Source organism: Flavobacterium sp. 102 (assembly GCF_003634615.1).
Lineage (GTDB): Bacteria > Bacteroidota > Bacteroidia > Flavobacteriales > Flavobacteriaceae > Flavobacterium.
This window is the reverse complement of sequence record NZ_RBKX01000001.1, coordinates 403,701-461,371: the sequence shown is the minus strand read 5'-3', so window position 1 is coordinate 461,371 and position 57,671 is coordinate 403,701. Positions and strand designations below refer to the sequence as shown.

General features: G+C 37.1%; 44 protein-coding genes and 1 tRNA gene (2 of these 45 cut by a window edge). 35 read left to right on the top strand and 10 right to left on the bottom strand.

Annotated features, from left to right (window positions below):
• From C8C84_RS02065 to polA, 5 genes are all read right to left on the bottom strand, one after another.
• Positions 1-345 carry the start of a B12-binding domain-containing radical SAM protein gene (locus tag C8C84_RS02065; protein ID WP_121311947.1) on the bottom strand. It extends 1,026 nt beyond the left edge of the window, so 345 of the gene's 1,371 nt are visible here — the first part of the coding sequence; it begins with the start codon at positions 343-345; its stop codon lies beyond the left edge, outside the window.
• Positions 342-1,109: a class I SAM-dependent methyltransferase gene (locus C8C84_RS02060; protein WP_121311946.1), complete on the bottom strand. Its 768-nt coding sequence runs from the start codon at positions 1,107-1,109 to the stop codon at positions 342-344. The genes C8C84_RS02065 and C8C84_RS02060 overlap by 4 nt, the downstream gene beginning before the upstream one ends.
• Positions 1,099-2,562 (bottom strand): radical SAM protein, encoded by a 1,464-nt coding sequence (locus C8C84_RS02055; protein ID WP_121311945.1) that lies wholly within the window; start codon positions 2,560-2,562, stop codon positions 1,099-1,101. Before C8C84_RS02055 ends, C8C84_RS02060 begins: the two co-directional genes overlap by 11 nt.
• Positions 2,555-3,457, bottom strand: coding sequence for a nucleotidyltransferase domain-containing protein (locus C8C84_RS02050; protein WP_121311944.1), 903 nt, complete (start codon positions 3,455-3,457; stop codon positions 2,555-2,557). The genes C8C84_RS02055 and C8C84_RS02050 overlap by 8 nt, the downstream gene beginning before the upstream one ends.
• 93 nt (positions 3,458-3,550) lie before the next feature.
• Positions 3,551-6,415: a DNA polymerase I gene (gene polA, locus C8C84_RS02045; RefSeq protein WP_121311943.1), complete on the bottom strand. Its 2,865-nt coding sequence runs from the start codon at positions 6,413-6,415 to the stop codon at positions 3,551-3,553.
• 81 nt (positions 6,416-6,496) lie between these two features.
• Here polA and C8C84_RS02040 point away from each other — a divergent pair, with 81 nt between their 5' ends.
• Positions 6,497-7,783, top strand: a complete 1,287-nt coding sequence (locus tag C8C84_RS02040) for a metallophosphoesterase (RefSeq protein ID WP_370453637.1) — start codon at positions 6,497-6,499, stop codon at positions 7,781-7,783.
• A gap of 75 nt (positions 7,784-7,858) precedes the next feature.
• The gene (locus C8C84_RS02035) at positions 7,859-8,155 is read left to right on the top strand and encodes a co-chaperone YbbN (protein ID WP_121311942.1); all 297 of its coding nucleotides are present in this window, start codon (positions 7,859-7,861) and stop codon (positions 8,153-8,155) included.
• 50 nt (positions 8,156-8,205) lie between these two features.
• On the opposite strand, the gene C8C84_RS02030 is transcribed toward C8C84_RS02035, so the two are convergent.
• Positions 8,206-8,847, bottom strand: a complete 642-nt coding sequence (locus C8C84_RS02030) for a polysaccharide deacetylase family protein (RefSeq protein ID WP_121311941.1) — start codon at positions 8,845-8,847, stop codon at positions 8,206-8,208.
• A 70-nt stretch (positions 8,848-8,917) separates the two neighbouring features.
• Positions 8,918-12,196: a DUF2723 domain-containing protein gene (locus tag C8C84_RS02025; RefSeq protein WP_121311940.1), complete on the bottom strand. Its 3,279-nt coding sequence runs from the start codon at positions 12,194-12,196 to the stop codon at positions 8,918-8,920.
• Positions 12,197-12,466: 270 nt separating this feature from the next.
• Between C8C84_RS02025 and C8C84_RS02020 the strand changes: the two genes are divergently transcribed.
• Positions 12,467-12,537, top strand: a tRNA-Gln gene (locus C8C84_RS02020).
• A gap of 54 nt (positions 12,538-12,591) precedes the next feature.
• Here C8C84_RS02020 and C8C84_RS02015 read toward each other — a convergent pair.
• The gene (locus C8C84_RS02015) at positions 12,592-13,416 is read right to left on the bottom strand and encodes a universal stress protein (RefSeq protein WP_121311939.1); all 825 of its coding nucleotides are present in this window, start codon (positions 13,414-13,416) and stop codon (positions 12,592-12,594) included.
• Between the two features lie 169 nt (positions 13,417-13,585).
• Here C8C84_RS02015 and rimP point away from each other — a divergent pair, with 169 nt between their 5' ends.
• From rimP to C8C84_RS01995, 4 genes are all read left to right on the top strand, one after another.
• Positions 13,586-14,053, top strand: a complete 468-nt coding sequence (rimP, locus tag C8C84_RS02010) for a ribosome assembly cofactor RimP (protein WP_121314939.1) — start codon at positions 13,586-13,588, stop codon at positions 14,051-14,053.
• Positions 14,054-14,061: 8 nt separating this feature from the next.
• Complete coding sequence (gene nusA, locus C8C84_RS02005; protein ID WP_121311938.1) at positions 14,062-15,303, top strand: transcription termination factor NusA; 1,242 nt, start codon at positions 14,062-14,064, stop codon at positions 15,301-15,303.
• 37 nt (positions 15,304-15,340) lie between these two features.
• The gene (infB, locus tag C8C84_RS02000; protein ID WP_121311937.1) at positions 15,341-18,139 is read left to right on the top strand and encodes a translation initiation factor IF-2; all 2,799 of its coding nucleotides are present in this window, start codon (positions 15,341-15,343) and stop codon (positions 18,137-18,139) included.
• Between the two features lie 62 nt (positions 18,140-18,201).
• On the top strand, positions 18,202-19,341 hold the full coding sequence (locus tag C8C84_RS01995) for a hypothetical protein (protein ID WP_121311936.1): 1,140 nt from the start codon (positions 18,202-18,204) through the stop codon (positions 19,339-19,341).
• A 29-nt stretch (positions 19,342-19,370) separates the two neighbouring features.
• On the opposite strand, the gene C8C84_RS01990 is transcribed toward C8C84_RS01995, so the two are convergent.
• Positions 19,371-19,760, bottom strand: a complete 390-nt coding sequence (locus C8C84_RS01990; RefSeq protein ID WP_121311935.1) for an SPOR domain-containing protein — start codon at positions 19,758-19,760, stop codon at positions 19,371-19,373.
• Between the two features lie 219 nt (positions 19,761-19,979).
• On the opposite strand from C8C84_RS01990, the gene C8C84_RS01985 reads away from it, so the two are divergent.
• From C8C84_RS01985 to C8C84_RS01865, 25 genes are all read left to right on the top strand, one after another.
• Positions 19,980-21,314 (top strand): c-type cytochrome, encoded by a 1,335-nt coding sequence (locus C8C84_RS01985; protein ID WP_121311934.1) that lies wholly within the window; start codon positions 19,980-19,982, stop codon positions 21,312-21,314.
• A gap of 99 nt (positions 21,315-21,413) precedes the next feature.
• Positions 21,414-24,476: a TAT-variant-translocated molybdopterin oxidoreductase gene (locus C8C84_RS01980; RefSeq protein ID WP_121311933.1), complete on the top strand. Its 3,063-nt coding sequence runs from the start codon at positions 21,414-21,416 to the stop codon at positions 24,474-24,476.
• A gap of 39 nt (positions 24,477-24,515) precedes the next feature.
• Entirely contained in the window at positions 24,516-25,925 is a 1,410-nt protein-coding gene (gene nrfD, locus C8C84_RS01975; RefSeq protein ID WP_121311932.1) for an NrfD/PsrC family molybdoenzyme membrane anchor subunit, read from the top strand.
• An 8-nt stretch (positions 25,926-25,933) separates the two neighbouring features.
• Positions 25,934-26,461: a DUF3341 domain-containing protein gene (locus C8C84_RS01970; RefSeq protein WP_121311931.1), complete on the top strand. Its 528-nt coding sequence runs from the start codon at positions 25,934-25,936 to the stop codon at positions 26,459-26,461.
• A gap of 8 nt (positions 26,462-26,469) precedes the next feature.
• A complete protein-coding gene (locus tag C8C84_RS01965) occupies positions 26,470-27,033 on the top strand; it encodes a cytochrome c (protein WP_121311930.1) in 564 nt (187 codons plus the stop codon).
• A 27-nt stretch (positions 27,034-27,060) separates the two neighbouring features.
• On the top strand, positions 27,061-28,545 hold the full coding sequence (locus C8C84_RS01960) for a quinol:cytochrome C oxidoreductase (protein ID WP_121311929.1): 1,485 nt from the start codon (positions 27,061-27,063) through the stop codon (positions 28,543-28,545).
• Between the two features lie 19 nt (positions 28,546-28,564).
• Positions 28,565-29,752: a cytochrome c oxidase subunit II gene (locus C8C84_RS01955; protein ID WP_121311928.1), complete on the top strand. Its 1,188-nt coding sequence runs from the start codon at positions 28,565-28,567 to the stop codon at positions 29,750-29,752.
• Between the two features lie 22 nt (positions 29,753-29,774).
• A complete protein-coding gene (locus tag C8C84_RS01950) occupies positions 29,775-31,574 on the top strand; it encodes a cbb3-type cytochrome c oxidase subunit I (protein WP_121311927.1) in 1,800 nt (599 codons plus the stop codon).
• Positions 31,575-31,655: 81 nt separating this feature from the next.
• Entirely contained in the window at positions 31,656-32,678 is a 1,023-nt protein-coding gene (ruvB, locus tag C8C84_RS01945; RefSeq protein ID WP_121311926.1) for a Holliday junction branch migration DNA helicase RuvB, read from the top strand.
• Positions 32,675-33,598, top strand: a complete 924-nt coding sequence (queG, locus tag C8C84_RS01940; RefSeq protein ID WP_121311925.1) for a tRNA epoxyqueuosine(34) reductase QueG — start codon at positions 32,675-32,677, stop codon at positions 33,596-33,598. The genes ruvB and queG overlap by 4 nt, the downstream gene beginning before the upstream one ends.
• Positions 33,599-33,679: 81 nt before the next feature.
• On the top strand, positions 33,680-35,971 hold the full coding sequence (locus C8C84_RS01935; protein WP_121311924.1) for an NADP-dependent malic enzyme: 2,292 nt from the start codon (positions 33,680-33,682) through the stop codon (positions 35,969-35,971).
• Positions 35,972-36,053: 82 nt separating this feature from the next.
• Positions 36,054-36,635 (top strand): Holliday junction branch migration protein RuvA, encoded by a 582-nt coding sequence (ruvA, locus tag C8C84_RS01930; protein ID WP_121311923.1) that lies wholly within the window; start codon positions 36,054-36,056, stop codon positions 36,633-36,635.
• A gap of 39 nt (positions 36,636-36,674) precedes the next feature.
• On the top strand, positions 36,675-43,925 hold the full coding sequence (gene sprA / locus C8C84_RS01925; protein WP_121311922.1) for a cell surface protein SprA: 7,251 nt from the start codon (positions 36,675-36,677) through the stop codon (positions 43,923-43,925).
• An 81-nt stretch (positions 43,926-44,006) separates the two neighbouring features.
• Positions 44,007-44,387, top strand: coding sequence for a glycine cleavage system protein GcvH (gcvH, locus tag C8C84_RS01920; RefSeq protein WP_121311921.1), 381 nt, complete (start codon positions 44,007-44,009; stop codon positions 44,385-44,387).
• Between the two features lie 73 nt (positions 44,388-44,460).
• Positions 44,461-44,751, top strand: coding sequence for a VanZ family protein (locus C8C84_RS01915; RefSeq protein ID WP_158592542.1), 291 nt, complete (start codon positions 44,461-44,463; stop codon positions 44,749-44,751).
• A gap of 175 nt (positions 44,752-44,926) precedes the next feature.
• Entirely contained in the window at positions 44,927-45,670 is a 744-nt protein-coding gene (deoC, locus tag C8C84_RS01910; protein ID WP_121311919.1) for a deoxyribose-phosphate aldolase, read from the top strand.
• A gap of 17 nt (positions 45,671-45,687) precedes the next feature.
• The gene (locus tag C8C84_RS01905; protein ID WP_121311918.1) at positions 45,688-47,802 is read left to right on the top strand and encodes a gliding motility protein RemB; all 2,115 of its coding nucleotides are present in this window, start codon (positions 45,688-45,690) and stop codon (positions 47,800-47,802) included.
• 231 nt (positions 47,803-48,033) lie between these two features.
• A complete protein-coding gene (gene cyoE / locus C8C84_RS01900) occupies positions 48,034-48,936 on the top strand; it encodes a heme o synthase (RefSeq protein ID WP_199717086.1) in 903 nt (300 codons plus the stop codon).
• 2 nt (positions 48,937-48,938) lie between these two features.
• Entirely contained in the window at positions 48,939-49,529 is a 591-nt protein-coding gene (locus C8C84_RS01895; protein ID WP_121311916.1) for a cytochrome c oxidase subunit 3, read from the top strand.
• Between the two features lie 44 nt (positions 49,530-49,573).
• On the top strand, positions 49,574-50,602 hold the full coding sequence (locus tag C8C84_RS01890) for a cytochrome c oxidase subunit 3 (RefSeq protein ID WP_121311915.1): 1,029 nt from the start codon (positions 49,574-49,576) through the stop codon (positions 50,600-50,602).
• Between the two features lie 21 nt (positions 50,603-50,623).
• Positions 50,624-50,980, top strand: a complete 357-nt coding sequence (locus C8C84_RS01885) for a cytochrome C oxidase subunit IV family protein (protein WP_121311914.1) — start codon at positions 50,624-50,626, stop codon at positions 50,978-50,980.
• Positions 50,981-51,057: 77 nt separating this feature from the next.
• Positions 51,058-51,714, top strand: a complete 657-nt coding sequence (locus C8C84_RS01880) for a hypothetical protein (RefSeq protein ID WP_121311913.1) — start codon at positions 51,058-51,060, stop codon at positions 51,712-51,714.
• A gap of 10 nt (positions 51,715-51,724) precedes the next feature.
• Entirely contained in the window at positions 51,725-52,408 is a 684-nt protein-coding gene (locus C8C84_RS01875; RefSeq protein WP_121311912.1) for an SCO family protein, read from the top strand.
• A complete protein-coding gene (locus tag C8C84_RS01870) occupies positions 52,401-52,994 on the top strand; it encodes a DUF420 domain-containing protein (RefSeq protein ID WP_121311911.1) in 594 nt (197 codons plus the stop codon). Before C8C84_RS01875 ends, C8C84_RS01870 begins: the two co-directional genes overlap by 8 nt.
• Complete coding sequence (locus C8C84_RS01865; RefSeq protein ID WP_121311910.1) at positions 52,984-53,241, top strand: hypothetical protein; 258 nt, start codon at positions 52,984-52,986, stop codon at positions 53,239-53,241. The genes C8C84_RS01870 and C8C84_RS01865 overlap by 11 nt, the downstream gene beginning before the upstream one ends.
• A 58-nt stretch (positions 53,242-53,299) precedes the next feature.
• Here C8C84_RS01865 and C8C84_RS01860 read toward each other — a convergent pair whose 3' ends face one another.
• Positions 53,300-54,691 carry a DUF4403 family protein gene (locus tag C8C84_RS01860; protein ID WP_121311909.1) on the bottom strand — a complete coding sequence of 464 codons (1,392 nt, stop codon included), beginning with the start codon at positions 54,689-54,691 and terminating at the stop codon, positions 53,300-53,302.
• Positions 54,692-54,853: 162 nt separating this feature from the next.
• Here C8C84_RS01860 and C8C84_RS01855 point away from each other — a divergent pair, with 162 nt between their 5' ends.
• The 3 genes in view from C8C84_RS01855 to tsaB are tightly spaced (at most 3 nt apart) and all read left to right on the top strand, a layout consistent with a single transcriptional unit that may run on beyond the window.
• Positions 54,854-56,230, top strand: coding sequence for a TolC family protein (locus C8C84_RS01855; RefSeq protein WP_121311908.1), 1,377 nt, complete (start codon positions 54,854-54,856; stop codon positions 56,228-56,230).
• A 3-nt stretch (positions 56,231-56,233) separates the two neighbouring features.
• A complete protein-coding gene (locus C8C84_RS01850; RefSeq protein WP_121311907.1) occupies positions 56,234-57,532 on the top strand; it encodes an efflux RND transporter periplasmic adaptor subunit in 1,299 nt (432 codons plus the stop codon).
• A gap of 3 nt (positions 57,533-57,535) precedes the next feature.
• A protein-coding gene (gene tsaB, locus C8C84_RS01845; protein WP_121311906.1) for a tRNA (adenosine(37)-N6)-threonylcarbamoyltransferase complex dimerization subunit type 1 TsaB crosses the window boundary here: on the top strand, positions 57,536-57,671 show its 5' portion. 530 nt of this gene lie beyond the right edge of the window; 136 of the gene's 666 nt are visible here — the first part of the coding sequence; the start codon lies at positions 57,536-57,538; the stop codon falls past the right edge of the window.

The following is a 57,671-nucleotide window of genomic DNA, read 5'->3' as shown; positions in this document are numbered from 1 at the left end:
TCCGGCTTTGAGATAATTTTCGACATTATAAGTCACATCCGGACCGCCTAGGGCAATTTTCGGAAAATTAAACACTACAGTTTTAAGGATTTTAATCAATTTAATGACTTCAATTTTGGTCATCAAATTGGTGTAAATGCAAATGATTTTGGGTTGTTTTTCTAAAATAAAATCGAGTTGTGTTGATTGCGAAGCAAAGGTTGTGTCGAAAACATCATTGTCAATATTTTTGCTTTTCAAATAAGCAGAAACATAAAGTAACCCTAATGGCGGATAGGGCTTCATGATCTTTTGTTCCTTAGGATCATCCGATAAATAATACGCATGGGTGAATAAAATACTCATCGTTTTTGCAAAATTATAAGGTAATGATCGGCGTATTTTGAAAGCGAGGAAGCATTTTTAATGCCTTGTTCCAATCGGTTTAAAAATCTAAGTATTCCTTTTTTGTTTTTAAAAAATCCATCCAAATATGACGGCGGAACAAAAAAACCTATCGGCTTTACTGTAACAGTTTCAAAATTAGCGTTGGCTAAATTTACAATATCTTTTGGGTTGTAGTAATAAGTCGTTACATTTTCTCCATCAACCTGAGCAATCACGCCTTCTCTTTTTCGTCGGAAAATGTTTTTGAATTGGGCTTTAGCCAAAAAATAAAAGCGTTCCCAAAGCGTATTCTTCGGCATAATCACCAAGGCTAATTGGCCTTTTTCCGAAAGTATCAAATTGATATTAGCAAAGAAATGTGTTAGTTCCGATTTCGATAAACAATTCAAACCGCCAAAATTGGAAAAGAGCAAATCAAATTTTTCGTTTTCAAAAGTGGAAGCAATTGAATTGATATCAGCAGTTTTAAAGTTGAGGTTTGCTTTTCCTTTCGCCACTTCAATCATTTTTGGGGAAATATCAGTCGCAGTTATATTGAAATTTTGTTTGGCGAACCAAATCGCATCTTCGCCGGTGCCACAATTGATTTCGAGTATGTTTTTAACGGAAGTTAGGTGTTTGGAAAGTTCGGTGTAAACTAAATCGCGCTGCATTTTCCCAATTTCGGTATTGGTAAAAGTATCGTCATAATTTGCTGCGGCTTTGTCAAAACTAGCTTCCATTTTGTTGTAGTTTTTTTAGCGAAAGCGTATCAAGGAAAGCGCTCGGAATGTAATAACCCAATTTGGCAATCGATTTTACATTTGCAACTGTAAGTGAAGAAGGTTTAATAAACGCTTGTTTCAAATTATAAAAACCTTGTTGTTTTCTGAATTCTTTATGAACAAATCGTTGCAGTTTTCTATAGTAATTGGATTTATAAGTGCCGTGAAATAGCATCTCAAAATCGTCCGAATCCGTCCAATTGGATTTGAGTTTTAAATCGTCCTTGACTTTGTCATAAAACTTCGTTCCGGGCAAAGGATAAGAAACGGAAATCCCAATGTTATCCGGCATCAGTTCTTTGACCATTGCGATGGTTTTTTGAATGTCTTCCTGATTTTCGGTTAGATAACCAAACTGCAGAAAAAAAGCCACACGTATTTTTTTGTCTTTTAATAGTTTTGTTGCTTCGTAAATTTGTTCTACCGTCGTGCCTTTATCCATCGCATCGAGAATTTTTTGCGAAGCACTTTCGGCACCAACCCAAACTTCTTCCAAACCGGATTCAGCCAAGCAATCAATCGTGTCTTCTTTTAGTAATAAATCAACGCGACTTTGGATATAATAGCTGATTTTTAAGCTTTGTTCTTTTAATTTGGTGTTGAATTCCTGAACCCAATTCGGCTTCAACCCAAAAATATCATCACACATCCAAAAACGAGTGACGCCAAAATTTGCCTTTAAAAACTGAATTTCGGTAACAATATATTCAGGAGAATGCGCATTGTAGCGATTGCCGTAAATCGGTTTCGCACACCAATTGCATTTGTACGGACAACCGCGAGTCGTGGCAACGTTCAAAGTAAATGGTTGACCGCTTTGTTTCCAAATGGCCTTGTAACTTTCGATATCGACTAAATCCCAAGCTGGTAAAGGCAATTCGTCTAAATTTTGAAGCACTTCGCGTTTAGGACTGACTTTAACTTGTCCATTTTTCTTAAAAACTATGCCTTTAATGTCATCCATTACAGTTTCATTTTCCAAAGCTTTAATCAGCTCTAAAAGCGACATTTCACCTTCGCCTTGCAAAATATAATCGGCACCCATTTTAAGGTAATCCGAATAATGGTCAGTGGAATCGGAACTGCAAACGATAATCGTACAATTGTGAGTTTTTCCCAAACGAATCATCTCAAAACAAGCATCTCGCATGTTGGTCAAACACATTTTGGTCAAGTAATTGAAACCATCATCATAAATCACCAAATAATTGGGTTTTGATGATTTTAAAATGGGTTCGATAGTATTTGGACTGTCTAATAAATTGGTGTCAAAAAGCGAAACTTCAAAACCATTTTTCCGCAATAATGAAGCTGCATAAAGCGTTCCCAAAGGTGGAAAAGGTGTTTTGTTTTTCCATTGCTTTGAGTCGAGTTTGTAATAATACGAATGCGAAAAAAGGATGTTAGACATTTTCTTTGGCTAAATTGATGTTGAAGTTATGACCCACTTCTTCAATTCGGTTATTCAAATCCAAAATAACTTTCTTTTGAAAGTGCGATGGATGGTGTTTTGAGATATTTTTCGTTGATTTCAAGGCAATTTTAAAATCTTCTTCGCTCATCATACGGAATTTGGCTCTCCATTTTTTCAGGGTAATTTTTTTGAAACTATCATCAATAAAATTTCCGATATGGTTTCCAAACATAAACTCTACGGATTTTGTTCCGATTGGTTTTTTGAAATCAGGAACCAAAGTCAATTCAGGACTGAATTTATTAAAATAGTTAGTAACCCATTGGTTTTTTTGAAAGAAATCTTCAAAAACGGTTTTGCCTTGCATTGGAATTAATGTTTTCAATTCCGTCGCTGTAAATCGGTTTTTTTCTTCGATTTCCATTTGGCTTGTTGAAACAAAGTAATTGACACAAAAAAACTTACGCGAATTGAGCAGGAATATTTTTTTGTAAAGCATCAAAAAGGTTCGGCAAAGCCAAAGTTTATTGGGTTCGGTAATGACAAAGAAATCGATATCACTTCCGTTGTCATAATAGCCTTTTGACAACGAACCAGAAACGCCAACGCCTTTTACAAAAGGGAATTTGGCAATGAATTTGGCTTTCTTTTGGGCAATTTTGAGCGCTCTGTCAGCATACATATTGCCGCGAAGTCTTTTGATAACCGAATCCAAATCGCTTCCATAGACATAGAAATCGTCCACTTTAATGAGGATTTTTTCGGCAATCAGGTGTTGCAGTTCTTTTTCAGTGTCCGAAATGGATTCATAGTTGGTATAACTATGGATTTCTTCAATTCGCAACGGATATCTGAAGATAGAAAAATAGAGAATTGTTTTTAGTGTTTCCAAAATTCATAGCATTTTTTGGTTATCTAAAAGTAATATTTTTTTTTGACCTGATTCCTGAATTTTGGCGATGTTTACTTATTGTCAACCTGAAAATTAATGCGCTTCCAGCCAATTTTTACCGGTTCCTAACTCAACTTCTAAAGGCACGTCTAGCTTGAACGCATTTTCCATTTCGTGTTTGATTAACGGTTTGATTTTCTCTAATTCGGAGTTGTGCACGTCGAAAACCAATTCGTCATGCACTTGTAACAACATTTTTGACTGCCAATTTTCCGAAGTTAGCTTTTGGTGAATGTTAATCATCGCGATTTTGATGATATCGGCAGCGCTTCCTTGTATTGGTGCGTTTACGGCATTTCGTTCAGCACCGCTTCTAACTACTGCATTCGCTGAATTGATGTCTTTCAAATAACGTCGTCTACCCAAAACAGTTTGCACATAACCATTTTGTCTTGCAAAATCAACTTGTTCTGACATGTACGATTTTAGTTTCGGATAGGTTTTGTAATAAGCGTCAATTAGTGCTGCGCTTTCAGAACGTGACAAAGAAGTTTGGTTACTCAAACCAAAAGCTGAAACACCATAAATAATTCCGAAGTTGACCGTTTTGGCATTGCTTCGTTGTTCTTTGGTGACTTCTTCCAACGCTACGTTGAATACTTTCGCGGCCGTACTTCTGTGAATGTCTTCGTTGTTTTGGAAGGCTTTGATCATATTTTCTTCACCTGATAAAGCGGCAATAATTCTCAATTCTATCTGAGAGTAATCGGCAGAAAGTAAGGTGTAATTTTCATCACGAGCGACAAAGGCTTTTCTAATCAAACGTCCTCGTTCTGTGCGGATCGGAATGTTTTGTAAATTCGGATTGTTGGAACTTAAACGACCGGTTGCGGCAACGGTTTGCATATAATCGGTGTGAACGCGTTGGGTTTTGGCATCGACTTGATTTGGTAACGCATCGATATAAGTACTTTGCAATTTTACCATTTGACGCCAATCCAAAATATCTTTTACGATTTGGTGTTCGTTCGACAAATAACTCAACACTTCTTCACCAGTGGCGTATTGTCCGGTTTTAGTTTTCTTTTGTTTGGCGCCACCGATTTTCATTTTGTCAAAAAGGACTTCTCCGAGTTGTTTTGGGGAAGCCAAATTGAATTTTTCTCCTGCTGTTTCGTAGATTTTTTGCTCAAACAGTGTAATTTCTTTTTGCATATCAACCGACATCGATTTTAAGAAATCAACATCCAAGCGAATACCTTCAGTTTCCATCGCGGCAAGAACCGGAATCAATGGAATTTCGATTTCGTCAAATAGTTTTTTGGTTTCTGCTTTGTCTAAAATCGGGCTGAAAACTTCTTTTAATTGTAACGTGATATCAGCATCTTCGGCAGCATATTCTTTGATGTTTTCCAAAGGAACATCGCGCATGGATAATTGTCCTTTGCCTTTTTTGCCGATTAGCGTTTCGATGGATTTTGGCGAATATTTCAAATACGTTTCACTCAAGACATCCATGTTGTGACGCATATCCGGATTGATTAAATAATGCGCAATCATGGTGTCGAATAATTTTCCTTTGACTTGAATGCCGTAATTGGATAAAATTTTCAAATCATATTTGATGTTTTGCCCAATTTTTTCAATGGTTTCGCTTTCAAAAAACGGTTTGAATTTATCGGCTAAGGTTTGTGCTTCTTCCCGATTTTCTGGGAATGGAACGTAAAAAGCTTTGCCTTTTTCAAACGAAAATGACATTCCTACTAATTCAGCATGGAGTGTGTCAATGCCGGTGGTTTCTGTGTCGAAGCAAACCGAAGTTTGGTTCATCAGGTTTTGCAAAAACAGTTTGGTTCCCAAATCGCCTTGGATAATGGTGTAGTTATGGTCGGTAGTTTCTATAGTGGCGTAATAGGAATTGTGTTTAGGCTCATCACTATTTTCGTCTGAAAAACCGAATAAATCGAATTGGTCTTCGTTAGATTTTTTTGACGGTGCTTTTTTTGCCGCTTGTGGCGTTTGGCCGTTATCGCTGCCATTGCCGTTGGTGTCAATCTCATCGTATTCTTTTCCGGTGCCGAAAAGTTTGTCGAATTGTGCTTTCATTTGACGGAATTCTAGTTCCATGAACAACGCATCAGTTTTTTCTACATCGGGTTTAGACAATTCGAAATCATCGGCATTAAAAGTCACCGGACAATCGAGTAGAATTCGGGCCAGTTTTTTAGACAGAATTCCGAGTTCTTTATTGTTTTCAATTTTGTCTTTTAAAGCGCCTTTTAATTTGTCGGTGTTTTCCAAAAGGTTTTCCATGGTGCCGAATTCCTTCAATAATTTCTTAGCGGTGACTTCACCAACGCCGGGAAACCCGGGAATATTATCGGCTGAATCGCCCATCATTCCGAGGAAATCAATGACTTGTAAAGGATCTTCAATTTCAAATTTGGCTAACACTTCAGGAATACCCCAAATTTCAATATCGTTACCCATTCGGGCTGGTTTGTACATGAAAATATTTTCGGAAACCAATTGGGCAAAATCTTTATCGGGCGTCACCATAAAGACTTGAAAACCTTCTTTTTCGGCTTGTTTGGCCAAAGTTCCAATTAAGTCATCGGCTTCAAAACCGGCTTTTTCCATAATCGGAATATGCATCGCTTTTAATAATTCTTGGATATAAGGCACGGCAATTTTAATGGCTTCCGGCGTTTCGTCACGATGGGCTTTGTATTCTTTATACATTTCGTATCGATAATCGCTTCCGCCTTTGTCGAATGCAACTGCTAAATGATCAGGTTTTTCGCGTTTAATCACATCCATCAAAGAGTTCATAAAACCCATAATGGCCGAAGTATCCATTCCTTTTGAATTGATACGAGGATTTTTGATAAAAGCGTAATAGCCGCGGAAAATTAGGGCGTAAGCATCGAGCAAGAAAAGGCGTTTTTGTTGTGACATTTTTGAAATAAATTATAAAGTGTAAATGTAGCGAAACTTTGAATGTTGAAGAAGAGAAATATTTTAGTTAAATTTAGCTAAATGAAAGATAATAATGCTCTGATTCTTCGTTATTTTGCTGAAAATTTAGGACTCATGCTTCGTTGGATTTTCTTTTTCCTATTTGTTGCTATTATTGAAGTTTATGCTTTTCAAGCCTTTAGAACCATCACGAAGTCAAGATGGATTTTAGTTGCTTATCAAGTAATTTCATTGACAGCCATCATATATATAGTTTACCAATTTTCACAGTTTGACCGCAGGGTTGGGCAAAACAGTAAAACGTTAATCACTTTTGGGTTGTTGTTATTGTTGTTTATACCGAAAATGATTCTAACTTTCTTCATGTTATTAGAAGATGTTTATAGGGTTTTCTCAGGCGTAATTACGCACTTTATGCGTGATAATGACAACGGTACTTTTTTACCTAACAGAAGACGATTTGTTAGTCAAGTAGCTTTAGTTATTGCAGCGATTCCGTTTAGTTCGCTTTTGTATGGAATGACCAAGGGGAAATACAACTTTAGGGTTATCAAACAGACTTTGTTTTTTCCTGATTTGCCTGAAGATTTTGACGGCTTCACCATTACGCAAATTTCCGATGTACATAGCGGTAGTTTTGATGATGCGGAGAAAATACAATATGCGGTTGATTTAATTAATGAACACAAGACCGATATGATGTTGTTTACAGGAGATATCGTAAATACTCATGCGACCGAAATGCATCCATGGATTGATACTTTTAATAAAATTGACAATCATAAATACGGAAAATACGCGGTTTTAGGGAATCATGATTATGGCGAATACATTGATTGGCCATCGAAAGCTGCTAAAGATGAAAATTTTGAAGCGATTAAAAAATTGTATGGCGATATTGGTTTTGATTTGTTGTTGAACCAACACACCAAAATTAAAAAAGGAGAGAGCGAAATTGCTATTGTCGGTGTAGAAAATTGGGGTAAAAATTTTAAGCAAGCCGGCGATTTGCATAAGGCTTCGGAAGGATTGACAGCTGAAGATTTCAAGATATTAATGAGTCATGATCCAAGCCATTGGGAATATGAAGTAAAACACCATGAAAAACATTTTCAATTAACACTTTCCGGTCATACTCATGGATTGCAATTTGGAATAGAAATTCCTGGGATTATTCAATGGAGTCCGGTGCAATATGTTTACAAACAATGGGCTGGATTGTATGAAAATGTTGGTCGTTATATTTATGTAAACCGTGGTTTAGGCTTTCATGCTTATCCCGGCAGAGTTGGAATTTGGCCAGAAATAACTGTTTTTGAACTAAAAAAAGGGGAAAAAGTAGCATAATTAGTTAAAAATGCTACATTTGTGGTTTAATGTTTCTTTTACTTCGGTAATTGAAGGTAAAATTATTTTGGTTTTATGTCAAAATTTGGAGAATTAATCAACGCTCAAGTGCCTGTGTTAATTGACTTTTATACAGAATGGAATGAATCTTCAGTGTCCATGCATCCTGTTATCAGAGATGTAGCAGCTGCGCTTGGTGATAAGGCAAAAGTGATCAAAATTGATGTCGATAAAAATCAGGAGTTAGCCGAGGCTTTGCGTATCAAAGGTTTGCCGACCTTGATGATTTACAAAGATGGTCAAATGGTTTGGAGACAATCAGGTGAATTGGATGCGAATAGTATCATCGCTTTGGTTCAGGATCAACTATAATCCTTCGACATCCTGAAGTTTCGTGACAGGATGACGATTAGGAATTTCGCCTAATTTATTTTTTCACAAACAAATCCATTTTCGTTTAAGAATACTAAAGTTTTTGGTAAAACATATTCCAAGTTTTTCCAAGCTTTTACACTATCGTGAAAAACGATAATACTACCGCTTTCTATATTTTTCAAAACATTGTTTAAACATTCTTCGGGAGAAATGGTTTGGTCAAAATCCATGCTGATGATATCCCACATGATTATTTTGTAGCCTAATTTTCGGAGCGCTTTGGCTTGCGAAGGTTTGATTTTGCCGTAAGGCGGACGGAATAGTTGGCAGTGTTCAGTATTGAGTTGGCAGTTGGTAATGGTTTCTGAGCACTTTTTGGTGTTTTCAATATAATCTTCCAAGGAAGTTTCCCAGCCTTTTAAATGATTGAAAGTATGGTTTCCGATTGCGTGACCATTTTCTATTACTTTTTGGAAAATCTCAGGATGTTTTTGAATGTTATCGCCGATACAAAAGAAAGTCGCTTTGGCGTTGTGTTTTTTTAATTGTGCCAATGTCCATTCGGTTACTTCGGGTATTGGTCCGTCGTCAAAAGTGAGATAAATCTTTTTTTCATTGTTGGGAATGTCCCAAATGTAATTCGGAAAAATTGTTTTGACGAAACGGTTTGTTTTGACCCATAAACTCATAGGCTAAATATAAAAAAAATGTGCCAAAATGAATAGTCAAATTGGCACATCTTCAAGTTTTAATGTTGGTTTACTCTAATTCTCTTCCGAAACGGGCAAATCTTTTAGCCAAAGAATTAAATTCAGTTTTGTTTTTGTTGTAAAATTCTACATCGCCTCGGTCTTTCATTACCATCAATAAACTTCTGTAACGTTCAATGTCGGTAATGATATCGGTCGCAATTCCGTTTTGAATAGAAGGTTGAATTCCGGCGTAATATTTAAGGCTTTGTTTGTATTTGGTCATTAATTTTTCCAATAATTCTCGCGCTTTTGCTTTTTCGCCTAATTCATAATAACCGGATGCAAATGGTTCTACCATAGTGTAATAGCTGTAATAATCCATAGGCATTTTGGTTAAGGCCAATTCAATGACTTTTTTGGCTTTTTCTTTATCGCCTTCATTGATTAATTGTTCCATCAATCGCGCCATATTGGTTCTGTAGGAAATGCTGTTTTTTCTGGTTTCAGGATCGTGATAAATGGTGGTTAATTCACCGTTACCCCAATTCCATTTCATTACCAAATCATACATTTTATCGCTGTCAATTTGGCCCATATCATAAGGGTTTTCTTTGTCGACAGGTGTTTTTATAGGCACTAATTTATAAACTAAACCGTCTAATTGTAAGTAATCTTTCATCCAAAGATAATCGTCATCTCCAAAACTTCCTCCGGTGAAATAGATTGGTCTTTCCCAATTGTTATTGGCCAAGACATCTAACATCATCAAACGATTTTTATACATCGCACTACCTTTGATGTCTAAGTCGATGTAAGGAACAATGGAGTCATTGTAAATTGAATTCACCACTTTGTTTTTGATAATAGTATTTTTATCTACCGGAATTCTGATTTTGTTGGTTGGATAAAAATGGATGGTTTGTCCGTTTTGTAAATCAATCGTTGACCTTGGGTCTTTTATAAAATCGATAAAAGCTTTGATGTCCCAACGCGCGTCAGTTTTTGGGATATGCGCCACATAATCTAACTTATCACCAACGTATTCGTTGTGTGTAAACGAAATAGGTAAGCCGGCCGCATCATAGGTTTTAAACTTCATTTGATCGATATACCAATCGGTCATAAACAGGCTGGTGTTTACAATTTTGATGTCGGTTCGGATGCCTTCTATTTCTTGAGCATACCATAAGGGGAAAGTGTCATTATCGCCAATGGTAAACAGGATGGCGTTCTTCTCGCAGGATTCCAAATAATTTTTGGCCATGGCAATAGCCGTATATTTATTCGAGCGATCGTGATCGTCCCAGTTTTGGGTTGCCATTAAAACCGGAGCTGCTAAGAGGCAAGCTGTAATTACGACCGGTCCAACGATTTTTGATTTTAGGTATTCGGAGATTATTTCGTAGATGGCATAGACGCCAAATCCAATCCAAATAGCGAATACATAGAATGAACCAACTAAAGCATAATCTCTTTCTCTTGGTTCAAAAGGTCTTTCGTTCAAATATATTTTTAAGGCCAAGCCGGTGAACAAGAATAAAATGAGTAATACATAAAAGCTTTTCAAATCTCTTTGTGCGTGGTACATTAATCCTATTAAGCCAATTATAAACGGTAAAAAATAATACAGATTTCGGCCTTTGTTATTCACTACGTCATCGGGAAGATTTTCTTGAGTTCCTTTGCCTAAATGTATTTCGTCAATAAATTTGATTCCGCTCAACCAATTTCCATCAAGGTTGTCATATTTTCCTTGAACATCATTTTGTCTTCCGACGAAATTCCATAACAAATACCTTCCGTACATGTATCCGAATTGGTATTCAATCATAAAACTAATGTTGTCCCAAGTAGATGGTTTTTCTATGATTAGATAATCACTGTATTTTTTCAGGAATGAAATATAGTCATCGTTGTCAATTTGTTTTTGGGCGTATGCAGTCTTGAAGTCGTTAATGTTTTTCTGCATTTCTTCTTTTAACTGACCAACGGCTTGCATTACTTGTTCTTCGCTCAAACTGTCGATGTCAACACCATATTGCGCTAAATCTTCTTCGTAAGGGTAGTTTTGATTTAAAGTAAATTTAGGAATTTCTGTGAATTGAACATAATTATCAATATGGTCAGTACTCCAAAGACGCGGCAGAATTGCTTTGTGATTGTCGTCTGTATTTTGATCGGCATTTTTGTAATTGTTAACAATCACGTATTTGCCGGTTTTATAATCTCTTTCGTAGTTTGGTGCTTTGTCTAAATAAGGTTGGTCTTCATCTAATCCGGCAAAAGTATCCGTGTATTGCGGACCGTAAAACAATGGGTTTACACCATACTGTTCACGATTGTAATACGCTAAAACTTCGGCAGCATCAGAAGGTTTGTTTTCATTGATAACCACATTGGCATTGGCACGAATAGGTAGCATCATCCAGGTAGAAAAACCAATCAATACAAAAAGAATACACAATAAAGCGGTGTTGTAAAAAGGATGTCCTTTTTCGCGAGTATATTTTAATCCGAAATAGAAAAAAGCGATAATCAACAAGGTGGAGAAAATCGTCCCTGAATTAAAAGGTAACCCAATGCTATTTACCATAAAGATTTCCATTTTCCCAAAAAACGCTAATGTATATGGCAATAATAATTTGAAAATAAACAATAGAACAGCCACAATAATTACATTGGCAATAAGGAAACTTTTTAAGGAAACTGTTTTGTAATTTTTGAAATAGTATAAAAACCCAATCGCCGGTATGGCCAATAATGCCATAAAGTGAACTCCAAAAGAAAGCCCGACAATTAAGGAAATGAGCAACAGCCAACGATTTCCTTTTGGTGTGTGCATTTCTTCTTCCCAGCGTAATCCAAGCCAGAACAATAGCGCAATCAAGAATGACGCCATAGCATATACTTCGGCTTCTACAGCATTGAACCAAAAACTATCAGAGAAAGTTAAAGCCAACGAGCCAACCATTGAACTGCCTAAAATAACTACCGCTTTGTTTTTGTCCATTTCAGTATAAGAAGAAACAATTTTTCTCAACAGTATAGAAGAAGACCAAAACATAAACAGTATGGTAAATGCGCTTGAGAATACCGACATCATATTGACCATCAAGGCAACGGTTTCTTTACTTGTAGCAAACATAGCAAAGAAAGCCCCAAGGATTTGGTAAAGCGGTGCTCCGGGCGGATGACCTACTTCCAGTTTAGCAGCCGTTGAAATGTATTCTCCACAATCCCAAAAACTCATGGTAGGTTCTACAGTTAGCGAAAAAGTAATTAAAGAAATAGCAAAGGCTGTCCATCCTAAAATGGTATTCCACTTGTTGAAGTTAAAATTCATCATATAAGTATGAAATGAAGGGGTTTTATTTATGGATACAAAGAAACTATTTTTTTTAACGCAATTAAACTTCGATTAACAAAAAAATCTCAAACCTATAATGAATTAATTACAAGTTTATTATGGTCTGATATGACGGTTTTGCAAATGAAGTATTTAATTTTTTCTTATAATTGTTTGCGTAAAATAAAATTTGTTCTAAATTTGCACTCGCATTAAGCAAAACGAAGTTTCTCTGAACTCCGTTGATTATATTGCTTAGTGAAGTAATGCTGGTCTATGGTGTAATGGTAACACAACTGTTTTTGGTGCAGTCTTTCAAGGTTCGAGTCCTTGTAGACCAACGGAAAAAGCCTCTCAATTTGAGAGGCTTTTTTGTTTTTGTATGGCTTTGGTTTTTAAATTTTAAAAGTAACTACCGGTCTAGCAGCATGATTTACCAGATCTTCACTAATACTTCCGTTGAAGAAATGCGCAAGCCCTTTTCTACCGTGCGTACTCATTCCGATTAAATCAGCATCAATAAAATTGGTAAAATTTAAAACACCACTTTCAACATTGACATCATTATAAATGTGTGTTGAATATTTGTTGATGCTAAAGTTGGAAATAAAATCTTTCATGATTTCCTGAGCTACATGAGTTGGTTTGAAGCTACTAGGGGTATTAATCATCACAAGGTATAATTCAGCGTCAAACTTGTTTGCGAAATCAACAACTTTGCTAAATGGCTTTTTGATTTCGTCTGAAAAGTCAGAGGCGAATACAAATTTAGTAACATCAAAATCACCGGCTTCTTTTTTGATGATTAAAACCGGGATATCAGAATTACGAACTACTTTTTCTGCATTGGAACCAATAAACATTTCTTTAAATCCGCTAGCGCCGTGTGAGCCCATTACAATTAAATCAACGTTGTTCTTTTTACTAATATTCATGATTCCTTCAAATGCTAATTCGAATTGTATGATTTCGGAAACTTTCAATCCATCAAGGCATTCGTCATCCATTAAATCTTCTAATCTGTTGATAGCGGCATTTTTGAAAAGCATTATTTCAGGTAAATCATGACCGCTTCCAATGGCGTCACCCGCTTGGTGAGGTAACTCTAGCATGTGAAGAAGGAATATTTCTCCACCGTTTTTTTTAGCGATTTGAGCGGCAACTTTTAAGGCGTATTTTGCGTGGTCTGAAAAGTCTGTTGGGACTAAAATTTTTTTCATAATGTAAAAAAGTAAGTTTTGGATTGGATATTTTAACACAATAAAGGTATTATTTTTTTTTGATTCAGCAATGATTTTTGATTTATAAAAAAATAACTATATTTGCACCGTTATTTACCATTCAAACTAAATAATGAGGGAAGCAATGCTTCCCTCTTTTTATACAACTATGACATTTAAAGAGAAAGTTACGAAGTTATTAGAAGAAGGATTACTGGAAAAACCTTCGTTGTTTCTGGTAGATTTAAGTATTTCAGAGAGTTATAAGATTACCGTGACTTTGGATGGTGATAATGGTGTAAATTTGCAGGATTGTATCGATGTTAGTCGAGTAATCGAAAATAATTTAGACCGTGAAGAACAAGATTTTTCATTAGAAGTAGCTTCGGCCGGCGTTTCAACACCATTGAAATTGGTGAGACAATACAAAAAAAATATTGGCAGAACGTTGAAAGTAAAAACCGCTACCGAAACAATAGAAGCAAAACTGGAAGCAGCTTCAGAAGAAAGTATAACGCTTTCGTGGACTGCAAGAGAACCAAAAAAAGTGGGTAAAGGAAAAGAAACAGTAGAACACAAACGTGAAATTTCTTATTCAGAAATAAAAGAAGCAATTGTTATTATAATATTTAATTAAAATTTGGCATGGAAAATATTGCATTAATCGAATCATTCTCAGAGTTTAAAGATGATAAACTCATTGATCGAGTAACGCTTATGGCGATTTTGGAGGATGTATTTAGAAACGCATTAAAAAAGAAATACGGTTCTGATGATAATTTTGACATCATTATCAATCCTGATAAAGGTGATATGGAGATTTGGAGAAGAAGAATTGTTGTTGCTGATGACGATTTAGATTTAGAAAACGAAGAAATCACTTTAACTGATGCCAGAAAAATTGAACCTGATTTTGAAATCGGGGAAGAAGTTTCTGAAGAAGTGAAATTGATAGATTTAGGAAGAAGAGCGATTTTGGCTTTGCGTCAAAACTTGATTTCTAAAATCCATGAACACGATAACACCAATCTTTACAAACAATTTAAAGATTTAATTGGCGAAATTTACACTGCCGAAGTACACCATGTTCGCCCAAGAGTTGTGATTTTGGTCGATGATGAAGGAAACGAAATCGTGTTGCCCAAAGAAAAACAAATCCCGTCTGACTTTTTCCGTAAAGGAGATAACGTTCGCGGTATCATTGAAAGTGTTGAATTGAAAGGGAATAAACCACAAATTATCATGTCGAGAACGGCAGATAAATTTTTGGAGAAATTATTCGAACAAGAAATTCCGGAAGTTTTTGATGGTTTGATTATGATTAAAAAAGTAGTGAGAATTCCGGGCGAAAAAGCAAAAGTAGCCGTGGATTCTTATGATGATAGAATTGATCCGGTTGGTGCTTGTGTTGGGATGAAAGGTTCTCGTATTCACGGAATTGTTCGTGAGTTAGGAAACGAAAACATTGACGTAATCAACTACACCAGTAACTTACAGTTGTACATCACCAGAGCCTTAAGTCCTGCCAAAGTATCTTCGGTTAAAATTGACGAAGAGAAAAAAAGAGCCGAAGTGTTCTTGAAATTAGAAGAAGTTTCTAAAGCGATTGGTCGCGGTGGTCACAACATCAAATTGGCCGGATTGTTGACAGGCTATGAATTAGATGTAATCAGAGAAGGAAGCGCTATCGAAGAAGATGATGTGGAATTAACAGAGTTCTCAGATGAAATCGATGGATGGGTAATCGACGAATTTGCTAAAATCGGATTGGATACTGCCAGAAGTATTTTGAATCAAGATGTGGCTGATTTAGTGAGAAGAACCGATTTAGAGGAGGAAACCATTTTAGAAGTAATAAGAATACTGAAAGAAGAGTTTGAGGACTAATTCTTTCGCCAAAATAGATAAACATTAAAAAGATTTTATGTCTGAAGGAAATATTAGAATTAATAAAGTTTTAAGGGAATTAAATATTTCTTTGGAAAGAGCTGTGGATTATCTTAAGGATAAAGGCATTGCTATTGAAGCAAGTCCAAACACAAAAATTTCCGATGATGTATACAATATTCTTTGTGGTCAATTTGCCGGAGACAAAGGAAACAAAGAAGCTTCTAAAGGCGTAAGTGAAGAAATCAGAAAAGAAAAAGAAGCGCTTCGACTCGAAAGAGAAAAAGAAATCGAAGACAAACGCAAAGCAGACGAAGAGCGTCAAAGGTTAGAAGTGGTCAAAGCCAAAGCGGTAATCAGTGCTCCAAAACAAATTGGAAAAATTGATTTAGATCCAAAACCTGCAGCTCCGGTTGCTCCTGCAGCTCCAGCAGAATCTCCGAAAATTGCTGTTGAAAAGCCAAAAGAAATCGTTAAAAAAGAAGAAGCTCCGGTAGTTGAGGTCCCTCAAGAAAAACCGACTAAAGTAGCTGAAGTTGAAAAACCTATAGTAGCTCAACCTTCAGAGGAAGCTCCGGTTGACGAAACGATTACAACACAATACCAAAAATTATCAGGTGCCACTCTTACCGGTCAAGTAATTGATTTATCTCAATTCAACAAACCAAAAAAGAAAAAAGAAGAGTTCAAAAAGGACGCCAATAAGCCTGCAACTCCGGGTGCCGGACAAACGGCAGCACAAGCGGCCCAAAATGCAGCTAATAAAAATAAAAGAAAAAGAATTCCGGGTAAACCAGGAGAAACCGGGAAGCCTGCTATTACCAGTGGTGGTGGTGGAAATGCTTTCGGACCAAATAAAACCGGCAACAAACCGGGCGGTGGCGGATTCCAAAAAGGAAATCGTCCTGCTATAGTTCAAAAAGTAGAGCCAACGGAAGAGGAAGTAAAAAACCAAATCAAAGAAACTTTAGAACGTCTTCAAGGAAAAGGAAACAAATCTAAAGCAGCCAAATACAGAAGAGATAAACGTGATACGCACCGTCAAAGAAATGAAGACGAGATGCAAGCGCTCGAAGAAGGAAGCAAAACCATCAAAGTTACTGAGTTTGTAACTGTAGGTGAAATTGCAACCATGATGGATGTGCCGATTACCAAAGTGATTGGAACGTGTATGTCATTGGGAATCATGGTAACTATGAACCAAAGATTGGATGCGGAAACCTTATCCATCGTGGCAGATGAGTTTGGTTATGAAGTAGAATTCATTACAACCGACATCGAAGAAACAATGGAAGTAGTTGAAGACCGTCCCGAAGATTTAGTGACTCGTGCACCAATCGTAACCGTAATGGGACACGTGGATCACGGTAAAACTTCCTTACTGGATTATATCCGGAATGAAAACGTAATAGCCGGAGAATCGGGTGGAATTACACAGCACATTGGTGCTTATGCGGTTACATTAGAAGGCGGACAAAAAATCACTTTCTTGGATACACCGGGTCACGAAGCGTTTACTGCGATGCGTGCTCGTGGAGCTCAAGTTACCGATATCGCCATTATTGTAGTGGCGGCGGATGATGATATCATGCCACAAACCAAAGAGGCCATCAGTCACGCACAAGCAGCCGGAGTTCCGATGATATTTGCTATTAACAAAATTGATAAGCAAGGCGCGAATCCTGAAAAAATTAAAGAGAAATTAGCAGCCATGAATTTATTGGTAGAAGATTGGGGTGGAAAATACCAATCACACGATATCTCTGCTAAAAAAGGAACCGGTGTTAAAGAATTATTAGAAAAAGTATTGCTTGAAGCTGAAGTTTTAGACTTAAAAGCAAACCCAAATAAATTAGCCGTTGGAACTGTAGTTGAAGCACAATTAGACAAAGGAAGAGGATATGTATCAACGATATTGGTGCAATCAGGAACTTTGAAAGTAGGTGATTACGTTTTGGCCGGAAAAAATCACGGTAAGGTGAAAGCCATGCATGATGAAAGAGGGCATAGTATTAAAGAAGCGGGACCATCAATACCAATCTCTATTTTAGGTTTGGATGGTGCGTCAACGGCAGGTGATAAATTCAACGTGTTTGAAGACGAAAGAGAAGCCAAACAAATTGCTGCTAAACGTACACAGTTAATGCGTGAACAATCGGTGAGAACACAACGCCATATTACCTTGGCAGAGATTGGTCGTCGTATTGCTTTAGGTCAATTTAAAGAATTGAACATTATCCTTAAAGGTGACGTGGACGGTTCTGTGGAAGCACTTTCGAGTGAGTTCTCTAAATTATCTACTGAAGAAATTCAAATCAATATTATCCACAAAGGCGTTGGTGCGATTACAGAAACTGATGTGATGTTGGCTTCTGCTTCAGATGCGATTATTATCGGATTTAACGTTCGTCCTGCAGGAAATGCTCGTCAATTGGCTCAAAAAGAGGAAATCGACATCAGAAGTTATTCAATTATCTACGATGCGATTAACGACTTGAAAGACGCAATGGAAGGCATGCTGTCACCGGAAATGAAAGAAGAAATTACCGGTACTGCTGAAATTCGTGAGATATTCAAAGTATCTAAGGTCGGTTCAATTGCCGGATGTATGGTTACGGATGGTAAAATATTCAGAAACTCTAAAATTCGTTTGATTCGTGAAGGGGTTGTTATTTTCACAGGTGAATTAGCCACGTTAAAACGTTTCAAAGACGATGTGAAAGAAGTAGCCAAAGGATATGATTGTGGTATTCAAATTAAGAATTACAACGATATTGAACAACTGGATTTAATCGAAGCTTTCCAAGAAGTAGAAGTGAAGAAAAAGTTGAAATAATACTAAAGAAAAGTCTCGAGCAATCGGGACTTTTTTTATTTTAGCCTCAAATAGACTAACTCATGAAAAAAATTGCAATTGGTTTTTGTTTCTTCTTCTGCGCTATTTCTTTTGCCCAAGAAAAGAAAGTTCATTTGATTTCTTTGGCTAATGAAAAGAACACCGCTATTGATTGTGATTTTTATATTGAAAAGATATATGACGGCCGACAAGTGAAAGAAAATATCGGAACCGTTTATGTGTCACTTTTCAACAGTAAAGTTTCTGCCAATTTTGAAAAACCTTTGACAGATGAACTTCAATCGTTGTTGGCTGTTTTGTATCCAAAAAAGGAAAGCAAACGTGCCATCTCCATTAGAATTAACGAGCTATATGTAACAGAGAGTAGCGCAGATACCGATAATAATTTTAAAAAAATGCAAACCGGTTCTGCGACAATAGTTTTGGATATCATAGAAAAGAAGGAAGATGGGCTAGAATACATCACTGGGACGTTTTTTTCTTCTAAAGAAGATTCACGTTCCGATGTCACTAAAAAGCACGCGCAGTTAATTACGACGGCTATTAAAAACAGTTTCGCAAATTACATGAATACCCAAAACACCTATAAAATTGCCATTCCGTTTGTTTCTGAAGAATCCGTTAATCTTGACAGTATCAATACAGAAATAAAAGCCGGTGTCTATTTGAATTACAAAGATGTTTTTAATGGAAAGTTCCTCAGTTTAGAGGATTATACCATAACGAAATACAAAGAAGGTTTTTGTCTCTTGAACAATGCTACGGGTAGGGTTGAGAACGGGTTTTATGGCTTTAGTGACGGAAATAATTTTTATATTAATCTTTTCCAATTTTCAACCGTGAAGTTTTACCTAAAAACCGAAATACTAGGGGTTAATTATTTTATTAATGAAGTAGAAGAGCGTAATTTGGATTTCAATAGTTTTTATTTAGCCTATGGCGGAATGGTAGCGATGGGCGGTGGATTACTTCCGGTGCTGATTTTTAGTGGAAGTGGTAGTTCAGAACCTCAAAGAATTCCCTTAGTGATAGAAAGAACAACCGGAATGCCGACTTTTTTAACGGACAAGTATGTTATAAATATGCTCGAATCTAATCCCGTTTTACTCAAAGAATACAAGAAGACAAAACGAACTCCGGCCGATAAAAAAATGATTTACAAGAAGTTTTATAATTTATAAAAAAAAGCCCTGATTTATCAGGGCTTTTTTTATTTGTTTGGTTTGATTAAAAACGCATTCGGGAATTTCTTTTTGAGTAGTTCTAAGTTCTTTTCAGCTTCGATTCGGGTTTTAAAATTGCCAACCCAAACTTTATAGGCTGGTGTGCTGAAGACTATAGTAGCGTCGAGATTTTTGTTTTCTTTTTTGAAATCCATCAACGTTTTTCTGGAGTTTTCGCTATCTCCGTTGAATATCTGGATTTTATAGCGGTCGTTGATGGTAATAGAGCTGTTTATTCTTCTTTTTTCATTGAGTAGTTGCTCAAACTTTGGATCTTGACTTACAGCTACTTTTGCTTCCTGACCAAAGCTTTTTTGTGTTAAAAAGAAAAGAAATGAAGCACTTAAAATGAGCTTAGTTTTATAGAAATCTTTCATAATGATTTGATTTTTATGCAAATGTAAAACTTAAAAAATTAAACAAAATAGTATTTGTTATTTAGAATTAGTATAAATTGGTATTTAAGATATATTTAAGGTTTTGAGAATAGTTCATAAGTCGTATTTTTGTGCAAGTTTTTAACAAGGCGTGGCATATTAACCGAAAACAGGTTTAGAAAAAACCATGCCAACATTAGTCGATAATCATTATATTATATGAAAAAAATGGGTAACCATAATTCGATTTCAAGGAAAATAGTCTTCAGTTTAGCTTTGATGCTAACAGTCTCCTTCACTTCATTTTCACAAGCAACACCGCCGGCGACCGACGCAGCAGCACCGGCTACTGCAACAGCAGCGCCTATGGCAACTGCCGGAGGAGATCCGGTAGCAGGTAAGGCTTTGTTTAACGCCAATTGTGCGGCATGTCACGCTCTTGATAAAAAGATGACAGGTCCGGCATTAAGGGGAGTTTCTGCAAAGTATGACATGGCTTGGATTTACAAATGGGTAAACAATAGTTCTGCTATGGTTAAATCCGGAGACGCTAAAGCGGTTAAGATTTTTGAGGAATACAACAAGTCAGTGATGACTTCGTTTCCAAATTTATCAACAGCTGATGTAGATAATATCATTGCATATACCAATGAGAAAAAAGCAGAACCGCCAGTAGTTGCAGCTGTTCCCGGAACAGGTGGTGAAGAGAGCGGAATTTCTAACAATGTAATTCTTGGAGCTTTAGCTTTAGTGATGTTTATGTTGGTGGTTATGTTGTTCTTTGTGAACAATGTATTAGCCAAGGTGGCCAAAGCTAACGGAATTGAAGCAGTATCAAAGGAAGCTTCATTGCCAATTTGGAAAGCTTTTGCTAAAAATCAATTTTTAGTATTAGTTGCTTCAATCTTCTTGTTGTTGTCTAGTGGTTATTTTGTTTATGGATGGATGATGCAAGTAGGTGTTGATCAAGATTACGCGCCAATCCAGCCAATTCATTATTCGCACAGAATTCATGCAGGAAGTAATGGTATCGACTGTAAATACTGTCACTCTGCAGCGAGAGTTAGTAAAAACGCGGGTATTCCTTCATTGAATGTTTGTATGAACTGTCACAAAAATATTTCGGAAGTTGCTGATACTACTGCAACGCCAGAATACACAAAAGCATTCTATGATGGTGAAATCCAAAAATTATATGATGCTGTAGGTTGGGATAAATCTACTCAAAAATACACCGGTAAAACAAAACCTGTTAAATGGGTTCGTATTCACAACTTACCTGACTTTGCCTATTTCAATCACTCACAACACGTAACTGTTGCCGGTATTGAATGTCAAAAATGTCACGGTCCGGTTCAAGAGTATGAAATCCAAAAACAATTTGCGCCATTAACCATGGGTTGGTGTATTAAGTGTCACCGCGAAACGGATGTTAAGATGGAAGGCAATGCTTACTATACTAAAATTCACGAAGAACTTTCTAAAAAATATGGTGTAGACAAATTGACTGCAGCACAAATGGGAGGTTTAGAATGTGGTAAGTGCCACTATTAATTTGTTGATTTCTGGATTCGGTTATTTGTTAGCCGAATTGACGAATAACCAAATTATCGAACAAACAAAAATAAATTAAGAAGCTAATATTTATATACGATGTCATCGAACAAAAAATACTGGAAAAGTGTTGAGGAACTAAACGAAAATAGTTCTATTGTTGAGACGCTTAGAAATAATGAATTTGTGGAAGCAATTCCAACAGATGAATTCTTGTCAGACAAAGATTCATTATCTTCTTCTTCAACAACTCGTCGTGATTTCTTGAAATACGTTGGATTTAGTACTGCCGCCGCTTCATTGGCTGCCTGTGAAGGACCAGTACATAAATCTATTCCTTACGTTTTACAACCGGAACAAATTATTCCCGGTGTTGCCGATTATTTTGCAACATCTATGTTTGATGGTTTTGATTTTGCTAATTTATTAGTAAAAACACGTGAAGGTCGTCCAATTAAAATTGAAAATAATACAATAGCAGGGGCTAAGTTTTCCGCCAATGCTAGAGTGCATGCTTCTGTATTGTCGTTATATGACAGTATGCGTCTTAAAGTGACTAAGGTTGCTCAAAAAGATGCTACTTGGGCAGAAGCTGATTTAAAAATCAAAGCCAGTTTAGCAGAAGCTAAAGCTAAAGGTGGACAAGTTGTTTTGTTGACCAATACTTTAGCAAGTCCTTCTACTGAAAAATTAATCGCTGAATTTATTGCTCAAAACCCAACAGCTAAGCACGTAGTTTATGATTCAGTTTCTGAATCAGCCGCTTTAGATGCTTTCGAAGCTGTTTATGGTGAAAGAGCTTTGGTTGATTATGATTTTTCAAAAGCCAACACTATCGTTTCTATCGGTGCAGATTTCTTAGGAGATTGGCAAGGTGGAGGATTTGATAGTGGTTACGCACAAGGTAGAGTTCCTCAAAAAGGCAAAATGTCGAAACATTTTCAGTTTGAAGCGAACATGACTTTGTCAGGTGCCGCTGCTGATAAACGTGTTCCGATGAAAATTGCGGATCAAAAATTAGCTTTAGTTAAAATATACAATGTAATTACAGGTTCATCGGTTTCTACCGGTAAATTAGCCAACGAAGAGGCAATTACTAATGCAGCACAACAATTGAAAGCGGCAAAAAGTAAAGGTGTTTTGGTTTGTGGCATTCAAGATAAAAATGCTCAATTATTAGTTTTAGCGATTAACCAAGCCTTAACCAGTGAAGCTTTTTCAACTGTTGGAACGCGTCAAATCAGAAAAGGTTCTGATGCAAAAGTAGCCCAGTTATTAGCTGATATGAATGCGGGAAGTGTTCATACTTTAATTATGAGCGGTGTGAATCCTGTTTACACTTTGGCCAACGGAAAATCTTTTGCTGAAGGATTGAAAAAAGTAAAATTATCTGCAGCGTTCTCTTTGAAAGAAGACGAAACTGCTTCAGTAACTAATATCGCAATTCCGGCTACTCATTATTTGGAGTCATGGAATGATTTAATGTTGACTAAAGGAACCTATTCTTTGGTACAACCAACTATTCGTCCGTTATTCAGTTCAAAACAATTCCAAGAAGGATTGTTGTCATGGAACGGTAATAGTGCAGCTTACTATGATTACATCAAAGCCAATTCTGCTGCCTACTTAAATGGCCTGACTTGGAACAAAGCAGTTCATGATGGTGTTGTTGCCGGTGTAGCTTCGGCTGCTGTTGGTGGTTCAGCGGATTATTCTGCTGCAGCCAATGCTTTGGCACAATCAAAACCATTGGCTAATTTCGAATTAGTATTGTATACTAAAACAGGTTTAGGTGATGGTCAACAAGCCAATAACCCTTGGTTACAAGAATTTCCGGATCCAATTACAAGAGTTTCTTGGGATAACTATATTACCGTTTCGAAAGCTGACGCTGATAAAAAGGACTTAATGAATGAAATCGTTGCCAATGGTGGTCTTAACGGAAGTTATGCTACTGTAAAAGTTGGTGATACTTCAATCACTGCTCCGGTAATCGTTCAGCCTGGTCAAGCTGTTGGAACTATTGGTTTGGCTTTAGGATATGGTAAAAAAGCCGCTTTAAAAGAAGAAATGCAAGTAGGTGTTAACGCTTACGCTTTATATAATAACTTTAATAACGTTCAATCAGCCACTTTAACTAAAGCTGATGGTGAGCATGAGTTTGCTTGTGTTCAGTCCCAAAAAACTTTGATGGGAAGAGGTGATATTATTAAAGAAACCACTTTAACTGTTTTTACTGCAAAATTTGATGAGCCGGAAGTTTGGAATCCATCACCGATGGTTTCTTTGGATCACAAAGAAGTAAAAGCAACTTCAGTTGATTTATGGGAATCATTTGATCGTTCAGTTGGTCATCACTTCAATCTTTCTATCGACTTAAACTCATGTACCGGTTGTGGTGCCTGTGTTATAGCTTGTCATGCAGAAAACAACGTTCCTGTTGTTGGAAAATCTGAAGTTAGAAGAAGTCGTGATATGCATTGGTTGCGTATTGACCGATATTATTCTTCTGAAGAAACTTTCGCAGGGGACAACAAGAAGAAAAAAGAATTCGATGGTTTATTTGGTGATAAAGGGTCATTAGGCGGATTTGGAGACATGGAAAGTCCTGCGGATAATCCACAAGTTGTTTTCCAACCGGTAATGTGTCAACACTGTAATCACGCACCATGTGAAACAGTTTGTCCTGTGGCAGCCACTTCTCACGGTCGTCAAGGTCAAAACCAAATGGCTTATAACAGATGTGTTGGTACTCGTTACTGTGCGAACAACTGTCCTTATAAAGTACGCCGTTTCAACTGGTTCTTATATAGTAACAACGAAGAATTTGATTTCCATATGAATGATGATTTAGGTCGTATGGTATTAAATCCGGATGTAAACGTTCGTTCTCGTGGTGTTATGGAAAAATGTTCTATGTGTATTCAAATGACACAAAAAACAATCCTAACTGCCAAACGCGAAGGAAGAGAAGTAGGTGTGGAAGAATTCCAAACCGCTTGTTCTGCCGCTTGTTCTTCAGGTTCTATGGTTTTTGGAGATGTTAACAACAAAGAAAGTAAAGTGGCTAAGTTAGTCGAAGATAAGAGAATGTACCACTTGTTAGAAAGTGTTGGAACAAAACCAAACGTTTTCTATCACGTTAAAGTTAGAAATACCTAGTATCAAAAAATAATTAATTAAGAAACAATATAAAGGATTATGTCGTCTCACTACGAAGCACCCATTAGAAAACCTTTAGTTATAGGTGATAAATCTTATCACGATGTAACAGTAGATGTCGCTGCGCCTGTTGAAGGTAGAGCCAACAAACAATGGTGGACAGTATTTTCAATTGCATTAGCCGCTTTCCTTTGGGGAATAGGTTGTATTGTCTATACTATCTCTACCGGAATTGGAACCTGGGGATTAAATAAAACCGTTGGTTGGGCTTGGGATATCACTAACTTCGTTTGGTGGGTTGGTATCGGTCACGCCGGAACTCTTATCTCTGCCGTATTATTATTATTCCGTCAAAGATGGAGAATGGCTATTAACCGTTCTGCGGAAGCGATGACCATCTTCTCGGTAATCCAAGCAGGTTTATTTCCAATCATTCACATGGGTCGTCCATGGTTAGCTTACTGGGTTGTGCCAATTCCAAACCAATTCGGTTCGTTATGGGTTAACTTTAATTCACCATTGCTTTGGGACGTATTTGCGATTTCGACTTATCTTTCTGTATCACTTGTATTCTGGTGGACAGGTTTATTGCCGGATTTCGCGATGTTAAGAGACAGAGCAGTAACTCCTTTCACTAAAAGAATTTATTCTATTCTATCTTTCGGATGGAGTGGAAGAGCAAAAGACTGGCAACGTTTCGAAGAAGTATCTTTGGTTTTGGCAGGTTTAGCAACGCCTTTAGTACTTTCTGTACACACAATTGTATCCTTTGACTTTGCTACTTCGGTAATTCCGGGATGGCATACCACAATCTTCCCTCCGTACTTCGTTGCGGGAGCGGTATTCTCTGGATTCGCGATGGTAAACACGTTGTTGATTATCATGAGAAAAGTATCAAATCTTGAAGCTTATATCACTATCCAACATATCGAATTGATGAACATCGTAATTATGATTACTGGTTCTATTGTTGGGGTTGCCTACATCACTGAGTTATTTGTGGCTTGGTATTCAGGAGTAGAATATGAGCAATATGCTTTCTTGAACAGAGCAACCGGTCCTTACGCTTGGGCATACTGGGCGATGATGACTTGTAACGTGTTCTCTCCACAGTTCATGTGGTTCAAGAAATTAAGAACCAGTATTATGTTCTCTTTCATCATCTCTATTGTGGTAAATATCGGTATGTGGTTTGAGCGTTTCGTAATTATCGTTACCTCATTACACAGAGATTATCTTCCATCATCATGGACGATGTTCCAACCAACATTTGTAGATATTGGTATCTTCATCGGTACAATTGGTTTCTTCTTTGTATTGTTCCTTTTATATGCGAGAACATTCCCTGTGATTGCTCAAGCAGAGGTTAAAACAATTTTGAAATCATCAGGTGAGAATTATAAGAAACAAAGAGAAGCAGAAGGTCATAATCATTCAGATAAACATTAATATTTGCTATGAGTAGTAATAAAGTTATACACGCAATATACAATGATGATGATGTATTAATGGATGCGGTTCACAAAACCAGAGCAGCCCATCATCATATTGAGGAAATTTTCACTCCTTTCCCTGTTCACGGTTTAGATAAAGCTATGGGATTGGCACCAACACGTTTAGCCATTTGTGCATTCATCTATGGATGTATTGGTTTAACAGTGGCAACGGTTATGATGAATTACATCATGATTACCGATTGGCCGCAAGACATTGGTGGAAAACCGAGTTTTAGTTATATTCAAAACATGCCGGCTTTTGTACCGGTAATGTTTGAGATGACTGTGTTTTTTGCAGCTCACTTAATGGTTATCACTTTTTATATGAGAAGTAGATTGTGGCCATTTAAAGAAGCAGAAAATCCGGATGTAAGAACTACCGATGACCACTTCTTAATGGAAGTAGCTGTTCATGACAATGAAGCAGAATTGGTAAAATTCTTCGAAGGAACAGGAGCAGTAGAAGTAAAAGTAATTGATAAGCATTAATAATAGATATGAAAAGTTTACTTAAAATAGCATTTGTATTGGGTAGCATTGTTTCTCTGTCTTCTTGTAAAGATGATTTGAAACCAAACTATCAATACATGCCTAATATGTACGAATCTGTGGCTTATGAAACCAATGCTGAGTCAGATGCTTTCAATTCGCCAACAGGTGAGAAAGGTAAAGTAGGACAATCACCTGCAGATGGTTCAATAAAAAGAGGTTTCGTTCCTTATGAATATCCAAATACTCCTGAAGCTTTAGCAGCAATAAAAGCTTTAAATCCAAAATCACCGCTTGATTCAACTCAAGTGGATATGAAAAAGGCAGAAGAGCTTTACGGAATTTACTGTGCTATCTGTCATGGTGGCGAAGGAAATGGAAAAGGGAAGTTGGTTACTCAAGAGAAATTCTTGGGAGTTCCAAGTTATGCCGACAGAGTTATCAATGAAGGTAGTGTTTTCCATGTTGTGACTTATGGTTTGAACTCAATGGGTTCTCATGCTAATCAGTTAAGTCAAGAAGAGCGTTGGTTGGTTGCCGCTTATGTAATGCAACTTAAAAGCAAATTATAATTGTAGAACAAACAGATTGTTATAGATATGTATACATTTTCAAGTAAACTAAAAACCTTTTCTTTTGTCCTAATGATCGTGGGTATTCTTGGGATAGGTTATGGTTTTTTAACTGCACCAAAAGATATTCATGAGGTTGAGGCTATTTTAAAAGCTGAAGAAGCAGAACATCACGGTGGTGGACACGAAGCTGCTCCCGTTCATGAAGCCAAAACTGAGTCAGCAACGCATGAAGCGCATACTGAACCTGTAGCTGCGGTTACTCCGAGTGAAACACCTGTTGATTCTGTAGCACATGACACAGCTGCGGCTGTAGCACATACTGCACCAGCAACACATGCTGAAACAGCCCGACACGACGCGAAAGCTAGCGCTGGACATGATGAGCATAAGGAACATGCAGAACACGTGCTACACCAATTACAAAACAAACCTTGGGCAGCATTGTATGTAGCTTGTTTATTTTTTATGTTAATTGCTTTAGGAGCTTTGGCTTTCTATGCAATCCAACAAGTAGCACAAGCTGGTTGGTCTCCGGTATTATTCAGAGTAATGCAAGGAATCACGGCTTATTTATTACCGGGTTCTATTATTTTCTTCATTTTATTATTATTATCAGGTTTCCATTTCAATCATTTATTTGTATGGATGAACGATGGTGTAACAGAAGTAGGACACGAAAATTATGATGCGTTAATCGCCGGTAAATCAGGTTATTTAAACTTCCCATTCTGGATTATAAGAGCAGCTATCTTCATAGCGGGATGGAATTTATACAGACATTTATCTAGAAAAAACTGTTTGGCGCAAGATGAAGCTACAGACAATTCTTTCTACAAAAAGAATTTCAAAATGTCAGCAGCATTCTTAGTATTCTTTATCGTAACAGAATCTATTATGTCATGGGATTGGATTATGTCAGTTGATCCACACTGGTTCAGTACTTTATTTGGATGGTATGTATTTGCTAGTTTCTTTGTTAGTGGAATTACCACTATCTCTATGGTGACTTTATACTTGAAATCTAAAGGTTATTTAGAAAATGTAAATTCAAGCCACATACACGATTTATCAAAATTCATGTTTGGTATTAGTGTATTCTGGACCTACTTATGGTTCTCTCAATTCATGTTGATTTGGTATTCAAATATTCCTGAAGAGGTAACTTATTTCAAAACAAGAATTGAAGATTTCAACTTGCCATTCTTTGGAGCGGTAGCTATGAACTTTGTATTCCCAATATTGTTGTTAATCAATACCGATTTCAAACGTGTTTCTTGGATTATCGTGACTGCAGGTGTTGTTATTTTATTCGGACACTATGTTGATTTCTTCAATATGATTATGCCGGCAACAGTAGGTGACAGATGGTTCATTGGAATACCTGAAATTGCAGCAATTTTATTCTTCCTTGGATTATTCATTTTTGTAGTATTCAGTGCCTTGACTAAAGCACCATTGGTTCCAAAACGCAATCCTTTCATCGAAGAAAGTAAACATTTTCATTATTAATATTTAAAGTAAATTACAAATGACAACTCTTTTGATACTTATAGTTGTAGTTTTATTGGCAGTTGCCCTATGGCAGTTAACTAAAATATTTGACTTAACTCAAGTTGGTGGAAATGTGAATGACACTCAAGTGGCTAACGATAACGATAACAAAGTTAACGGTTACTTGATGTTTGGTTTCTTAGGATTTATTTACCTAACTACAATCTACTGTCTTTTAAATTACAGCCAATTTCCTTTGATGAGCGATGCTGCTTCGGAACATGGTCCACAAGTAGACAACCTGATGATGATTTCGATGGTTTTAATCTTTTTTGTACAAACCGTTACTCAAGCATTGCTTCACTATTTTGCTTTTAAATACAGAGGAAAACAAGGGCAAAAGGCACTTTATTTTGCTGACAATAACAAATTAGAATTTATTTGGAGTGTTATTCCGGCGATTGTTTTAGCAGGATTAATTCTTTATGGATTATATGCTTGGACGAACATTATGTTTGTGGATGAAGAAGATGCTGATGACGCTATCGTTATCGAACTTTACGCGCAACAATTTAAATGGGAAGCGAGATACGCCGGTGCAGATAATGTTTTAGGAAAAGCAAATGTTAGATATATAGAAGGCGTTAATAACCTTGGTGTTGATTTGTCTGACCCAAATGCTCAAGATGATTTTAGCTCAGCTGAATTGCATATCCCAAAAGGAACGAGAGTAATTTTCAAAATGCGTTCTCAAGATGTATTGCACTCAGCTTATATGCCTCACTTTAGAGCACAAATGAACTGTGTTCCGGGTATGGTAACTCAATTTTCTTTTGTTCCAACTTTGACTACTGCTGAGATGAGAGATAAACCGGCAATGATTGAAAAAGTGGCAAATATCAATGCCATAAGAGCAAAGAAAAGTGAAAAATTAATTGCAGAAGGACAACCCGCACTTGACCCATATACTTTTGATTACTTATTGTTATGTAACAAAATTTGTGGTGCTTCTCACTACAACATGCAAATGAAAATTGTAGTGGATACTCCGGAAGAATACAAAAATTGGTTAAAAGAAAACTCCGCAAAAACTATTGTTCAAGCAGTGAAAACTGCAGCGGCTGAAGCTAAAGCTTCTGAAACTCCTGCAACACCAACTAAAGATTCAACCTCTTCAAACAGCAAAGACACAACAGTAGTTGCTCAAGCAGAAACGAAACATTAATAAAATTTAAAAGTTTACCTATATGTCAGCAGAAGCTCACAATCACGATCACGGTCACGACGAACACGAACACCACCATAAAGACACGTTCATTACTAAATATATTTTTAGTATTGATCATAAAATGATATCCAAACAGTATTTGATTACCGGTATCATTATGGGAGTAATTGGTGTTGGTATGTCAATGTTATTCAGAATGCAATTGGCATGGCCCGAAGAATCTTTTAAAATTTTTAGTTTTTTCCTTGGGGAAAGAATGGCTCCGGGAGGCGTTATGAATAACGAAACTTATTTAGCTTTAGTTACCATACACGGAACGATAATGGTTTTCTTTGTTTTGACTGCCGGTCTAAGTGGAACTTTTAGTAACTTATTGATTCCATTGCAAATTGGAGCAAGAGATATGGCCTCAGGATTCTTAAACATGATTTCCTACTGGTTATTCTTCTTATCAAGTGTTGTAATGGTGATATCATTATTTGTAGAATCCGGTCCGGCTTCTGCAGGATGGACTATTTATCCACCTTTAAGTGCTTTGCCACAATCTATGTCCGGTTCTGGAGCAGGGATGACTTTATGGTTGGTTTCTATGGCTATTTTTATCGCTTCATCATTATTAGGTTCATTGAATTATATCGTTACGGTAATCAATTTAAGAACTAAAGGGATGTCAATGACAAGATTGCCACTTACTATTTGGGCTTTCTTTATCACTGCTATCATTGGGGTTATTTCATTCCCAGTATTATTATCTGCAGCTTTGATGTTAATCATGGACAGAAGTTTCGGGACATCATTCTTCTTGTCTGATATTTATATAGCCGGAGAGGTTTTACATTACCAAGGTGGTTCACCGGTATTGTTCGAACACTTATTCTGGTTCTTAGGTCACCCTGAAGTATATATCGTATTATTACCGGCTTTGGGTATTACCTCTGAAATTATTGCGACCAACTCTCGTAAGCCTATTTTTGGTTACAGAGCGATGATTATGTCCATTATTGCGATTGCATTCCTATCAACTATCGTTTGGGGTCACCATATGTTTATCTCGGGAATGAATCCATTTTTAGGCTCGGTATTTACATTCACCACCTTATTGATTGCAATTCCATCAGCAGTAAAAGCATTCAACTATATTACAACCTTATGGAAAGGTAACTTGCAGTTAAACCCTGCGATGTTATTCTCTATCGGATTGGTTTCTACCTTTATCACAGGAGGTTTAACAGGAATCATTTTAGGAGATAGTACTTTAGATATTAACGTTCACGATACTTACTTCGTAGTGGCTCACTTCCACTTGGTAATGGGTATCTCAGCATTGTATGGAATGTTCGCCGGTATTTACCACTGGTTCCCTAAAATGTTCGGAAGAATGTTAAACAAAAACTTAGGATATGTGCACTTCTGGGTAACGGCAGTTTGTGCTTATGGCGTATTCTTCCCAATGCACTTCATCGGAATGGCAGGTTTACCAAGAAGATATTATACAAACACTAATTTCCCATTGTTTGACGACTTACAAAACGTAAACGTGATTATTACAGTTTTTGCTTTAGTAGGTGGTGCTTTCCAATTGGTCTTCTTGTACAACTTCTTTAGCAGCATTTTCTACGGAAAAAGAGCAGTTCAAAATCCTTGGAAATCAAATACATTGGAATGGACTGCGCCTGTTGAACACATTCACGGAAACTGGCCTGGAGCAATTCCTGAAGTTCACAGATGGCCTTACGATTACAGTAAGCCAGGTCATGATGATGATTTTGTTCCTCAAAATGTACCTATGAAACCGGGAGAAGAAGTTTTACATCACTAATTCTTACTTTAAATATAACAAATGCCTTTCCTAATCGAAAGGCATTTTTATTTGCAACCAACTTTGTTATATATTTGTGAAATGAACGAGAATTTAGATCCAACCAACAATAATTTTAATCCGGAAGAGCTTGATTTAGAGAAAAAATTAAGGCCTTTGAGTTTTGATGATTTTACCGGTCAAGAACAAGTGCTAGATAACTTAAAAGTATTTGTAGAAGCCGCCAATCAAAGAGATGAAGCACTCGATCACACCCTTTTTCACGGACCACCGGGTTTAGGAAAAACCACTTTGGCTAATATTTTGGCCAATGAGTTAGGAGTTGGTATTAAAATTACTTCCGGACCTGTTTTAGATAAACCCGGAGATTTAGCTGGATTACTTACAAATCTCGAGGAAAGAGATGTTTTGTTCATAGACGAAATCCATCGTTTGAGTCCGATAGTGGAAGAATATTTGTATTCCGCCATGGAAGATTTCAAAATCGATATCATGATTGAATCCGGACCGAATGCCAGAACAGTGCAAATCAATTTGAATCCGTTTACCTTAGTTGGAGCCACTACGCGTTCAGGATTGCTTACTGCTCCAATGAGAGCTCGTTTCGGAATTCAAAGTCGTTTACAATATTATAACACCGAACTTTTAACTACCATTGTGCAACGTAGTTCGACTATTCTCAAAATGCCGATCACTATGGAAGCCGCAATAGAAATTGCAGGGCGAAGCCGAGGAACACCTCGTATTGCCAACGCTTTATTGCGCCGTGTTCGAGATTTTGCACAAATCAAAGGCAACGGGAAAATTGACATTGAAATTGCACGTTATTCTCTAAAAGCATTACACGTAGATGCTCATGGGCTTGACGAAATGGACAATAAAATCCTAACCACTATTATCGATAAATTCAAAGGCGGACCGGTAGGCCTATCCACTTTGGCGACAGCTGTTTCTGAAAGCGGAGAAACCATCGAAGAAGTGTACGAGCCATTCTTAATACAAGAAGGTTTTATTATCAGAACGCCAAGAGGAAGAGAAGTAACCGAAAAAGCGTATAAGCATTTAGGAAAAATCAATACGAATATTCAAGGAGGATTATTTTGATCAACAATAAAGAAAAATATACGCAATTCATCAAAGCCGAAGCCAAACGCCTCGGTTTTTTGTCTTGTGGGATTTCCAAAGCAGGATTTTTAGAAGAAGAAGCGCCTCGATTGGAGCATTGGCTCAAACAAAATTGTCATGGAGAAATGTCTTATATGGAAGAACATTTTGACAAACGTTTGAACCCAACTTTGTTGGTCAGCGATTCTAAAAGTGTCATTTCGATGTTAATTAATTATTTTCCTTCTGAAGAGCAAAATCAAGACAGTTATAAGATTTCAAAATATGCTTATGGTAAAGACTATCACAATGTCATTAAGAAGAAAGTGGTAAAATTATTAAAGTCAATCAAAAGAGAAATCGGAGACGTAAACGGGCGCGCTTTTGTTGATATTGCACCTATAATGGACAAAGCCTGGGCTGCCAAAAGCGGTTTAGGTTGGATTGGTAAAAACAGTAATTTGCTAACACGTCAAGTAGGTTCTTTTTATTTTATCGCCCAATTGGTGATTGATTTAGATTTAGAATATGACCATGCTACAACAGACCATTGTGGCTCTTGTACCGCTTGTATTGATGCTTGTCCAACGCAAGCTATAGTGGCACCTTATGTTGTGGATGGAAGCAAATGTATTTCTTATTTCACCATTGAACTCAAAGAAAATATTCCTCAGGAAATGAAAGGCAAACTAGACGACTGGATGTTTGGCTGTGATGTCTGCCAAGACGTTTGCCCATGGAATAAATTTTCCAAGCCACATAGCGAACCCTTGTTTTCTCCTTATCCTGAACTTCTATCTTATACCAAAAAGGACTGGGAAGAAATCACAGAAGAAACTTTTAAAGCAGTTTTTACCAATTCTCCATTAAAGCGAACTCAATGGGAAGGATTGAAACGAAATATTGATTTTTTGAAGTAAAACATTGCAAAAGAAACTCTCAAATGTTTCCCTATTTCAGTAAGTCTTCTACCTTTGTAAGTCAGAATAAAACAAACCAAAATGAATAAATACAGTAAGCGAAGAGAAGCACTTTTATACCACGCCAAACCTACGCCAGGGAAAATCCAAGTAGTGCCGACCAAAAAATATGCGACGCAAAGAGACTTGTCTCTCGCCTATTCTCCGGGTGTTGCTGAACCTTGTTTAGAAATTGCCAAAGACGTTAACAACGTTTATAAATATACCGCCAAAGGAAATTTAGTAGCCGTAATCACCAATGGAACTGCCGTTTTAGGATTAGGAGATATCGGTCCCGAAGCTTCAAAACCTGTAATGGAAGGAAAAGCTTTGCTCTTTAAGATTTTTGCCGGAATTGATGTTTTCGACATCGAAGTCGGAACTAAAGACATCGATGCGTTTATCGAAACCGTTAAAAATATTGCGCCAACTTTCGGTGGAATCAACTTAGAAGACATCAAAGCGCCGGAGTCATTCGAAATCGAAAGACGTTTGGTCGAAGAATTGAATATTCCCGTAATGCATGATGACCAACACGGAACGGCAATTATCTCGTCAGCCGCGTTGTTGAATGCTTTAGAAATTGCCAAAAAGAAAACTACCGAAGTTAAAATCGTAGTTTCCGGAGCCGGTTCTGCGGCTTTGGCTTGTGCCAATTTGTATATTTTATTAGGCGTAAAAGCTGAAAATATTATCATGTTCGATAAAGACGGTGTGCTTTCTTCAGAGCGCAGTGATTTGTCCGATTTGCAAAAAAGATACGCACATGGAAAAGCAGGAACGACTTTGGCGGAAGCTTTAGTTGGTGCCGATGTTTTCCTCGGATTATCAGCCGGAAATATCATGTCAGCGGAAATGCTTTTGGGCATGGCCAAAAATCCAATTGTATTCGCTATGGCCAATCCGATTCCGGAGATTGACTACGATTTGGCCGTTGCCACACGAAAAGATATCATCATGGCAACCGGTCGTTCCGATCATCCTAATCAGGTGAATAACGTATTGGGTTTTCCTTATATTTTTCGTGGCGCTTTAGATGTTAGAGCGACGAAAATTAATGAAGAAATGAAAATGGCGGCGGTTCATGCTTTAGCTGATTTGGCAAAAGAACCCGTGCCTGAACAAGTAAATATCGCTTATGGCGAAACCCGTTTGAATTTTGGAAAAGAGTATATCATTCCAAAACCATTTGACCCGAGACTAATCACACAAGTAGCGCCGGCTGTGGCCAAAGCCGCCATGAATTCAGGTGTGGCGTTGCATCCGATTACGGATTGGGAAAAATATGAAGAAGAATTGTTAGAACGTTTAGGTTCCGATAATAAAATGGTTCGTTTGTTGACCAATAGAGCCAAGACCGATCCAAAACGCGTAGTTTTTGCGGAAGCAGATCATTTAGACGTATTGAAAGCAGCCCAAATTGCTTACGAAGAAGGTATCGCTCATCCCATTTTATTAGGAAACAAAGAATTGATTTTAGAACTTAAAGAAGAATTAGGTTTCGATGCCGAAGTGCCTATTTTTGATCCTAAAACCAAAGAAGAAGACCAACGCAGAATGAAGTATGCCGACATCTTTTGGCAGTCAAGGCAACGTCGTGGGATTTCATTATTGGATGCCCAAAAATGGATGCGCGAGCGTAATTATTTTGCCGCTATGATGGTTAATGAAGGCGATGCTGATGCGATGGTTTCGGGTTATTCAAGAAGTTATCCGTCAACGGTGAAACCTTTGATGCAATTAATTGGGAAAGCACCGGGAATTACCTTGATTGCCACAACTAATATGATGATGACCAATCGTGGACCGATGTTTTTGTCAGACACGGCAATCAATCCAAATCCTACAGCAGATGAATTAGCTAAAATTGCATTGATGACGGCAAAAACCGTTAGAATGTTCGGAATGGAACCGGTAATTGCGATGGTTTCGTTTTCGAATTTTGGTTCGTCATCCTATGAAAGTGCTACCAAAGTTAGAGAAGCAGTAGCTTATTTGCATAAGTATTATCCTGATTTAGTTGTGGATGGAGAAATCCAAACCGACTTTGCGCTGAATCCTGAAATGTTGAAAAATAAATTTCCTTTCTCTAAATTGGCAGGTAAAAAAGTCAATACTTTGGTATTCCCAAATTTGGAAGCAGCAAATATCAATTACAAACTTTTGAAAGAGTTGTACAAAGTAGATTCTATCGGACCAATTATGTTAGGTATGGAAAAAGCCGTACACATTTTCCAATTAGGCGCCAGCGTAGAAGAAATGGTCAATATGGTGGCTGTGTCAGTAGTTGATGCGCAAGAAAAAGAGAAGAGAAAAAAGATGACGTCTAAATAGATTTTGTAATATTGTTCAGATATTGCTAAGAGATGATGTCAGTTGAAGAATTTTGTTATATTTGGAATAGATTTTAATTAAAATGATTGCACATATTCAAGGGAAATTAGTAGAAAAAACACCAACAGAAGTCGTAATCGACTGCAATGGAGTGGGTTATCATGTTAATATTTCTTTGCATACTTTTTCATTACTTCCCAATACCGATTTCATCAAATTATTTACCCATCTGCAAATCAAAGAAGATGCTCATTCTTTGTTTGGTTTTGTCGAAAAATCTGAAAGAGAACTCTTTAAATTATTGTTGTCCGTATCGGGAATTGGAGCCAGTATTGCCAGAACAATGTTGTCATCATTAGACCCAAAACAAATTATACAGGCCATAGGAAGTGGTGACGTCGGAACAATACAATCCATCAAGGGAATTGGAAGCAAAACAGCCCAAAGAGTTATCTTGGATTTAAAAGAAAAAGTGTTAAAAATCTACAACTTAGACGAAATTTCAGTATCACAACACAATATTAACAGAGAAGAGTCGTTATCTGCTTTGGAGGTTTTGGGTTATGTTAGGAAAAATGCAGAAAAAGTGGTGGATAAAATCATCAAAGAAAATCCTGAAGCCACAGTAGAAACGATAATCAAACAAGCATTAAAAAATTTATAATTCTTGGAAACAATATACGCAACGAAATCATTCTTTAACTTGAAAAAAATCCTTCTGGGAGCGATTTTGCTTATTGGAGTAAATGCATTTTCTCAAGTAACGCCGGTACCAACGCCTGCTCAAGATTCAACAGGGTACAACACCGGAAGAATTGAAATTAAAAATCCGAGGAGTATTGTCAATTCCTATACGTACGATCCGATCACCAATCGGTATATTTATTCAAGTACGTTTGACGGATTTAATATCAATTACCCACTTATTTTAACGCCAAAAGAATACCAAGAATTAGTGCTTCGCGAATCTATGCGTGAGTATTTTAAGAAGAAATCAGATGCGATTGACGGCAAAAAAGAGGGAAGCGAAGCGGATAAAAAAGATTTATTGCCAAGATATTATGTCAATTCAGGCTTTTTTGAAACGATTTTTGGCGGCAATACCATCGATGTAAAACCAACCGGTTCTGTCGAAATGGATTTAGGTGTTCGTTACACCAAACAAGATAATCCGGCACTGTCACCAAGAAACAGAGCGCAAACTACCTTCGATTTCGACCAAAGAATCAGCATGAGTTTGATGGGAAAAGTAGGAACGCGTTTAAACGTAAATGCCAATTACGACACCGAATCGACTTTTGCTTTTCAAAATTTAATCAAATTAGAATACACGCCGACTGAAGACGATATCATTCAGAAAATTGAAGTCGGAAATGTGAGTATGCCGTTGACCAATTCATTAATTCGCGGTGCCCAAAGTTTATTTGGGGTCAAAGCCCAATTGCAATTTGGTAAAACTACGATTACCGGAGTTTTCTCTGAGCAAAAGTCCCAAACGAGATCGGTTACTGCTCAAGGTGGCGGAACCATTCAGGATTTCGAAATTTTTGGGTTGGATTATGATGCGGACAGACACTTTTTCTTGTCGCAATATTTCAGAAATAAGTACGATGCCGCATTGGTGGATTATCCTTTAATCAGTAGTCGAGTTCAAATTACCCGTATTGAAGTTTGGGTAACCAATAGACAAAACCGAGTTAGTACTACCAACAATAACCTAAGAAATATCATCGCGCTTCAAGATTTAGGAGAAGCAAGATTGGCTGGTTTTGATGACGACCAAATTGTAGCACTGAATCAAACTGATATCAACAATAACTTCTTTACAGTGCCTGTTCCGACAGATGATATTCCATCGGATAACAGCAACAACAAGTACGATCCGGCTCAAATTAGTGCGGGAACCGGTTTGTTAAACAATAACATTCGTGACATTGTAACTTCTAGTGCAGGATTCAATAACTTAGTTGTGGTTGATGAAGGAACAGATTATTCTAAGTTGGAAAACGCCCGAAAGTTGATGCCGAATGAGTTTACTTTTCACCCGCAATTAGGATATGTATCTTTGCAACAACGATTGGCTAACGATGAAGTTTTAGCAGTAGCTTACCAATATACCATTGGGGATCAAGTTTATCAAGTAGGGGAATTTGGAACAGATGGTGTTGATGCCACTGTAGTAGATCAAACCGATCCGGCAAATCAAACCGTGTCTTCCCAAAGTTTGATTTTGAAAATGCTGAAAAGTAATTTGACTAATGTTGATAAACCAATTTGGAACTTGATGATGAAAAACATCTACCAAATTCCGGGCGCCTTTCAATTGCAACAAGAAGATTTCAGGTTAAATATTTTATATACTGATCCGTCACCGATAAACTATATATCGCCGGTACCGGGAACTCCTTTCCCACCAACAACCAATCCGGATATGTTAGTGGCCGAAACACCATTGATAAAAGTATTTAATGTAGACCGATTGAACTACAACAATGACCCGCAAGCCGGAGGAGATGGTTTCTTCGATTTCTTGCCGGGACTAACGATTGACCAACAAAACGGACGCATTATATTCACTACAGTAGAACCTTTTGGTAAATTAATTTTTGATAAATTAAAATTGGGAACTGAAGATTATTATACCGAAAGTACTTATAATGGGAATCAGCAAAAATATGTTTTCAAAAGCATGTATGCCAGTACACAAGCCGGTGCTTTGCAAGATGCAGAAAAGAATAAGTTCCAATTAAAAGGAAGATTTAAATCCGCCGGTGGCGATGGAATTCCAATCGGTGCCTATAATGTGCCAAGAGGTTCGGTGGTAGTTACTGCCGGAGGAAGATTGCTGCAAGAAGGAATCGACTATAGTGTGAATTACCAAGCCGGTAGAGTTCAAATTTTAGATCCTTCGCTACAAGCTTCTAGTACACCAATTGAAGTTTCGGTGGAGAACAATGCTACTTTTGGGCAACAAACCAGAAGATTCATGGGGATAAATGTGGAGCACAAATTTTCTGATAAGTTGATGTTAGGTGGTACATTCATCAAAATGACCGAAAGACCCTTTACCCAAAAATCAAATTACGGACAAGAGTCGGTAAACAATACCATTTTTGGTTTTAACGCCAACTATTCTACTGAAGTCCCATTTTTAACACGTTTAGCCAACAAGTTGCCAAATATTGATACAGATGTTCCTTCTAATTTATCCGTTAGAGGTGAAATTGCCTTTTTGCAACCCGATACGCCAACAGCCGATCAGTTTCAAGGTGAAGCTACCGTTTATGTAGATGATTTTGAAGGCTCTCAAACCACTATTGATATGCGTTCTCCATTGTCATGGAATTTATCCAGTGTTCCAAAATGGCAAGCAGGAGTGGATTATCCTGATTTTGGTTCCGCTTTAGTCGGTTTAGATTATGGTCATAAAAGAGCTCAATTAAATTGGTACACTATTGACCCAACTATTTATGTGCAAACACCAGGAGAAATTGGTCCGGACGGAATTTCCTTAAATAGTACTCGTAGAATCTTCAGCCGAGAGTTGTTTCCGAATTTGGAACTTAACATTGGCCAGACCACAGTAATCAACACTTTAGATTTAACGTATTATCCGCAAGAAAGAGGACCGTATAATTATAATCCGGAAGCACTGAATCCATCAGGTTTTTCAGCTCCTGAAGATAATTTCGGTGGAATTACAAGAGCAATTAATTCTACCAATTTCGAACAAAGTAATGTGGAGTATATCCAGTTTTGGGTATTAGATCCTTATTTTGACCCTACGAATCCTTCTGCTGTAGCGAATCCTTCTAACGTAGGACAATTGTATTTCAACTTAGGAGAAATCTCAGAAGATGTTTTGAAAGACGAACGCAAACAATATGAAAACGGTTTGCCTTCAAATAGTAGTTCTCAATCGCTAACCAGTACAACCGTTTGGGGAAGAGTTCCTTCATCTCAATCGCTTATTTATGCTTTTGATGTGGATGGTGCTAATAGGGCGGCGCAGGATGTTGGTTTTGACGGAATCAACGATGACGCGGAGAGAAACTTAGCGGGCATAGGCGGTTATTCTACTTTAGATGACCCGGCGGCGGATAATTATCAATACTTTTTAAATGCAACCGGTCCGACGGTTTTTCAACGCTACAAGAAATATAATGGTGTAGAAGGCAATTCACCTGTTGGAGTGTCTGAAAACAATAGAGGTTCAACAACCATTCCCGATGTTGAAGACATCAACCGTGACAATACCATGAATACGGTGAACGCTTATTATGAGTATAAAATTGACATGCAGCCTAACATGCAAGTAGGTCAAAACTTTATTACAGATGTAAGAGAAACAGTGGTGCAGGATTTGCCAAATGGAACGACAACCACTGCTCGTTGGTACCAATTTAAAATTCCGGTAGCCCAACCTACTACTACAGTCGGTAGCATTTCAGATTTCCGCTCTATCCGTTTTATGAGAATGTTCATGACCGGATTTACAGAACCGGTTACGTTGCGTTTCGGAGCTTTAGACTTAGTTCGTGGCGAATGGAGAAGATATGAACAAACCTTCCAACCGGGAGATGATCCTGCTGCTGATGATACTAACTTTGATGTTTTAGCAGTAAATATTCAGGAAAATGCTTCAAGATTGCCAATTCCTTATGTAACACCTCCTGGCGTTGTTCGTGAAGAATTGCCAAGTGGTGGACAACAAGTCATCAGTCAAAATGAGCAATCGTTGTCGTTGAGAGTATCCGGAGATGGTTTGGAAGTGGGTGATTCAAGAGCCGTATTCAAAAACGTAAATGTAGATATGCGTCAGTTCAACAAACTGAGAATGTTTTTACACGCAGAAGCTTTACCAACGGATGCTTCACCACTTTTAGACAATCAAATGGTAGCGTTTATTCGTTTCGGAAATGACTTTACCAATAACTTTTACCAAGTGGAAATTCCATTAAAAGTGACGCCTGCAACAGCAACCCTAGCAGATGTTATTTGGCCGGAAGTAAACGAAATCAATTTGGCGATGAACTTATTGACCAAGATGAAAGTGCGAACGATAGGAAACACAGGATTGCCTTTAGATGCTGAAGGTATTTATTATCCTGATAATGATCCGCTGTTACCAAATGGGGATGATGATGATGTATTAAAATTAGGAATAAAAGGAAATCCAAACTTTGGTTTGGTAAGAACTTTAATGATTGGGGTTAAAAACAATCATACCGATGAAGTTCGAGGAGAAGTTTGGTTCAACGAATTGCGTATTGCCGATATGAACAATAAAGGTGGAATGGCAGCTGTTTTAAATGTTGATACCAACATGGCCGACTTTGCGACTCTTTCTGCTACGGGTAGAATGAGTACGATTGGTTTTGGTGCTTTGGAAGAAGGACCAAACGAAAGAAGCAGAGAAGATGTGCAACAATATAATATTGTAACCAACTTTAGCTTAGGTAAATTATTGCCTAAAAAATGGGGAATTAATTTGCCATTCAATTATGCTATCGGAGAAGAAATTATCACGCCGGAGTACGATCCGTTTAATCAAGATATCAGATTAGAGCAATTGATCAGTAATACTACTGATGCTGCGGAAAGAAACAATATTAGAGCGCGCGCTATTGATTATACCAAAAGAACAAGCATCAACTTTATTGGGGTAAAAAAAGAAAGAGCACCGGAACAAAAACAACGCATTTATGATCCGGAGAATTTAACGCTTTCTTATTCGTATAATGAAGTGGAAAAACACAATTACGAAATCGAAAATTACATCGACCAACAAGTGACTACTTCGGTTGATTATACTTATGCGTTCAAGCCAAAAACGATCGAGCCTTTCAAGCAAAACAAGTTTTTCAAGAAAAGCAGTTATTGGAAAATGTTGAGTGATTTCAACTTGAATTATCTTCCGACCAGTATATCTTTTAGCTCTAATATTATCAGACAATACAACAAACAACAGTTTAGACAAGTTGATGTGGAAGGAATTCCTATAGAGCCTTTATTTAGAAGAAACTATATGTTCAATTACCAATATGGTTTCAACTACAATTTGACCAAATCGTTAAAAATTAATTTTACAGCGGCATCTCATAATATTGTTCGTTCTTACTTGGATGAAAATAACGTTCCGGATAACAGCTATACGATTTGGACAGATTTCTGGAACATTGGAACGCCAAACCAACACAACCAGCAAATTGTACTCAATTATGATTTGCCTCTGAACAAATTGCCATTCTTAGCCTTTGTGAAGTCTACTTATTCTTATACCGGGGATTACAGTTGGCAGCGTTCTTCTTTGGCATTGTCATCAGTTACATTAGATGGTAGAGATTACGACTTAGGAAATACGATTCAAAATGCAGGTTCGCACCGATTGAATACGGCATTCAATATGGAGACGTTCTATAAATATATCGGATTGGGTAAAAAACCTGCAACTGCTCCTGCAAAACCGGCTGCGTTGCCAAAACCGGGAGAAAAAATTACCAACACCAGACCACAACCTGCGGCTAATACCAATGTCTTTTTAGACGGCTTGAAAGGGGTGTTGACTAGTGTGAAAAATGTCCAAATTAACTATGTTCAAAATGAAGGAACACTGCTTCCCGGATTTTTACCAAGTTTAGGTTTCTTTGGTTCGGCTAAACCTTCGTTCGGATTTGTTTTCGGAGCGCAAGATGACGTTCGATACGAAGCGGCGAAAAGAGGTTGGTTAACCGTTTATCCTGATTTCAACCAAAACTATACGCGAACCATTACCAAAACCTTGGAAATGACAGCTAATATAGATTTGTTCCCGGATTTTAAAATCGATTTGACCGCCAACAGAACTTATGCTGATAATTATTCAGAACAATATGATGTTACGGAAGCTACCGGAATGTACAATTCACTTTCACCATACAATTTTGGAAATTTCTCCATCTCAACGGTAATGATTGCGACTTCATTTGGTAAAAGCGATGAAAATGGTTCAGCGGCGTTTGATGAGTTTAGAGATAATCGTTTGATGATTGCAGACAGATTAGCAGCACAAAATGGCACTATTGGTTTGGGACGATATGGTGATAGTGCCAATCCAATTCCTGATCAGACTTTAGAACCAGAAAAATATGCGTTTTATACTGCTAATCAAGGATATCCTATAGGATTTGGAAAAAACAACCAATCGGTTTTGATTCCATCTTTCTTAGCGGCTTATACCGGTACATCAGCTGATGGGGTTTCTTTGGGTATTTTCCGCAGTATACCTATTCCGAACTGGAACATGAAATACAGTGGTTTGATGCGCTATAAATTTTTCAAAGACCGATTCAAAAGATTCTCTATCCAACATGCTTATAGGGCTTCGTATACGATTAACTCTTTCCGTTCTAATTTTGATTATGATCAAAATCCTGGCGGTCAGTACAATGATTACGGTAATTTTCATAACAAAACAATTGTCGCCAACATCAACTTGGTGGAACAATTCAATCCTTTGGTAAGGGTTGATTTTGAAATGAAAAACTCTTTCAAAATTTTGGCCGAAATGAAAAAAGACCGAAGTCTATCCATGAGTTTTGACAACAATTTGTTGACCGAAGTACAAGGACACGAATACATCATAGGATTAGGTTACCGATTCAAAGACGTTATTTTCTCGTCACAATTGGCTGACAATCCAACCGGTATTATTAAAAGCGATATCAATGTCAAAGTGGATTTCTCCTATAGAAATAACAAAACGATTGTTCGTTACTTAGATTATGACAACAACCAATTAGGTGGTGGACAAAATATTTGGTCAGCCAAATTAACCGCGGATTATTCGTTTAGTAAAAACCTAACGGCGATTTTCTTCTATGATCATTCATTCTCTAAACCGGTGATTTCAACCTCATTCCCGTTGACCAACATCAGAACCGGATTTACGATGCGTTATAATTTCGGAAATTAATCAGTTAAAGATTTTAATAATCTGTAGAGAAATTATACTTTTGGAGAAAATTTTAAAACACAACTTTTAACAAACTAACTAATGAATATACCAAGTAATTTAAAGTATACCAAAGACCACGAATGGGTTTTGATTGATGGCGATGTAGCAACAGTAGGAATTACCGATTTTGCCCAAAAAGAATTAGGCGACATCGTTTATGTAGAAGTAGAAACTTTAGACCAAACTCTTGACAAAGATGAAGTGTTCGGAACTGTTGAAGCGGTGAAAACTGTTTCTGATTTGTTCTTACCGCTTTCAGGAGAAATCACCGAATTCAACGAAGACTTGGAAGTAACTCCTGAACATGTAAATTCAGATCCTTACGGAAAAGGTTGGATGATAAAATTAAAAATCAGTAACCAAGAGGAAATCGGAGATTTGCTGTCAAGTGAAGATTATAAAGCCTTAATCGGTGCTTAAAAAAACAATACTAAGTCTGGCCATTGGCTGGACTTTTTTAATATTGGTACTTTGTTTGGTTAATTTCAATGATTTGCCAAAGGTTAAAGTTTCCGGCGCTGACAAGTATGGGCACTTTACTTTCCATTTGGTTTTTACGTTACTTTGGAGCTGTTACTTTTGGTTGAAACAAAATCATATTGCCTTAAGAATGTTGTTTTATGTTGTTTTGACTTCTCTTTGTTTCGGAATTTTAATCGAGTTTTTGCAAGGCGCTTTTACCAAAACAAGACAAGCCGATTGTTTAGATGTACTGGCCAATTTTGGCGGAGCTATGACTGCTTTTCTGGTTTTTGTTTTAATTAAAATAGCAAAGAAAGCCTAAAACCAATAATCCATCTAACTTACCATAAATGTCCCGTCCCGAAGTCTCGGGATTCGGGATTTTTTTTTACTTTTATAGCATGAAATCGCCATTGACAAGAAGTTTGTTGCAAGCAAATATCAATTAACAAAAGGCGATACCCTATATAACCACTGACAAATAGATTTTACATCATATGAATATAAAACAGTATCTCGATTCTACTTATTTAAAAACAGCAAGCCAAGCAGGTTTATCTGAGAAGGAAAATGACCTGATTGTTCAAGGTTTTATTCAAGAAGCTATTGAAGAAGGTTTTAAATTGATTATGATCAGACCTGATAAAGTCAAAATGGCCAAAGAAATGATTTCCAAAGCCAAATCGAAATTGCTTATCGGAACGGTAATCTCTTTTCCGGAAGGAACTGATTCTCTTGAAGAAAAATTAGCCGAAGCCCAAAAAGCCATTGAAGACGGAGTAGATGAATTGGATTATGTTTGTAATTACGAAGCCTTTAAAAATGGGGAATTCGACTTAGTAAAAACCGAAGTCTTAAAAGGAACCAAACTCGCTTTTGATAACCATAAAGTAGCCAAGTGGATTATAGAAGTTGCGGCATTAACCGATGCTCAAATTATTCAAATTTCGGCTTTGATCAAAAATGTAGTGATTCCTAATTTCAAAGAAGATTATTATTTCAATGTGTTCGTGAAATCGTCAACCGGTTTTTACAAGACAGAAAACAATTTGCCCAATGGCGCTACTTTTCCAACCATAATTATGATGCTCGAAAATGCTTCGCCTTTACCGGTTAAAGCCGCTGGCGGTGTTCGGACTTATCAAGAAGCAGAAGAAATGATTCGATTAGGTGTGAAAAGAATTGGTACTTCTGCCGCCAAAACTATTGCTCATGGCCAAACTGCCTCGGGCAATTATTAATATTATTATTCCGAAATATGAAAAATATATTTTCCTTTTTATTCCTGTTTTCCTTATTGTCTAATGCGCAAGTAGCACAAAAAGCTACAGAACGATTTCCGGTATTTCCGGCTTGTGAAGGTCAGGAATTTAGTGCTTTAGAAACTTGTTTTTATAACGAAGTGCAAAATTTTGTGTACAATAATTTCAAAGTGCCCAATAATTTGAAAGAAAGTAATTTTAAAGGAAATGTTATTGTGCTTTTTGAAGTAGATGATAAAGGAAGTTTTAAAGTGATTTATGTCGACGCCGTAGATGAAACTTTGGTCACCGAAAGCAAAAGAGTTTTTGGGCAAATGCCAAAAATCAGTCCGGCAACGTATAACGGAAATCCGACTTATGCCAAATACACTATAAAAATTGCCATTCCGTTGCAAAGTGTAGCCGAAAGAGAAGCGCAAAAGGAAGCTGAAAAAGGGGCGGAAGCAAAATCTAATTTTTACAAACCTAACCACAAACCCTTAACCGAGTTAGATAGCATTAAGTACACAAAATTTGACAATCCACAATTCCAAAGTCATTTGAATATTCCGTTTTCGCATAGTTATTATGCGCAATTTGATGACGAAATGAACCAAGTTGGGGCGAATAATCATACTGCTTCCAAGCCCTTTTCTTATGCGGATGTTTCCAAGTATTACGATTTGACCGCCGAAAATAAAAAGTTAGCCAAGAACAAACAAGGTTGGTGGGGCAAAAAGTTTTGGAATGAAAATTTGGTTCAAATCCAAGGCGAAGACTATTGGTTTACGCTAAACCCAATTTTGGATTTACAATTTGGGAAAAGCGATCCGAGTGTTTCCAGTTATACTTATGTCAATACGCGTGGAATTCAGTTTAACGGTGGTTTGGGCGCAACAATCAATTTTACCACAACGGTTTATGAAAGTCAAGGACGTTTTGCTGATTATTTCAATCGCTATGCGGAATCATTGGCTCCGGCTGGTGGAAATCCGGCGATTATTCCCGGAATCGGAATTGCGAAAGGGTTTAAATCTGATGCGTATGATTTTCCTTTAGCCGAAGCTAATTTGGCGTATACACCAAGTAAGTTTCTGAATATGAATTTGGGTTATGGTCGCAATTTTATTGGTGATGGTTATCGTTCGCTATTGTTGGGTGATGGCGCTAGTCCGTATCCGTATTTTAAATTGAATACGTCTTTTTGGAAAATCAAATACACCAACATTTACACTTGGTTAAAAGATGTTCGTCCGGACGTTACGGTAGATCGAACTTATGCGACGAAGTTTGCGGCCAGTCATTATTTAAGTTTGAATGTCACCAACCGATGGAATATTGGTTTGTTTGAGTCGGTGGTTTGGACCAATAAAAACAATCGTGGTTTTGATATGAGTTTTGCGAATCCAATTATATTCTATCGTTCGGTGGAGTTTGCTTCTTCGGCACGTAGTGGAAATGCTTTATTGGGATTGACTTCAAAATTCAAGTTCAATAACCAAATTCAGTTTTACGGACAATTTTTGTTAGATGAATTCTCGTTAAATGATATCAAAGCCGGAGAAAAAAGTTGGAAGAATAAATTTGGGTACCAATTGGGAGCCAAATATTTCAACGCTTTTAATATTAAAAACCTTTTACTGCAAGGAGAATACAATGTGGTTCGACCGTATGTTTATGCGCATAGCGAAGCCATTACCAATTATGGTCACAACAACCAAAGTTTGGGTCACCAATGGGGCGGAAATTTCAGAGAGTTGATTGCCATTGCGCGCTACCATAATGGTCGCTATTTTGCTGATGCCAAAGTTACCATTGGAACAAGAGGTTTAGATTTCAACAATGCAACAGATACTTTTAACTACGGGAGCGATATTTACCGGGATTATGATTTAGACCGGCCTTTTGATACCGGAGTTGTCGTTGGACAAGGCAATAAAACCAATGTTTTTATCGCCGATTTACAAGCCGGTTATTTGATTAATCCGATGACGAATATGAAGTTGTATGGGAGTTTAATTTACAGAAATTTTACGCCTGCCACTGAAACGGCGCTTGCCGTAAAAGAAAGCACCACTTGGTTTTCTATCGGATTGAGATGTGATATTTTTAACTGGTATTTTGATTACTAGACGTTGATTTGTATTTTTTACTGGTTACCAAGAATTAAAACGGCTTCCTTTTAGCCCCGACAGTAGTGGCACCTTGTATAACGGATGGCGGGAAAATGGATTACTGACACACAATGACCATTCGCTTCTAATACTTAAAAATCGTTCAATATATCTTCAATATTTTTTTGTCAAATCGTTTTCTATAAAGTACCTTTGCAGCAGTTCTGAGAATTCGGAATAAAACTACGGATGAACGCTACTGCTACTACATTTTCTCTTAAACAAATTGCGATTGATTTCAAGGAAATCACCAAAGCAGGTTTAGCTATCAGCGTAGTATTTTCTTCTATTGCCGGTTATTTGCTTGGTGTGGTGGATTTTCAAGATTTAAAAGTGTCTACTTTATTGATGTTGGCCGTTGGCGGTTACTGTATGGTTGGTGCTTCTAATGCGTTTAACCAAGTCATCGAGAAAGATCTTGACGCTTTAATGGACAGAACAAAAAACCGTCCGGTGGCTTCGGGTAGAATGTCTCCGAATCACGCTTTGTTTGTGGCTAGTTTGTTGACCATCATCGGTTTGGTTTTATTGTATTTGATTAATCCTAAATCAGCCATGTTTGGTGCGATTTCCATCTTTTTATATACGAGTATTTACACGCCCTTAAAGGTTCATACGCCGCTTTCGGTTTTTGTGGGTGCCTTTCCTGGTGCGATTCCTTTTATGTTAGGCTGGGTTGCCGCAACAAACCATTTTGGAATTGAAGCGGGAACTTTGTTTTTAATACAGTTTTTTTGGCAATTTCCTCATTTTTGGGCGATAGGTTGGTTTTTATATGAAGACTACGAAAAAGCAGGTTTCTTTATGTTGCCAACGGGTAAAAAAGACACTTCAACAGCTTTACAGACGATTTTATATTCGGTTTGGTTGTTAGTTGCCTCTTTATTGCCAAGTTTAGGGTATACCGGACGATTATTTATTTCGCCAATTGCGGCAGGAATTGTATTTTTGCTCGGGCTTTGGATGATTTTTTACGCTGTAAAGTTGTATCAACTCAGAACTGCTAAAGCTGCCAGAACACTTATGTTAGTAAGTGTTTCTTATATTACTTTGTTACAAATAGTTTATATTACCGATAAATTTTTAAGATAGTTATGGCACCAACAACAATGACCGCCGAGGAACATAAATCAAGAACTGCAAGATCATACAAATTGCTGTTGTGGTTTGCTATGGCCAGTATGACCATGATGTTTGCCGGAATTACCAGTGCTTTTGTAGTAAGTAAGTCAAGAGAAGATTGGATTAAAGATTTTCAAATGCCGACTTCTTTTTACTTTAGTACTTTGGCAATCATATTATGTAGTGTAACTTTTCATTTGGCCAAGAAAGCCATTCAAAAAGACGACAGAAAAGCAACTACAAGTTTTCTTTTACTGACTTTAGGTTTCGGAATTACCTTCGTGTTTTTACAGTTTAATGGCTTTGAGCAATTGATAAAACAAGGCTATTATTTTACCGGACCGGAGAGCAATATTGCGACAACTTTTCTCTACGTAATTGCCGTAGTACACTTGGCTCACCTCGCCGGAGGAATTATTTCGCTTTTAATCATAATTTATAATCATTTTAAACAAAAATACAATTCAAGTCAAACACTTGGAATTGAGCTAGGTGCAATGTACTGGCACTTTCTTGATTTCTTGTGGATTTGTTTGTTTTTCTTTTTATATTTCTTTAAATAAGAAAAAAAATCTAAATTTGGGAACTTTTTAACTATATAACTTTTATGGGAGCTACAGTTACTACTGCAAATACAAACGAAAATACTTGGGGTGGCGGAAATGAGCCAATGGGTGCCAGTTATGGCAAATTGATGATGTGGTTTTTTATCGTATCGGATGCCTTGACCTTCTCGGGTTTCCTTGCGGCATACGGATTTTCAAGATTTAAATTTATTGATAATTGGCCAATTGCCGATGAGGTGTTTACGCACTTCCCGTTTTTACATGGCGTTCCTGCACCAATGTATTACGTAGCGTTGATGACTTTTATTTTGATTTTCTCCTCTGTAACAATGGTATTGGCTGTTGATGCCGGTCACCAAATGAAACAAAAGAAAGTGGCTTTCTATATGTTGTTAACCATTATCGGAGGTTTGATTTTCGTTGGTTCGCAAGCTTGGGAATGGAAAAACTTCATCAAAGGGGAATACGGTGCTATTGAAACTAAAGGTGGAAGTATCATTCAATTCGTTGATAATACAGGTAAAAGAGTTAAATTAGAAGACTTTGCGGTACAACTTCCGGAAACAAGAGAACAACACAAACGCAGTAATGGAGTTTGGTTTTCTGATGAAGCGGCTTTGCCTACTTATTCAGTTGCCGAAATACAAGCCGGTTTCAAAGCCCATCCTGAATTGTTGGTTAGAACCGAAAAAATCTACAGAGATACCAAAGAAGACAAAGCCAATAAAACTTTACAACCTGGTTTAAATAAAAACAAACACAGAGAAATTCTAAACAGAGCCGAATCAGAAGTAATGATTGGAAACGCTCATTTAGTAGTTGAAGGAGCTAACTTGGAAAGAAACGAATACGGTAGCAAATTGTTTGCTGATTTCTTTTTCTTCATTACAGGATTCCACGGATTCCACGTGTTCTCGGGAGTAATTATCAATATCATCATCTATTTCAATGTTCTTTTAGGAACTTATGAAAAGAGAAGAAGTTATGAAATGGTAGAGAAAGTGGGACTTTATTGGCACTTTGTTGATTTAGTTTGGGTATTCGTATTTACATTCTTCTACTTAGTTTAATTATAGAAAACTTACAATATTATGTCACACGCACACGAACATGTATCAAATACATCAAGAATCTGGAAAGTTTTTATCCTTTTATCTGTCGTAACTATCGTTGAGGTTGCTTTAGGGATTGTTAGACCGGATGCTTTATTTATGAATAACTTTTTAAGCATGAATTTGCTTAACTGGGTTTTCATTGTCTTAACCTTGTACAAAGCTTACTATATTGTTTGGGCTTTTATGCACATGGAAGGTGAAAGAAATAGCTTGAAATGGGCAGTTGTTGCCACCGTTATTTTCCTTGTATTATATTTACTTTTTATATTATTGGTCGAAGCAGATTATATCTACGGGATTTTTAAAGATTCTACTATTAAATGGAATTTTTAACAATATATTAATTCAAAAAAAAGTCCCGATTCAGTCGGGATTTTTTTATTTTTGTACCACTGATTTTCACTATCCTAATGAAAAAAAATCTTGTCCTTTTCATCTTGTTTGTTTTACCCATCGTAGCCTATCTTTTCTTTGCTTCGGGTGTAAATAGTTTTATCACTTTGCCAACCATTACGCCAACGATTCCAAATGTTGATGCCCAATGGAAAACCCTCAATGATAAAAAAGTTACTTTAGATGCTAAAATAACAATACTCGGTTTTGCCGGAGAGAATATCATGGCGAATAGCGGTAATTTTTTCACGCTCAATCAAAAGATATACAACAAATACAGAGAATTTAAAGATTTTCAATTTGTATTTATAGCACCGGAAGGAACCGAGGCACAAGCCCAAAGACTTTTAAAGGAATTAGATGCGTTAACCGATGTTTCGGGTTATCATTTTGTTTTTGCCAAACCGGAAGCCATTCAAGCGTATCATGCCCAATTAAAGTTATTAGGCAAGTTAGACGATAACTTTGGAACGCCTTACGTTTATATAGTCGACAAGAAAAGAAATCTTCGCGGGCGAAAAGGGAAAAGCGATCAAGGTAAACCGGAATACAAAGAAGGTTACAACACGACATCAGCAGCCGATTTGCATAATGATATGATGGATGATGTAAAAATTATTTTGGCCGAATACCGTTTGGCTTTAAAACGAAACAACGCAGACAGAAAAATTTAGATTTAGCCATATGAAAAATAAATCATACATCGGATTATCCTTTATCATTTTGGTCTTTGGAATTATTTTTATTCCCAAAATCATCAATAGAGTAAAAAACGGCACAGTTGTTCAAGGGGATAGAATTGATGCAGTTTCCAATAATAAAAAAGCTGAAAACGGTTTGTTAACGATTGGACCGGCACCAAGTTTTGAACTCACCAATCAGAACAATGAAAAAATCACCAACGAATCTTATAAAGGGAAAGTATATGTATTAGAGTTTTTCTTCTCGACTTGTCCTTCTATTTGTCCCATCATGAATAAAAATATGGTGGACATTCAAAATGAGTTCTTTGGCAATCCTAATTTCGGAATAGCGTCAATCACTATTAATCCGGAATATGATACTGCCAAGGTTTTAAAAGAACACGCGGAACTTATCGGAGCAAAATCTTCCAATTGGCATTTTTTAACCGGTGACAAAGAGTATATTTATGGTATTTCTAATAAAGGATTTAATATTTATGCCGGAGAAGATAAAAAAGCAGCAGGTGGCTTCGAACACTCAGGGCTTTTCGCTTTGATTGACAAAGAAGGTAATATCAGATGTAGAAAAGATAAATTTGGCAATCCTATTTTGTATTATGACGGATTGGATAAAAAAGGAGTAAAAGCGATAATTGAAGACATTAAAAAGTTATTAAATGAATAATCAGGAGAATAAAACCTTGGAAAGAAAATTTAGAGGTTCCATTATTGCGGTTTCTATAATTATCCCGATAGCGGTAGCTGTTTTGTTTACCGTAAAGCTAAAAGATTTCGGAATCAATATAGAGCCCTTAAGCTTTTTGCCGCCAATTTATGCATCAATCAATGCGGTGACGGCCTTGCTTTTAATTATGGGCGTATTGGCTATTAAAAACGGGAATAGAAAGGTGCATGAAAGGATTATGACTTTAGCTATTGCCTGTTCTGTGGTTTTTCTAGTTATGTATGTCGCTTATCACATGTCGGCTGATTCTACGAAATACGGAGATATCAATGCGGACGGACTTTTAGATGACAAAGAATTGGCCAATGCCGGTTCGATGCGTAGCGTATACTTTTTCATTTTGATTTCACATATTCTTTTGTCAATAGCGATTATTCCAATGGTGTTGTTTACTTATGTGAGGGCTTTAGCCGAACGTTTTGACAGACATAAAAAACTAGCCAAAATTACTTTTCCTATTTGGTTGTATGTTGCCGTAACCGGCGTAGTGGTTTATTTGATGATTTCGCCTTATTATGCTAACTAAAGCCAAAAGCCAAAAGCCAAAAGTCAAAAGTGTCAGTGGTAAGGTCTTATTACTTATTGCCTATTGCCTAATGCCTATTGCCTCAACTGCGCAATGCGCTATGTGCAGAGCAGCACTAGAAAGTTCCGGAAATAATGCCAAAGTAGAAGCTGTAAACGACGGAATCGTTTTCCTAATGGCCATTCCTTATATTATAGTGGCCGGAATTGGTTTCGTGGTCTATAAAATGTATTACAAAAAGAAATAGGTTGTCATTTCATTCTATTGGAAACTGAACACTGCCAACTGAACACTGAGAACTGACTTTACTCCATTCCGTCAATTTTCACACTCATTTTTCCGGTAGTTGTAATAAAGGCGATAATGGCTTTATCTGTAACTTCTACTTTTTCAAATTCAAAATCATTCATGGTTCCGTTTACGAAAACTCCTTTCATGGGGGAATAATTGTTCAAGTAAGGCAGTAGACTTTTTTTACCTTCTTCTAAATTCGCTTTGATGGAATAGCGACAATTTTCTTGAATTTTTCTCAAAATTACCCCTTGCAATAACCAATTGGCGGTTCTGGTTAAAATGCCTTTTGAGTTCAGCACATAATCCATTTGGTCAAAATAAATTTCTTTGGTAATCGCATTGTAATTTGGAATTCCCGACAAATAAATACTGCCGTTGATGCTCCCACTCATGTCTAAAGCAATGATAATTTTGCCGTCTTTTTGCCACATGGCTACATTTTCAATCGTTATTTTTCGACTGCCGGAAGCAAATTCCTTGCCTTTGAAATTGGCCGTAATAATTTTCGAAGCACTTTCATAAGTAGAAATGGCGGCCACATTAGCCGAAACAGTGGTTGGTATTTTAGTCACGGCTTTAAATTGAATGGCCTCTCGGTCAAAAGTGTTTTTGGGTTTCAAACCTACCATAGTTTGCATATTGCATTTCAATCCTAAATCCATTTTAATCTCACTTTTGCTTAAAACAGCATCGGTAACATAAACTTCTATCGGAATCAACTTGAACCAAGTTTGGTATTGTTCACTGGTTACAAACGGCGTGCTCATGTTTTCCAAGACATCCAATACATAAGGTTTGAAATCACAGGACTTTTCGATGGCTTCGTCTATTTTTTTGGCTACTTTTGATTTAAAGATGGAAAGTGTCGGATTGATGATATAAGTAATTGGCACATATTTTCCGGAAACCAATATCGTCGGACTTTCAGACCATTCAAAATCTTCGATTTTAGAAGTAGTTGATAATTTCCAATTGGATAGTTTTACATCGCTAACCATCGTAATGGTTCCGTTTAAATTGATTTCGCGAGTGTCGTTTAAGCCCATGAAATCAGTTCCGTATTTTATTTTGGCCCAAATTTTCAAAGGCATTGTAGTTTGAATTTTACCGTTTTTTTCTACCAATTTGATTGGAGCGGTTTTCCAAATTTTCATTTCGGTTTTATCATCAGCTAAATTTGAATCGTCATATATAAGACCATTCATGGTTTTGTTCAATTGATTCTCTATTTCTTTCAAAGATATTTCCAAAGGCATATTAACAAAGGAGGTCTTCGTTTTATAAACCATTGGTGCGTCATTTGATGGGAGTGGTTTTAAAGCCTCGATTCTTTGAGTAGTAGCGCAGCTGTTTATCAGAATTGAAAAGAGAAGCAGAAAGAGAATTGATTTAATGGCTGACATAAATAAAAATATTTTTGTCAAAAATAAATGTAAATATCGTAACCGACTGTAACATTATTAAAAAAAAAGTGTCTAAAACATTGAGTCTTTAATTAAGAAATAAAAGCCAAAAATAATATCTTTGTTTATTCAAGGAATTTGGGTTTGATTACCTGTTTTAATATGAAAATAATAAAAATTCACCTCTTACTTACTTTTGTCTTGTTGTTGGGATTTAGTTCATTGGCACAAACAAAAAAATGGACTATTGAAGAGTGCGTAGCTTATGCTATGAAAAACAATATTTCCATCAAGCAATCGGAACTCGATGTAAGATTAGCGGACATTGACAAAAAAGCGGCTGTGGGCAACTTTTTTCCGAGCTTAAATGCCAGCAGTCAACATTCTTGGAGCATTGGAGCTAACATCAACCCGGTGACTAACGCACGTGAAAATCAAACTACTCAATTTACCCAAATGAGTTTAAGTTCAAGTGTTGATCTTTACAATGGTTTGCAAAATCAAAACCGACTGCGAAGAGCCAAATTAGCACAATTGGCTTCTCAATACCAATTGACCAAAATGCAAGATGATATTTCACTATTTGTCGCCAATGCTTATTTGGATATTTTATTTAACAGAGAAAACTTAAAAGTACAGCAAAGCCAATTAACCAATGATGAAAAACAGTTGATTCGCGCACAAGAGTTAGTTGATGCCGGAATGGTGCCTCGTGGAGACTTATTAGATATGAGAGCTACGGTCGCTTCAGATAAACAAAAAGTTGTTGTGGCAGAAAATGCTTTACTTATTTCGCGATTGAGCTTAGCCCAATTACTTCGCCTGGAAGATTTTGCCTCTTTTGATATAGCCGATGTTGATATTGAGCCTACACCAAGTCCGGTGATGGCAGAGTCGCCGGAAGCTATTGTAGCCAAAGCCAATGAAGTTCGTGTAGAAATTAAAATTGCGAAAGCCAATCTTGATTTAGCCGAACGCGATATAAAAATTGCCAAAGGCGCTTTACAACCGAGCCTTTCTTTTGGGTATAATTTTGGAACCAACGCCAGTTACTCCGACAGAATAATTGGAGTCGACTCTAATGGTGTGCCGATAATCGCCGGACCACTCCCTGTTTTTGACCAGTTTAGTGATAACAAAGGGCACAACTTCGGACTCCAACTGAATGTGCCAATATTCAATGGTTTTTCAGCAAAGAATAATGTAGATCGATCTAAAATAGCTTATGAAAGGTCTAAAAATACTTTTGATCAGGCAAAAATAGATTTGGAAACCAATGTCTATAAAGCCATAACCGATACCAAAGGCGCACTCAATACTTATGAAGCTTCTATTGCTACTTTGGAAGCCAGACAAGAAGCGTTTAATTATGCGAAAGAAAAATATGCAGTTGGAATGATGAATGCCTTTGACTACAATCAATCGCAAACGTTATACATCAATTCCCAATCGGATGTGATTCGTGCCAAATACGATTACATCTTTAAAACGAAAGTCGTAGAACTCTATTTTGGAATCCCAATCATTCAAAAACAATAAAACATGTCAAAAAAGAAAATATATTGGTTAGTAGGAATAATCGCGTTGCTTTTAATAGTATTAGTGATTTTAAAGAAAAATGGAGTAATCGGTGCAGATGATGGTATCATTGAGGTAGAAACTGCTAAAGCCGATGAAATTACAATTATCGAAACGGTTTCGGCTACCGGTAAAATTCAACCGGAAATTGAGGTAAAAATCTCTTCTGAGGTTTCGGGAGAAATTATCGATTTGCCCATCAAAGAAGGACAAGTGGTTAAAAAAGGACAACTTTTAGTCAAAATCAATCCCGATTTATATACTTCAGGCTACAACAGAACGATTTCTAACTTGTCTGGAACCAAAGCCGGTTTGAGTCAGGCCGACGCTACATTTAAAGAAGCAAAAGCCAGTTACGACAGAAGCAAAACGCTTTTTGACAAAGGCATCATTTCCAAATCAGAATGGGACAAAGCAACCGCTACTTTTGAAGGTGCTAAAGCCAACAAAGAATCCGCTTATTACAATGTACAAAGTGCTAACGCCACGGTAAGAGAAGCTAAAGACAACTTAGGAAGAACCACCATTTATTCTCCGGCAGACGGAACAATTTCTTCTCTTGGTGTCGAATTAGGCGAAAGAGTTTTGGGAACCCAACAAATGACCGGAACGGAAATTCTTCGTGTAGCCAATTTGGACAACATGGAAGTGGAAGTAGATGTAAACGAAAATGACATCGTTAAAATCAGTATTGGTGACAGTACCAATATTAGTGTTGATGCTTATTTGAAAAAGGAATTCAAAGGCATAGTAACCAGCATTTCTAATTCTGCGAGTACAGCAACTACCGCTGATCAAGTGACTAATTTTAAGGTAAAAGTTAGAATTCTAAAAGAATCTTATCAAGATTTATTAGAAGGTAAATCGGCTAATTTTTCGCCGTTCAGACCGGGAATGACTGCAACGGTTGACATAATCACGACAAGAAAAGAAAAAGTAATTGGTGTGCCAATCAGCTCTGTTTTGGTGAAATCAGATACCACGGCTACGAAATCCTATATGGTTAAGGAAGAGCCGGAAGAGAAAAAAGTGACGGCCAAAAGCGATAAAAAATTTGAATGTGTATTTGTGAAAGTTGGTGACAAAGCCAAAATCAGAGTCATTAAAACAGGCATTCAAGATGATACTAATATTGAAGTGGTTTCAGGTTTGAAAAAAGGGGATGTTGTGATTATCGGACCTTATACTACGGTGACCAAAGACCTGAATTCGGGTGATAAAGTAAAATTGAAAAACAGTACAGACAAAGAAAAAGCCAAATAAATTTTGACCTACATTCTTAACATTGAAACCGCAACTAAAAATTGCTCAGTATCTTTAGCCAAAGACGGAAAAACAATATTGCTTAAAGAAATAGCCGAACAAGGTTATTCTCATGCTGAAAAATTGCATGTTTTTATAG

Bases quoted from the DNA above. Each gene is read 5' to 3' on its own strand.
- C8C84_RS02040 (WP_370453637.1), top strand. From the start codon at position 6,497: ATGAAAGATAATAATGCTCTGATTCTTCGTTATTTTGCTGAAAATTTA.
- C8C84_RS01970 (WP_121311931.1), top strand. From the start codon at position 25,934: ATGAGTAGTAATAAAGTTATACACGCAATATACAATGATGATGATGTA.
- C8C84_RS02015 (WP_121311939.1), bottom strand. From the start codon at position 13,416: ATGAAAAAAATTTTAGTCCCAACAGACTTTTCAGACCACGCAAAATAC.
- C8C84_RS01880 (WP_121311913.1), top strand. From the start codon at position 51,058: ATGAAAAAAAATCTTGTCCTTTTCATCTTGTTTGTTTTACCCATCGTA.
- C8C84_RS01870 (WP_121311911.1), top strand. From the start codon at position 52,401: ATGAATAATCAGGAGAATAAAACCTTGGAAAGAAAATTTAGAGGTTCC.
- C8C84_RS01935 (WP_121311924.1), top strand. From the start codon at position 33,680: ATGAATAAATACAGTAAGCGAAGAGAAGCACTTTTATACCACGCCAAA.
- gcvH (WP_121311921.1), top strand. From the start codon at position 44,007: ATGAATATACCAAGTAATTTAAAGTATACCAAAGACCACGAATGGGTT.
- C8C84_RS01885 (WP_121311914.1), top strand. From the start codon at position 50,624: ATGTCACACGCACACGAACATGTATCAAATACATCAAGAATCTGGAAA.
- C8C84_RS01890 (WP_121311915.1), top strand. From the start codon at position 49,574: ATGGGAGCTACAGTTACTACTGCAAATACAAACGAAAATACTTGGGGT.
- infB (WP_121311937.1), top strand. From the start codon at position 15,341: ATGTCTGAAGGAAATATTAGAATTAATAAAGTTTTAAGGGAATTAAAT.
- C8C84_RS01855 (WP_121311908.1), top strand. From the start codon at position 54,854: ATGAAAATAATAAAAATTCACCTCTTACTTACTTTTGTCTTGTTGTTG.
- nrfD (WP_121311932.1), top strand. From the start codon at position 24,516: ATGTCGTCTCACTACGAAGCACCCATTAGAAAACCTTTAGTTATAGGT.
- C8C84_RS01955 (WP_121311928.1), top strand. From the start codon at position 28,565: ATGACAACTCTTTTGATACTTATAGTTGTAGTTTTATTGGCAGTTGCC.
- deoC (WP_121311919.1), top strand. From the start codon at position 44,927: ATGAATATAAAACAGTATCTCGATTCTACTTATTTAAAAACAGCAAGC.
- C8C84_RS02060 (WP_121311946.1), bottom strand. From the start codon at position 1,109: ATGGAAGCTAGTTTTGACAAAGCCGCAGCAAATTATGACGATACTTTT.
- C8C84_RS01980 (WP_121311933.1), top strand. From the start codon at position 21,414: ATGTCATCGAACAAAAAATACTGGAAAAGTGTTGAGGAACTAAACGAA.
- C8C84_RS01960 (WP_121311929.1), top strand. From the start codon at position 27,061: ATGTATACATTTTCAAGTAAACTAAAAACCTTTTCTTTTGTCCTAATG.
- cyoE (WP_199717086.1), top strand. From the start codon at position 48,034: ATGAACGCTACTGCTACTACATTTTCTCTTAAACAAATTGCGATTGAT.
- C8C84_RS01950 (WP_121311927.1), top strand. From the start codon at position 29,775: ATGTCAGCAGAAGCTCACAATCACGATCACGGTCACGACGAACACGAA.
- C8C84_RS01995 (WP_121311936.1), top strand. From the start codon at position 18,202: ATGAAAAAAATTGCAATTGGTTTTTGTTTCTTCTTCTGCGCTATTTCT.
- C8C84_RS01875 (WP_121311912.1), top strand. From the start codon at position 51,725: ATGAAAAATAAATCATACATCGGATTATCCTTTATCATTTTGGTCTTT.
- polA (WP_121311943.1), bottom strand. From the start codon at position 6,415: ATGTCACAACAAAAACGCCTTTTCTTGCTCGATGCTTACGCCCTAATT.
- C8C84_RS02055 (WP_121311945.1), bottom strand. From the start codon at position 2,562: ATGTCTAACATCCTTTTTTCGCATTCGTATTATTACAAACTCGACTCA.
- ruvA (WP_121311923.1), top strand. From the start codon at position 36,054: ATGATTGCACATATTCAAGGGAAATTAGTAGAAAAAACACCAACAGAA.
- C8C84_RS01850 (WP_121311907.1), top strand. From the start codon at position 56,234: ATGTCAAAAAAGAAAATATATTGGTTAGTAGGAATAATCGCGTTGCTT.
- ruvB (WP_121311926.1), top strand. From the start codon at position 31,656: ATGAACGAGAATTTAGATCCAACCAACAATAATTTTAATCCGGAAGAG.
- C8C84_RS01905 (WP_121311918.1), top strand. From the start codon at position 45,688: ATGAAAAATATATTTTCCTTTTTATTCCTGTTTTCCTTATTGTCTAAT.
- C8C84_RS01895 (WP_121311916.1), top strand. From the start codon at position 48,939: ATGGCACCAACAACAATGACCGCCGAGGAACATAAATCAAGAACTGCA.
- C8C84_RS01865 (WP_121311910.1), top strand. From the start codon at position 52,984: ATGCTAACTAAAGCCAAAAGCCAAAAGCCAAAAGTCAAAAGTGTCAGT.
- C8C84_RS01860 (WP_121311909.1), bottom strand. From the start codon at position 54,691: ATGTCAGCCATTAAATCAATTCTCTTTCTGCTTCTCTTTTCAATTCTG.
- C8C84_RS02025 (WP_121311940.1), bottom strand. From the start codon at position 12,196: ATGATGAATTTTAACTTCAACAAGTGGAATACCATTTTAGGATGGACA.
- nusA (WP_121311938.1), top strand. From the start codon at position 14,062: ATGGAAAATATTGCATTAATCGAATCATTCTCAGAGTTTAAAGATGAT.
- rimP (WP_121314939.1), top strand. From the start codon at position 13,586: ATGACATTTAAAGAGAAAGTTACGAAGTTATTAGAAGAAGGATTACTG.
- C8C84_RS01965 (WP_121311930.1), top strand. From the start codon at position 26,470: ATGAAAAGTTTACTTAAAATAGCATTTGTATTGGGTAGCATTGTTTCT.
- C8C84_RS01985 (WP_121311934.1), top strand. From the start codon at position 19,980: ATGAAAAAAATGGGTAACCATAATTCGATTTCAAGGAAAATAGTCTTC.
- C8C84_RS02035 (WP_121311942.1), top strand. From the start codon at position 7,859: ATGTCAAAATTTGGAGAATTAATCAACGCTCAAGTGCCTGTGTTAATT.
- C8C84_RS02030 (WP_121311941.1), bottom strand. From the start codon at position 8,847: ATGAGTTTATGGGTCAAAACAAACCGTTTCGTCAAAACAATTTTTCCG.
- C8C84_RS01990 (WP_121311935.1), bottom strand. From the start codon at position 19,760: ATGAAAGATTTCTATAAAACTAAGCTCATTTTAAGTGCTTCATTTCTT.